This is a genomic window from Mesorhizobium sp. M0227, from assembly GCF_040321855.1.
Lineage (GTDB): Bacteria > Pseudomonadota > Alphaproteobacteria > Rhizobiales > Rhizobiaceae > Mesorhizobium.
This window is the reverse complement of the sequence record NZ_JAMYSJ010000020.1, coordinates 57,672-106,770: the sequence shown is the minus strand read 5'-3', so window position 1 is coordinate 106,770 and position 49,099 is coordinate 57,672. Positions and strand designations below refer to the sequence as shown.

38 protein-coding genes and 7 pseudogenes are annotated in these 49,099 nt (G+C 60.6%); 10 read left to right on the top strand and 35 right to left on the bottom strand.

The window, feature by feature from the left end:
- Positions 1-475: 475 nt before the first annotated feature.
- A complete protein-coding gene (locus NKJ00_RS23590) occupies positions 476-1,792 on the top strand; it encodes an ATP-grasp domain-containing protein (RefSeq protein WP_352631478.1) in 1,317 nt (438 codons plus the stop codon).
- A gap of 334 nt (positions 1,793-2,126) precedes the next feature.
- On the opposite strand, the pseudogene NKJ00_RS23585 reads toward NKJ00_RS23590, so the two are convergent.
- The 32 genes and pseudogenes from NKJ00_RS23585 to NKJ00_RS23420 all read right to left on the bottom strand — a co-directional run.
- Positions 2,127-2,345: pseudogene (locus tag NKJ00_RS23585) on the bottom strand (IS21 family transposase); the annotation flags it as partial.
- A 231-nt stretch (positions 2,346-2,576) separates the two neighbouring features.
- Positions 2,577-2,663 (bottom strand): ectoine synthase, encoded by an 87-nt coding sequence (locus NKJ00_RS23580; RefSeq protein ID WP_352631490.1) that lies wholly within the window; start codon positions 2,661-2,663, stop codon positions 2,577-2,579.
- Positions 2,664-2,760: 97 nt separating this feature from the next.
- On the bottom strand, positions 2,761-4,068 hold the full coding sequence (ectB, locus tag NKJ00_RS23575; RefSeq protein WP_352631476.1) for a diaminobutyrate--2-oxoglutarate transaminase: 1,308 nt from the start codon (positions 4,066-4,068) through the stop codon (positions 2,761-2,763).
- A 416-nt stretch (positions 4,069-4,484) separates the two neighbouring features.
- Complete coding sequence (locus NKJ00_RS23570) at positions 4,485-5,711, bottom strand: ATP-grasp domain-containing protein (protein WP_352631474.1); 1,227 nt, start codon at positions 5,709-5,711, stop codon at positions 4,485-4,487.
- A gap of 697 nt (positions 5,712-6,408) precedes the next feature.
- Positions 6,409-7,151 (bottom strand): annotated as a pseudogene (gene scpB / locus NKJ00_RS23565) (SMC-Scp complex subunit ScpB).
- Between the two features lie 5 nt (positions 7,152-7,156).
- Positions 7,157-8,172: pseudogene (locus tag NKJ00_RS23555) on the bottom strand (DUF1403 family protein).
- A gap of 260 nt (positions 8,173-8,432) precedes the next feature.
- The gene (locus NKJ00_RS23550; protein ID WP_352631488.1) at positions 8,433-8,723 is read right to left on the bottom strand and encodes an exopolysaccharide production repressor protein; all 291 of its coding nucleotides are present in this window, start codon (positions 8,721-8,723) and stop codon (positions 8,433-8,435) included.
- 60 nt (positions 8,724-8,783) lie between these two features.
- Entirely contained in the window at positions 8,784-9,101 is a 318-nt protein-coding gene (gene fdxB / locus NKJ00_RS23545) for a ferredoxin III, nif-specific (RefSeq protein WP_352631468.1), read from the bottom strand.
- Positions 9,098-9,301: a CCE_0567 family metalloprotein gene (locus tag NKJ00_RS23540; protein ID WP_352631466.1), complete on the bottom strand. Its 204-nt coding sequence runs from the start codon at positions 9,299-9,301 to the stop codon at positions 9,098-9,100. Before NKJ00_RS23540 ends, fdxB begins: the two co-directional genes overlap by 4 nt.
- 25 nt (positions 9,302-9,326) lie before the next feature.
- Positions 9,327-9,789 (bottom strand): annotated as a pseudogene (locus NKJ00_RS32245) (DUF269 domain-containing protein).
- 290 nt (positions 9,790-10,079) lie between these two features.
- Positions 10,080-10,341, bottom strand: a pseudogene (locus NKJ00_RS23525) (TlpA disulfide reductase family protein); the annotation flags it as partial.
- Between the two features lie 135 nt (positions 10,342-10,476).
- Complete coding sequence (locus tag NKJ00_RS23520; RefSeq protein ID WP_352631462.1) at positions 10,477-10,902, bottom strand: hypothetical protein; 426 nt, start codon at positions 10,900-10,902, stop codon at positions 10,477-10,479.
- 759 nt (positions 10,903-11,661) lie between these two features.
- Positions 11,662-12,546: a universal stress protein gene (locus NKJ00_RS23515; RefSeq protein WP_352631460.1), complete on the bottom strand. Its 885-nt coding sequence runs from the start codon at positions 12,544-12,546 to the stop codon at positions 11,662-11,664.
- Between the two features lie 107 nt (positions 12,547-12,653).
- The gene (locus NKJ00_RS23510) at positions 12,654-13,439 is read right to left on the bottom strand and encodes a response regulator transcription factor (RefSeq protein ID WP_352631458.1); all 786 of its coding nucleotides are present in this window, start codon (positions 13,437-13,439) and stop codon (positions 12,654-12,656) included.
- Positions 13,440-13,466: 27 nt separating this feature from the next.
- The gene (locus NKJ00_RS23505) at positions 13,467-13,946 is read right to left on the bottom strand and encodes a NifX-associated nitrogen fixation protein (RefSeq protein WP_352631456.1); all 480 of its coding nucleotides are present in this window, start codon (positions 13,944-13,946) and stop codon (positions 13,467-13,469) included.
- A 16-nt stretch (positions 13,947-13,962) separates the two neighbouring features.
- Positions 13,963-14,460 carry a nitrogen fixation protein NifX gene (gene nifX, locus NKJ00_RS23500; protein WP_352631454.1) on the bottom strand — a complete coding sequence of 166 codons (498 nt, stop codon included), beginning with the start codon at positions 14,458-14,460 and terminating at the stop codon, positions 13,963-13,965.
- A complete protein-coding gene (nifN, locus tag NKJ00_RS23495; RefSeq protein WP_352631452.1) occupies positions 14,426-15,808 on the bottom strand; it encodes a nitrogenase iron-molybdenum cofactor biosynthesis protein NifN in 1,383 nt (460 codons plus the stop codon). Before nifN ends, nifX begins: the two co-directional genes overlap by 35 nt.
- Positions 15,809-15,817: 9 nt before the next feature.
- Positions 15,818-17,308, bottom strand: coding sequence for a nitrogenase iron-molybdenum cofactor biosynthesis protein NifE (gene nifE, locus NKJ00_RS23490; protein ID WP_352631450.1), 1,491 nt, complete (start codon positions 17,306-17,308; stop codon positions 15,818-15,820).
- Between the two features lie 56 nt (positions 17,309-17,364).
- Positions 17,365-18,906: a nitrogenase molybdenum-iron protein subunit beta gene (gene nifK / locus NKJ00_RS23485; RefSeq protein WP_352631448.1), complete on the bottom strand. Its 1,542-nt coding sequence runs from the start codon at positions 18,904-18,906 to the stop codon at positions 17,365-17,367.
- 126 nt (positions 18,907-19,032) lie between these two features.
- Positions 19,033-20,535 carry a nitrogenase molybdenum-iron protein alpha chain gene (gene nifD / locus NKJ00_RS23480; protein WP_352631446.1) on the bottom strand — a complete coding sequence of 501 codons (1,503 nt, stop codon included), beginning with the start codon at positions 20,533-20,535 and terminating at the stop codon, positions 19,033-19,035.
- A 98-nt stretch (positions 20,536-20,633) separates the two neighbouring features.
- Positions 20,634-21,527, bottom strand: a complete 894-nt coding sequence (gene nifH, locus NKJ00_RS23475; protein ID WP_023706403.1) for a nitrogenase iron protein — start codon at positions 21,525-21,527, stop codon at positions 20,634-20,636.
- A gap of 473 nt (positions 21,528-22,000) precedes the next feature.
- Positions 22,001-23,257 carry a type II toxin-antitoxin system HipA family toxin gene (locus NKJ00_RS23470; RefSeq protein WP_352631444.1) on the bottom strand — a complete coding sequence of 419 codons (1,257 nt, stop codon included), beginning with the start codon at positions 23,255-23,257 and terminating at the stop codon, positions 22,001-22,003.
- Positions 23,232-23,558, bottom strand: a complete 327-nt coding sequence (locus tag NKJ00_RS23465; protein WP_352631442.1) for a helix-turn-helix domain-containing protein — start codon at positions 23,556-23,558, stop codon at positions 23,232-23,234. Before NKJ00_RS23465 ends, NKJ00_RS23470 begins: the two co-directional genes overlap by 26 nt.
- Positions 23,559-24,117: 559 nt before the next feature.
- Positions 24,118-25,221 (bottom strand): type 2 isopentenyl-diphosphate Delta-isomerase, encoded by a 1,104-nt coding sequence (fni, locus tag NKJ00_RS23460; protein ID WP_502906411.1) that lies wholly within the window; start codon positions 25,219-25,221, stop codon positions 24,118-24,120.
- 28 nt (positions 25,222-25,249) lie between these two features.
- Complete coding sequence (locus tag NKJ00_RS23455) at positions 25,250-26,152, bottom strand: terpene synthase family protein (protein ID WP_352631440.1); 903 nt, start codon at positions 26,150-26,152, stop codon at positions 25,250-25,252.
- The gene (locus NKJ00_RS23450) at positions 26,149-27,666 is read right to left on the bottom strand and encodes a hypothetical protein (RefSeq protein WP_502906410.1); all 1,518 of its coding nucleotides are present in this window, start codon (positions 27,664-27,666) and stop codon (positions 26,149-26,151) included. The genes NKJ00_RS23455 and NKJ00_RS23450 overlap by 4 nt, the downstream gene beginning before the upstream one ends.
- A gap of 174 nt (positions 27,667-27,840) precedes the next feature.
- The gene (locus tag NKJ00_RS23445; protein WP_352631436.1) at positions 27,841-28,830 is read right to left on the bottom strand and encodes a polyprenyl synthetase family protein; all 990 of its coding nucleotides are present in this window, start codon (positions 28,828-28,830) and stop codon (positions 27,841-27,843) included.
- Between the two features lie 147 nt (positions 28,831-28,977).
- The gene (locus NKJ00_RS23440) at positions 28,978-30,321 is read right to left on the bottom strand and encodes a cytochrome P450 (protein ID WP_352631434.1); all 1,344 of its coding nucleotides are present in this window, start codon (positions 30,319-30,321) and stop codon (positions 28,978-28,980) included.
- The gene (locus NKJ00_RS23435) at positions 30,321-31,163 is read right to left on the bottom strand and encodes an SDR family oxidoreductase (RefSeq protein WP_352631484.1); all 843 of its coding nucleotides are present in this window, start codon (positions 31,161-31,163) and stop codon (positions 30,321-30,323) included. The genes NKJ00_RS23440 and NKJ00_RS23435 overlap by 1 nt, the downstream gene beginning before the upstream one ends.
- A 168-nt stretch (positions 31,164-31,331) precedes the next feature.
- A pseudogene (locus NKJ00_RS23430) lies at positions 31,332-31,457 on the bottom strand (ferredoxin); the annotation flags it as partial.
- A 1-nt stretch (position 31,458) separates the two neighbouring features.
- Complete coding sequence (locus NKJ00_RS23425; RefSeq protein WP_352631432.1) at positions 31,459-32,748, bottom strand: cytochrome P450; 1,290 nt, start codon at positions 32,746-32,748, stop codon at positions 31,459-31,461.
- Positions 32,749-32,839: 91 nt separating this feature from the next.
- A complete protein-coding gene (locus NKJ00_RS23420; protein ID WP_352631430.1) occupies positions 32,840-34,042 on the bottom strand; it encodes a cytochrome P450 in 1,203 nt (400 codons plus the stop codon).
- A gap of 1,638 nt (positions 34,043-35,680) precedes the next feature.
- Here NKJ00_RS23420 and NKJ00_RS23415 point away from each other — a divergent pair.
- The 5 genes from NKJ00_RS23415 to NKJ00_RS23390 all read left to right on the top strand — a co-directional run bounded on the left by NKJ00_RS23415 (position 35,681) and on the right by NKJ00_RS23390 (position 40,204).
- Complete coding sequence (locus tag NKJ00_RS23415) at positions 35,681-36,214, top strand: peroxiredoxin (RefSeq protein ID WP_352631428.1); 534 nt, start codon at positions 35,681-35,683, stop codon at positions 36,212-36,214.
- A gap of 68 nt (positions 36,215-36,282) precedes the next feature.
- A complete protein-coding gene (gene rpoN, locus NKJ00_RS23410; protein WP_352631426.1) occupies positions 36,283-37,719 on the top strand; it encodes an RNA polymerase factor sigma-54 in 1,437 nt (478 codons plus the stop codon).
- A gap of 57 nt (positions 37,720-37,776) precedes the next feature.
- Positions 37,777-38,994, top strand: coding sequence for an MFS transporter (locus tag NKJ00_RS23405; RefSeq protein ID WP_352631424.1), 1,218 nt, complete (start codon positions 37,777-37,779; stop codon positions 38,992-38,994).
- 574 nt (positions 38,995-39,568) lie between these two features.
- Entirely contained in the window at positions 39,569-39,718 is a 150-nt protein-coding gene (locus NKJ00_RS23395) for a type II toxin-antitoxin system RelE/ParE family toxin (protein ID WP_198032246.1), read from the top strand.
- 90 nt (positions 39,719-39,808) lie between these two features.
- A complete protein-coding gene (locus NKJ00_RS23390) occupies positions 39,809-40,204 on the top strand; it encodes an XRE family transcriptional regulator (protein WP_352631422.1) in 396 nt (131 codons plus the stop codon).
- A gap of 348 nt (positions 40,205-40,552) precedes the next feature.
- On the opposite strand, the gene NKJ00_RS23385 is transcribed toward NKJ00_RS23390, so the two are convergent.
- Entirely contained in the window at positions 40,553-41,029 is a 477-nt protein-coding gene (locus NKJ00_RS23385) for a tyrosine-type recombinase/integrase (protein WP_352631420.1), read from the bottom strand.
- 203 nt (positions 41,030-41,232) lie between these two features.
- Here NKJ00_RS23385 and istA point away from each other — a divergent pair.
- From istA to NKJ00_RS23365, 4 genes and pseudogenes are all read left to right on the top strand, one after another.
- Positions 41,233-42,761 (top strand): annotated as a pseudogene (gene istA / locus NKJ00_RS23380) (IS21 family transposase).
- Positions 42,751-43,563: an IS21-like element helper ATPase IstB gene (gene istB / locus NKJ00_RS23375; RefSeq protein ID WP_352631418.1), complete on the top strand. Its 813-nt coding sequence runs from the start codon at positions 42,751-42,753 to the stop codon at positions 43,561-43,563. Before istA ends, istB begins: the two are co-directional and overlap by 11 nt.
- Positions 43,564-43,866: 303 nt before the next feature.
- Positions 43,867-45,588 (top strand): HEAT repeat domain-containing protein, encoded by a 1,722-nt coding sequence (locus NKJ00_RS23370; protein WP_352631416.1) that lies wholly within the window; start codon positions 43,867-43,869, stop codon positions 45,586-45,588.
- Entirely contained in the window at positions 45,585-47,315 is a 1,731-nt protein-coding gene (locus NKJ00_RS23365) for a hypothetical protein (RefSeq protein ID WP_352631414.1), read from the top strand. The genes NKJ00_RS23370 and NKJ00_RS23365 overlap by 4 nt, the downstream gene beginning before the upstream one ends.
- A gap of 165 nt (positions 47,316-47,480) precedes the next feature.
- Here the strand turns inward: NKJ00_RS23365 and NKJ00_RS23360 are convergent, their stop codons facing one another.
- A complete protein-coding gene (locus tag NKJ00_RS23360) occupies positions 47,481-48,470 on the bottom strand; it encodes a hypothetical protein (protein ID WP_352631412.1) in 990 nt (329 codons plus the stop codon).
- A gap of 71 nt (positions 48,471-48,541) precedes the next feature.
- Positions 48,542-49,087, bottom strand: coding sequence for a DUF6650 family protein (locus tag NKJ00_RS23355; RefSeq protein ID WP_352631410.1), 546 nt, complete (start codon positions 49,085-49,087; stop codon positions 48,542-48,544).
- Positions 49,088-49,099: the final 12 nt, after the last annotated feature.

The window sequence follows — 49,099 nt, the reverse complement described above, 5'->3', positions numbered from 1 at the left end:
GGGGCGATCATGCCCCCGTGTCGTCAAAAAGCTACCAGCCAAATATCCTGTCAGAACACTGAAGGTGCCTAAGTGAACTGCATTACCGCCAAGCGAGAGGCTTCTTTGCATGGCCGAAAGGCTCACAGGCCGATGTTGCGTACGATGCTGTCGGCCGCGTGAGTAGGAGTTTCCCTCACGTCGATAGCCATGATGACCGAAAGCTCCTGAGCCTCGAATTCGTAGACGGCTTGACTGAAACCGACTTGGCTTGAACACCGCAACCCTCGAAAATTCGTCGAGACGCTCCCCGTAGCACACGATGGCCGAAAAAAATTGTAACAATACCTTCAAGTAAAATTACAGACTCTTTGCGTCCGCAGATCGCTGACGATGGTACCTTCACCGCAAGGTCTGAGGAAAGGCACTGCTGAAAAAGCTAGTGCCCGATGTTCGCTCACACCGCCGCACCGCATGCATCCGAGGGTCAATAGCAATGGCAAGAAGAGCGCTTGTTCTGGTTGAAGGACACAGGAGTATCGGTCTGCTTTATGTGAAAGCGGCCCAGGGTCTTGGGCTTCATCCAATCACACTGTCGGCTGATCCAGCTCAGTATCACTATCTCGCGGCCGAAAAGCTTGAGGCAATCCGTGTCGATACAGACAATCTCGATACCTTGATCCGTGAATGTTCACGGCTGCGTGCTACCTATGACATTGCTGGCATTACTGGCTTCTCGGGGCTCGATGAGTCGATCTATGCGACAGTTGCTAAGCTCTGCCGGCATTTCGATCTACCGGGACCGAACCCCGCATCGATTGAACGATGCGGCGACAAATTCGTTCAACGTCACTTCCTCGCGGAGGCCGGCGTTCCAATGCCTGCTTATCGTCTGGCAGCGGATACGACGGAGGTGGAAAGCTCTGCCGCGGAGATCGGCCTGCCGGTGATTGTTAAGCCAGCTGTAGGCAGCGGCAGCAACGGTGTCCGATTGTGCTGCAACGTCGATGAGTTAGCCGAACATACGACCTACCTCTTGGGTGAGAAGCACATTTGGCGATCTGCGCCGAGGATACTGGTCGAAGAATTCGCACGGGGCCGCCAGTATAGCGCTTACACAATGGGAAATGAGGTCATTGGGATCTGCGCCGCAAACTTCGGCGCCCTACCGCATTTCGTCTATCATAATTTTAGCTTTCCTGCTCTGCTGACAGAGGACGAGCAGGAACGTATCGCGGATGCTTCGATGAGCTGTCTGCGGGCTCTCGGCCTTGGCTGGGGGCCAGCGCACATTGAATTCCGGTGGACGAAGCGTGGCCCAGTCGTCATTGAAGTCAATCCACGTATTCCAGGTGGGACCACTCCTCGCCTGGTCCAGTTGGCTTGCGGTATTGACCTCATTACCGAGCACATCAAACTTGTCATCGGCGAGGAATGGGATTTGCGCAGAAGGCATTCTTGCACTGCAGGCGCGCGGTTCCTAGTTCCTGATCGCGATGGCATCCTCGATTGGATAGGTGGCGACGATCGCGCGGCTGCTGTACCAGGTGTCGCCGAGGTCAAGTTGTATGTTGAACCCAAGACGCCGATCGTCAGGAATGACGATTACCGAGACATTATCGGACATGTCATTGCCATTTCCCCCAGCCTTGCTGAGACCGAGGCGATAGCTCAGCGTGCCGTCGACCTAATCAGTTGGTCGATAACACCATTTTCGGATCTTGGCGAACAGGACCAATCAGCGGCCCGCCTCCCCGTCCGCGCAGGTGGTGCCAGCGAAGAGGTGATCGTCGCCGTACATCAGTGCAATTGAGAGCAGGGGGCAGCGATTTAGGCGACCGTGAGCACCTTTTTCGAAGGTGGAGGGCGCTCTGCCGACAATTCAGCCAGTCTGCAGGATACCTCGTTCACGAGGGAAGCCTGATGCCAACCCGGAGATTGCCGCTGCCTGAAGGGGGATGGAGGACGAATGAAGGCCTTGAACTGCTGCTCTTCGCGGCGGCCGAAGGCGGCATCGCAAAGCCCCCGCCGGCCGGTGTCCGCTGCCGCAGCGTAACGCCAGGACACAGCGCTGGAAAATTTGCACGGCGACCTCGCAGCCTCGCCGCGATTACTGTGGTGCCGTAAGGGCTCGCCATCTTGGCCTAAGTCCGGTTGAGACCTGGATCGTAGCGATCGGGGTTGGTGACGCTGCCCTGAGATTGTCGGGCACTAGGATCTTCGGCACAGTGAAGAGGTTCGTGTGCACGCCGGATCCAGTCGGACAGGCTCTCGCTCAAGCACGCCTCGGCATAGGTGGAGTTCGAGGCGCCCATCGCCGCGACGAACAGCTTCATGGGATGCGCTTCGCCATTGATAGGGTCGATTTGACAACTCGCAGCGCCAGGGGCCAGCCATCCATGGGCACCATGTCGCGCTCGGCCGCATTGCACGCTCGCTGGCCCCATACATTTTTCACCTTCTCACATGATCGCAGCGCTGCCGTACCATGCGAAGTCACACCGGATTGCCGGCCACGGGAGGTGGATCGAATTCCACGAGTCGTCGCACTTTTCTGGTCTGTGGCTGTTGCTCGCTAAAGGGAGATCGACATCAAGTCACCTCGGAGTCAGAGGAAAGGCGCCTGTCTCATCATGCACCTCGCGGCCGGTCAACGGAGGGTCGAAGACGCAGACAAGGACCAATTCGGTCTCGGCAACAGCGCTTCCCCAGCTCGGCGTTTCGACACTTCGGGCTGCCAGTTTCTCCTCATGAGATCATCCCTGACGATCATATCACCTCTCAAGCTGGCTTGTTCACTGCGCTGCCGATCACGCTTTCGATAGCGTCCTCGAGGATGTCGAGCCCTTGCTTAAGCTGATCCTCCCCAATGACGAGGGGCGGCAGGCATTTCACGACCTCGTCTTTGGGACCGGCGGTCTCGACGATGAGGCCCCTCTGGAAGGCGGTCCTAACGACCTGACCGGCAATCTCGCCGGACTTCAGATCGATGCCCCGTATCATACCACGACCTTTGGCTGACACTCGGCTTGGGTCGTATTTCTGCGCGATCTGATCAAGGCGGCTTTTCAGCAGGTTGCCTTTCTCCCTGACAGACGCTGCCAAGCTGTCCGTTCGCCAGAAGTGCTCCAAGGCTGCCCGGGCGGTGACGAAAGCATGACAATTGCCGCGGAACGTGCCGTTGTGTTCTCCCGGCTCCCACTTGTCGAGTTGTCGATCAATTAGGACGAGGGCCATTGGCAAGCCATAGCCCGATATCGATTTCGCCATCGTGACAATGTCCGGACGGAGTCCCGCTGCTTCGAAGCTAAAGAACGCATCAGTCCTGCCAACCCCGGCCTGAATGTCATCGACTATCAGCAGAGCTCCGTGCCTTCGCGCAATGGCCGCCACCTTGCGCAGCCACTCCGTGCCGGCGACATTAAGGCCGCCTTCGCCCTGAACTGTCTCGACGATCACCGCCGCCGGCGCGTCTACGCCGCTTGAGGGGTCCGAGAGCAGGCGATCAAGGTAATCGGCGGTGTCTACAGCGGATCCAAGATAGCCGTCATAGGGTAGTCGCGTGACGCCGCCGAGCAGCTGGCCGGCGGCAGCGCGCTGATATCGGTTGCCGGTGCAAGAGAGTGCGCCAAGGCTCACGCCATGGAAGCCGTTGGTGAAGGCTATGATGTTGGGTCGACCAGTGATCTTGCGCGCTAGCTTGAGGGCAGCCTCGACCGCGTTGGCGCCGGTCGGACCGGGAAACTGTACGACGTAGTCTAATTGTCGCGGCCTAAGGATCGTCTCGCGGAATTCCCGCAGAAAAGACTCCTTGGCTTCGTTAAATAGATCGAGGCCATGGGTGATGCCGTCGCCCGCAATGTAGTCTGCGAGCGCGGCCTTCAGCTCAGGGGGGTTGTGCCCATAATTTAAACTCGAGCAGCCCATGAGAAAGTCGAGATAGGCTGTCCCATCGCGCGCAAACAGCTGGGTCCCTCGTGCCGTCGCGAAAACGACGGGAAAGCTGCGGGCGTAGCTGCGCACTTCAGACTCGAGATGGTTGAAGATCGCAAATTCCTTCCCGCCATCTGGTGTGCATCGGTCAGTCATCGTTGCCTCCTTATGTGGGTATTGGCTAGGCAGGCGGGCATGCCTGCAGGGCTTCAGAGCGTACGACGGGGTCGATGGCTATCAAGCGCGTTGATGGGTCGCTCGGCGCCGGTAGGCCGACAATCAGCCAACCACCGCCCCGGCACGCTCAGCGAGCACGCAGGTGTCGGCGACGATCTTGAACAACACCACATCTCCCTGATCACCGTGCGATAGCCAGGAAGCGTTGTCGGTGGCAGGTAGTGCGGTAGTGCGCCTTACGATCTTCGATAGGATCGTGGTGCCCAGAAACGAAGATAAGAATCCTCGTCGTCCTGCGTTCTCTAGTTCTCTCAATTGCACCAACCTTCGAAGAGAATTACCTTCTACCTGGCGCTACGTGCTCTGGTTCGGCGAGGTAAGGCCACCAGATTGTTCTATTCGCCAATTGACGGAAAGGGCCTCATCGACCAGCCGATTAGGTCGACGGCACGCTGGAGTATTGCCTCAGTCTCAGTAAGACTGGATGAAACGGCGATGACATATCCCATTCGGTCTCGGTAATCGAGTTTCCTGACGATCGGCATCTTGGGTTCAACATACAACTTGACCTCGGCGACACCTGGTACAGCAGCCGCCCGATCGTCGCCACCTATCCAATCGAGGATGCCATCGCTATCAGGAATCAGGAACCGCACGGCCGCAGTCTGCGAATGCCTTGTGCGCAAATTCCGTTCGTCCCCGATGACAAGCTTGATGTGTTCGGTGACGAGATCGACACCATAAGCCAGCTGAACCAGTTGAGGAATGCCCCCACCCGTAAGACGCGGATTGACTTCAATGACGACTGGGCCACGCTTCGTCCACCGGAGTTCAATTTCCGAGGGCCCCCAGCCAAGTCCGAGAGCTCGCAAACAGCGCAGCGAAACATCGGCGATCCGCTTATAATCGTCATCAGGCAGCGGGGCCGGACAGATGTGCTCACGACAGACGAAATGCGGTGGTCCGTAGTCAGCGGTGGCAATCCCAATGAACTCATTTCCCATTACTTCAGCGTTATACTGTGGGCCTTGTGCGAATTCTTCGACCAGTATCCTCGGCGCAGACTGCCATGTGTGCTTCCCGCCGAACAGATAGGTTGTATGTTCGGCCACCTCATCGACGTTGCGGCACAATCGAACTCCCATGCTACCGGAGCCTACGGCTGGCTTAACAACCACCGGCAGGCCGATGTCCGCAGCAGCGCTTTCAACCTCCGTCGCATTCGCTGCCACGCGATAAGCAGGTATTGGAACACCGGCCTCCGCCAGGAGTTGACGTTGAATGAACTTGTCGCAGCATCGTTCAATCGATGCGGGGTTCGGCCCCGGCATTTCGAAATTGCGGCAGAGCTTTGCAACTGTCGCATAAACCAGCTCCGAGGCGCTCGTAATTCCAGCAATGTCATAGGTCGCACGCAGCCGTGAACATTCACGGATTAGCGCATCGAGATTGCCTGTATCGACACGGACTGCCTCGATACCTTCCGCCGCAACATAGTCGTACCGAGTTGGATCAGTCGCCAAGGTAATTGTATGAAGGCCAAGACGCTGGGCAGCTTGGACGTATAGCAGACCATTAAGCGTTGTAGTGCCTTCGATCAGGATAAGCGCTTTTCTTGCCATTAGCCGTTGACCCTCCGTCGCATGCTTTACATCGGTCTGAGTGTAAATCGGCGCCAGCTTTTTCAGCCATGCCTCAGATGAGCGGCGAGAGTATCATTGGCAGTGATCTGCGTTTGCAAAGACTCTGCAAATTTATTTGAAGGTATTGTTGCAACTGTAGGAATTCGGGCGCAAACAGGATTGGCGAGCTTCTCGTCATGCGGCGCGACTGGGAACTGCTTGCCAGGAGGGGATCTGGGCAGGGCGCCAAAGATATCGGTCAAGGCGGCGGGGCGGCGGCTGGAACGGTCGATCGGCGAAATCTGCAAAGGTGGAGATGGCCAACGGATCGCCGACGATCGGCGAGCTGATTTCGCGCCTGCTGCGCGCCCCCATCATTGCGAGCGTCTCATTTGGGGAAGACGCTGACCAACCTATCAACATCCTCGCGCATCCGCTGCTTCGAATGGCTCGCCGACAAGCATGTCAGCTGGTTGATGGCAGATGAGGACGATGCCGTTGCCCGGCGGCGTCGGCTCGTCCTGGCTGCAGCGGCAATGACCGGTTGATCACCCACCTTGCGGATTTCATGGACAAGCATCAAGGATCGCCGAGGGCTGTGCGGTCACTCCGGACCGGCGCTGACCTTGCGGCTCTGATCGAGGCCTATTCGCGCCCAGTGACGGTCGGATCAGCCCGAAGTGCCACCATCGTCTTTCTATCCGGCACCGATAGAACCCCGCCGACCGCCCGCCAGCAGCGTGCTATTCATCATAGGAGATGCCCGCATCCCCGTCGGCATCGTTAGAAAACCCGGCAAAATATCACCAGCCAGCAGCTTCTCCTTCGACAGCAGTCCAGCATCCTCGAGCGCCTCGAAGTCGGGCAGATCGCGCAGCGTATCGAGGTAGAACTCCAGCAGGAATTCTTTCGTCGTGACATAGGTGTAGGGCGCGCCGGGGTCGGGCTGCGCGGGCCGGAGGCGATCAGGCCGAAGGAGCGCAAATGGCCGATCAGGTCGCGGCTGATCTCCTTGCCAAAGAAGGACGATAGTTCGGCGCGCGTGATCGGCTGGAAGAAGGCGATGCACATCAGCACCAGCACTTCAGATTGTGTCAGATCCACGGCTCGCTCGTTGCCGCCGACCGCGGCACGGATGGCGTCGGCATAGGCCGGCCGAGTCAGGTGCCGAAAACCGCCGGCGACGGCGACCAGGTCGTAGGGCCGGCCACGCAGTTCCTCGCGAATGTCATCGATCAAAAGCTCGATGCTGCAGCTTTTCCCGACGATCCGCGACAGAGTCTCGCGGCTGACCGGTTCGCTGGCCGCAAATATCGTTGCCTCGACACGGTTCATCCATTCGCGCCACCTCGCCTCCGCCGGCAGATGATCCAACTCACGGTCGAATAGATGGTCATCTGATCGACCTTTCCCCCTTCTTGCGCGCGCCGCCTCAACCATTATCGTCACAGCCCATAGATGCGGAAGGTGGGGCGGCCGGACAGCTCGCGCACGGCGCCGAGTTCGAGCAGACGGTCGAACAGGCGGCGCAGACCGCGGTCACTCATTTCCAGCGATCTGTTCTGATGCCACGATCGCGTCGTCGGACAAGAGCCTGTCGACGACGGCGTCCGCGGCCTTGGCCCGAAGTTTCGGGGCAACCGCGAGCAGCCGGTCCGCGCGGCGCCCGAGCTCCGCGGACAGATCGATGGCGCGCAATGCGGCGCGCGCCTGGGCGGCGAGCAGACTCTTCGCACGTTCGGCTTCATCCTCGGTGCTCGCCGCAATGGCGGTTATCGAGCGGCGGGAGCGGCCGGGGCTTGAGCCCATGGCCACCTCCGCACCCAGCAACGGCATCGCATGGGCCCAGCCCAACCGCTGCCCCAGCAGCAGGTCGGCGAGCCAGCATCCGAAGGTGCGTCCAAGACCATGTCGTTCGGCGGCCATGAACGCGCCTGTCGCTATGCCGACCATTCCGATGTCGGCGGAAAGCTGACGAAGCTCGTCTGCCAGATCGCTGACCGCCTCATCGTCCGGGGCGTAGCCGAACTCTTCCAACACCGCAGCGAGGCTTTTTTCCGTCAGGAGATCATCCGAAGGACGCGCCGCGAGCCGGCGCCAGGCGAGCAGCAAAAGACCGGCGGGCCCGACGGACAAAAAATCGCCCGGTCGCGTGAGCAGAACGGCGTCGCGCAGTGCCGCTTCATCCTCAACGCGACCAGCCTGCTTTGCCGTTACCGCCGCCGACGAAAGCGCCAGGCGCTGCCGCCAGGCGCCGGCCCATTGTCGTCGCGGCGGACCACCGCATCGAGCGCGGCGATCGCCGCGTGATGGCAATGTCCTCGACCTCTTTCCCCGCAAGGCTTTGCGCATCGGGAACGGCGCGGCGCAGCCAGGCCGGCACCGTTGCGATCGGCGCGGTCGAAGGGGCACCGGCAAGCGTGGCGTAGTGGCGCGGAGAGGGTTTGGGACGCAGAATCATCCTTGATAGGGTGAATCACGGCGGCGCTGTTAGCAACAAAAATGGACAAAAACCGCCACGCTTGTCGACACACTTTTATGTCCGGTAAGCTTGCCTTATCGCACGTGGAATACAACAGTCCGACCCCATAGCAGCAATCGCCATATCGCTCATGAAAAGCTCATCGGCGGCCGTGCCGGCCTGAGCCATTACCACCAGAAGTCCCGGCGCGGGGCGACCCAAAGACGGGGAGCACGTCAGCTCTGACTTTGTCACGGCACTCAAGGCAGCAGCAGCGATATGGCTCGCATTTGATCGCGTTGGAGCAAATCTGGGGATTTATTTGTAACCTCATCAAGGTCTGGCGGCTCGGATCCAACTTCCTTGCAACTGTCGAAACGCTCAGCTCTTTGACCAGCTCGGCTAACGCAGCCAGACCGCCAGATCAGAAAGAGCACGCTTGCGAAATACGCCAGCTGAAGGAGCAGCGAACAAGCCAGCGTCGTGACTACTACTGTGCCGATGGAATGAGAAGCGAAGTAGACGGTCAGAGCGGTGCTGCAAAGGACCATTCCCAGGACGCGACAGAAGATTCTAAAGGGCAATGCCGTTCTCCTGGATTGTCCACCAGATCACGCAGCGACATTGTCGGCCGCAATATGGGTCTGGCAGTTCTTCGGGCAGACGCGGGCGCAGGCTCCGCAGCCAATGCAGCGGCCGGGATGGTTGACGACCATGATCATGCGATTGAGCTCGCCATCGAAATCGTCGTCTTCGCCGTCGCAGGCGCCGAGGATTTCACCCGCGTCATCGACGCCATAAAGATGCATAACCTCGCGCGAGCAGACTTTGAAACAGCGGCCGCAGCCGATGCAGGTCGCGCCGTCTATAGCGGTGAGATATTCCGGCACCCATCCGGAGCCGTCGCGGGTGGTGAATGTGCTCGTCATCGTAACTTCTTCATTGAAGCGAGCTCTCTCCTGGCACCATCCAACTCGGCAAAAACGGCCGACGTTTCTTCGGCAACTTCCTCTATCTCCGTCCATTTTCCCGGGAGATCCTCTGCAAGGTCGCGCGATTTCATCTTGGCAAGTGCCGCGCGCAGCTGAAGCTTTCGGACTTTCGTTCCCATCTCATCCAGCTTTGACATAGATCGTTCCTCGAAATCGGTGTCTTCACGCCCGCGCCACGTCGCGATAGGCTTCAATGGCTGCGGGCGCATCGTCGACCAGTTTCGTACCGACCTCCGGGAGTTTCCTGAACGTCTCGAAGCCGAACCGGTGGATGTCACGACAAAGAGACCAACCGCTCGCCGTGAAACAATCGTCCGAGGCCCCCATGGGTTTCATCTCCATCATTGGCGATGTCATCAGGCCGGAGCGCTCCTCGATCCTAAGCCCGACGGCCGTGTAGAACATATCGAGCCTCCACAGCACGTCCGGATCGGGGTATCCCATGCCACGGATCGCCTGGCGCTTTTTTCTGGTGGGAAGTCGGCCAGCAGCGTGGCGTTCGATTTGCCTTCCCATAATCAGTAGGACTCCTGAGCACGGAGAACCGCACCAGGCATTTGACGAACGGGGTGGCAAGGGCCGCCTCGTCCTCGTTGACAGCCGGGCTGACCGCGGCATCAGACATTTCGCCTTCTCCTCATTTCAGTCCTCTTCCTCGAAGGACGATATCTGTTTTCTGGGACGCCTACTTCGGGCACACTTGCTCAGCCGACGCCTAGCTCGGGCGCCGCTGATTCCACGCAATTGATGTCCCTCGGGCCGACCTTGAACACGTCCTCGACTGCGAAGTCTTCCACGCGAATTCGCATCGAACATCGCTTCAGCCGCAATGCGGGAGGCCATGAAGATTCGAGCCTCGATCCTGCTGCAAACGATCGACCAAGTGCTGCATGGACCTCCTTGCTGCGCTCACGCCAACCACGCGTCCAACTTGGTCCGGGCCTCGACGGCCGTTGGAGCGTCTTCATCAGCCGCGATCCCGACGACCTCAAGTCCGCTGTCCTTGTATTTCTCCTGTAGCTGCATCAGCTCGAGCATCTCCGCCGCACATAGTTCGCACCAAGTTGCCCAAAAATTCGACGATATAGGCTTTGCCGGGCTGGAAGTCCGCAAGGGGCTCGCCACGCAGCCAGTCCTCCACTTTGATCGAAGGAGCCGGTGACCCCATCCGCAACATCGTCTTGCCCTCCAAAGCTGTAGCCAAAGGTTGCGTGACCTCATGCGCAGGCTTGTTCCCCCTTGAGACGGGGACGAGGATCAAGGAAGGGAGAGCGTCGCTCGTCTTGCGCATCTGCGTGCAGTCAGCCTTCACTCAGTTTTGCTGAATCTCAATTCGCAAACGCCGTGCCGACGCGCTCAGCGTGCAGTAAACGCTTGATAATACTAAAAAAGCTTCCGGGGGCGCCGAGATAGGCGGTTGTATTAGTTGCGACATGTTTTCTGCCACTGTCAGGTCTTGGACACGCCCCGCTTCCCGTCGGCACAGAAGCGTGGCCACGGACGTCTCGACATAGGGACGAACAGATGCATGACCGTTGGCTACCGCCAGGCTCGTCATCATCGTCCGCCTCAAGCCTTGCTTGAGCTTCTTGCCGTTTCGGTCGCTCAGGTGGTAGCGGAACGCCATTGCGATTGCAGGGGCCGCTCCATCCGAGCATTGCCTCTGCCCTACCTCTTCCGCTTTGCGATTGAATTCCTGGCTCGCGACGCCGGAGTTCTTCACGACGAAGCCAGTCATGTCCGGCTGCGGGTCGCGAGTACCCTCATCACCAGATTGACGATGATGATCGTGGCGAAGAGGGCCAGGATGAGTACCGGCATGCGCCGGCCCGGTAAACCTGCTTTTGTCGTTCTGTGTCCCTGTGCACAAGCCCTACAGTGACCGCCCGGTGCGAATGTGAGCGTTGTCGGAATTGACCGGCCAAAGACCACTCGGTCGCCACGCGCGTTGGGCCGGACCGACTGAAAATGCTGAAGATGCGGCCGTCCTCACCGCTAACCCGCCTGCCATTCCAGATCATGGCAACGTGATTTATGCGATCGATGCCCGCCGACCGCGGCAGGAGCCCGACCGTTCCGACTCGAAGTTGAGGGCGTCGGCCACGGCAGGGTCGTTGCCTTGTTAAGCTCCCGGCTAGTAATGAGGAGATCGTGATAGCGCCCATACGATGCCGCTACGGGTCCGAACTCGGCCTGCCGCGCTGAACGACTCTCTTTGACCTGACGCCGACCTGCGCCGTGATCGTGGCTGCAGTGAGGACTGCCCATACTTTTGCCCGGCCGTTGGTCTCAGCATCACGGACGAACTCCGGCGAGCAGAACCACCCCCGCGCGCGCGTTAGAGGCGTGCGCGGATGTTCTCGGGCGGCGCGTGCAGATTGGCTCCGAGAAGCTTCGCGAAGCTTGCACGTTTGCCGCGATCTTTCTCCGACTTGGCATCAGGATAGTGACCCAGTGAGTAGAGTTTCGAACAGCGTCGGTGCTGCTTCGGAACCCGTCAGCGAGCCAAAAACAGCGGCAATGGCGGCTTCCCAACTATCCATCTCGTCACGCCACCGAAGAGCCGCTCGCGCAGCCGGCGGCTGCCATAAGCTCCCATGACTATCATATCGGCAGACGTGTCGATTGCGTGCTGCGCGAGCACCATAGCCACCGGTTTGCCGGCGCTCGCCAGCCGGTCAACCGACACCCGAGCACCGTGCCGAGTGAGATAGGCAGCGATGTCGGCTCCCGGCTCGGCGCCGTTTCCGGTGCAGGTCGCCTCCGGATCGACTAGTGCGACACGAACTTCCTCAGCACCGGCTAGCAGATCCAGCGCTTCCCGAACCGAACGGGACGCCTCGACTCGCGAATCCCAGCCGACCAGCACGCGCCGTGGCGACAGAGTCGCCTCAGCGCCCTCCGGCACGACAAGCACCGGCTTTCCGGTATCAAACAAGCTGCCGTTGATAACAAGGGGTCCGAGGTTAATGTCGTTGAGAAGTGCGGGGCCGACGATTGTCAGGTCGTTGCAGAGCGCCCGCTGTCGCACCGCATCACCGACGCTGGCCTGATCGCAGTTGGCAATATCGGCATCATAGCACCGCCACGTGGCTCTCAGCAGTTTGTGAATTTCCCTGGATGTTTTTTCCAGACTGGCTATGTCCTGTGAAAATCTCTCGATTTGCCTGTATCGTTTTTCCAGTGCGGCGATGGCGTGCGCGTTCTCCAGGCCACTCGGGGATGCCATCGCCGAGCAGCGGAGACGCATAATGAGCGGCGGAGGCGACATCACCAGTACGGAAAGATACGCGCCGACTTCGGCACACAAGCTGGCAGCTGTTCTGACATCCTGATCGGAGTGGTCAGCTCCCGTCACACTGAGTACGCTTCTGAAAGCCATTTGACTGCTTCTTTCTGAATATCTCGTACCTGCCGGCGCGTTTCGAAGCCGCAAGACTTGCCCTCAGCACCGCGGAAATGCGGAGTGGCACCACATCGGTTATCTATTCAGCCGTCCGGCCACTCGAGCGAGTAGCCGGCCGACCTGACGGTACGAATGACGCTGGAGGGGGAGGCCGCCTTCAGCGCCTTTCTGAGCCGGCTGATATGGACATCCACGGTGCGTACACCGACATGGATATTGGGCGGCCAGGCCGCGCTGATCAGCTCGTCTCTGGTGAAGACCTTGCCGGGAGTCTCAAGCAAAAGCCGCAGCAGGTTAAACTCGATCGGCCCAAGGTGGACTTCGTGGCCATTACCCCGAACCCGGTGGGCATCGAGCCTTATCTCAAGGTCGCCACAGGAGATCCAGCCGCCGTTTTCAATCCCGTTCGAACCCGGCTTTGGCAGCGCCAGCTTCATCCGTAGACAGTCAAGCAGCTTGGCCGGCGCGAAGGGCCGCACAAAGCTCTCGTCAATGCCAGCCTTCCAGAGATCGAGGTGCTGGTTCTCGGCGCCGGGCGCGATCAGGGCAATAACGGGCAGGCCGCCGGTCCGGGGCTCCCCCTTGAGCCGGGCGCAGATTGTGGAGCCTGTCGCGCTTGTTGGCTGGCAGTCCAGCACCACGGCCTTCGGCTCCCGTTCACTGGCCAATGCAAGCGCCTCCTCCACGCCGCCGGCCAGTTGAATCGTGAAGCCATCCACCTCCAGAATGTGGCTGTGGACCAGATAGAACTCCGGATCCTGCGAACAGATCAGGACCAGTGGCTTCATCAGCGCTGCCCCAAGAACCACATCGGCCTCGACCGCCTCGATTGAGAGGGCTGGCCATCCCATGTCCTCAAGGCCTGACACGATCCCGTTGATCGAAAATCGGTTCCATCACGCCCGCGCCACCTCGGGATAAGCCTCAATGGCTGCGGTGGCATCGCCGGCCAGTTGGGTACCGGCCGCGGCGAGTTTCCAGAACGTCTCGAAGCCGAACCGATGGACGTCGCGCAGGGTCTTGGACAGAACGACCAGTCGCCCGGCCGTGAAGAGCACGCGCCCGAAGCCCTCGTGGCTCATCTCCATCATCGGCGAGGCCATCAGGCCGGAGCGTTCCTCAATCGCAAGCCCGACGGCGGTGTAGAACTTATCGAGCCTCCACAGCACGTCCGGATCGGGATCGCCGATGATTGGAATTGCACGGCGCTGTTGCCTGGTGATAATGAAGTCGCCCAGCAGCTCGGCGTCCGATTTGCCTTCCCAAGACCCGTGAGAATCATGAGCTCGGACCAGCCGCACGAGGCATTTGACGAACGGGGTGGCAAGGGCCGCCTCGTCTTCCGCGACAGCAGGGCTAACCACAGCGTCTGACATTTCGCCGCTCCTCGTTTCACTGCTCGTCCTCGAAGGACGGTTTCTGTTTGGCAACACCTGCCTGCGCCAGAACCTTGCGCAGCCAAGGGGGAGGACACGTCCTGAGCATCATCTGCGTGCGCAACAGCACCTCTTGGATGGTCTGGGGCTGCGGCACTTTGATCGGATGGATCTTTGCGGAAACGAGTTTGGCTGCCGAAGGTCCGCCGATCGCCAGACAAAACAGGAGATGACAGCCCTTCAGCGCCTCCACCTTGGGGGTGATGCGGTCATCGCCCTCAGTTCGGTGCTTCCCGCTCTCGTCGGAAACGTCATCGAAGGCCACGGCTTCGACGAGCTTCCACTCCTCGCGCATTACGTCGTAGACAGCAAAGCGCCTGGCCGAGCCGAAATGGGCGTTGATGTTCTTCATGTCCTGCGTGGCGATTGCCACGCGCAATGCGCCGGCTTGGCGTTCCGGCGTCGGTGCGTGAACCTCGTCAGTGACGAGCGAGAGGCGACGGACGGAGCTCATCTGGCATTTCTCGCTTACGGAGTGGATCAAGCGCCTCAGGCGTCGGCGCGTACCGGTTGGCTTCAAAGATGTTGGCAACCTCGAAAATCAGGTCGCGGGTCCCCTGATAGAGGATTGTGAGCTTGTGCTGGCTGCCGAGCCGGTCGAAGATCGGGAAGCCGACCCGCATGAGCGGAATGCCGAGGCGCTGCGCCGCCTGGCGGCCGTGGGAATGAGTAACGAAAAGATCAGCGTCGGCGCCAAGAGCTTCCAAATCGCCGAGATCGCCGATCTGAACCGACTGCGCCGGTACTTCCTCCAGAATTTTCGACATAGCGGCCGTTGTGACCGCCGCCGCGATTTCGGAGCCCATGCCGGTGAAGAAGCTCGCGAGTTGGTAGAGTTGGTCTGGTTCTGCAGCGATCGCAATTTTCTTGCCTCCAAAGTGGAAATGTCCGTCGAGCAACGCGTCCTGCAACTGCGCCCGGCGACGGCGCACCCCAGCCGGCGCTGCCGCGCCCGAAACCGCGGACAGCAGCGAGACGAACCGGTCGGCGTCCCTCAATCCAGTCAACGACCGGAACAGCACGTAAGAAACCCCGGTCAACCTCTGCAGCACCTCGGCCGGGCGGCGCATATGCTCACCGATGACAATGCATCGCTCGGCCGTGCCAAGCTCGCGAATATCCTCGACGCTGGTGCCGCCATAGGTGGTCGTGACCCAACGGTCGGGCACCGTACCGTCGAGCGAGCCGGAGAGGTCCGGCAAAATTACCGGCTTCAGTCCAAAGCTCTCAACCATCTCGCGCAAATGCTGAATGTCAGCCACAGTGAGGTTCCAGCCAGGCAGGATCACGATCTTCTTCGATTGCCGCGCCTGCTCGCCGGGCCGTGTAATCCCTTCGATCATCGCGGTGACAGCTTTGGCCCAGCCCTCTTCCATCGCGCCATCGAAATCCGGTGTGTTGGCTAGCACCACCTCCGTACCCGCGAGTTCTTTGGTGCGCTTCAGCCTGATATTGGCGATATCTCCTGCGCAGTCGTCCCCCCGGGTTTCCACAAGTGCGGTCGTGCAAACCCCGATCAGCGTTGGCTTTGTGCGGGCCTTGAGGTTGAGGATAGCCTCTTCCAGATGGTCTGGCCCGCCGAGGATCGTCGCCACCTCGTCCATCGCGGTTGTCTGCAAGGGAATGGCTTCCTTGAAATGTCGCACGAAGAGCACGAGCGCGAAGCTGGTGCACCCCTGGCTGCCGTGGAACAACGGCATCGCGCCGTCGACGCCAAGAAAGGCCAAGGCGGCACCCAGCGGCTGCGATGACTTCAGCGGATTGACCGCCGCCGCTTTGGTCTGGGGAAGGATGCGGACCATCGGCTTTCCTCAACACTCGCCGAAACCGTCGGCGGTCGTGCCGGCGAATTCCTGGACAGCATGAAAGGTCGCGGTCTCGCATTTCGTGCGCGGCCGTTCCTCCCTCACCGTAGGCTGGCAATCCCATGGTGCCGGCTCCCGCACCTGCGCCCAGATCGGATTGTGAATGGCGATGTCGATCTGGCGTACGAGTTCCACCATGCCGTCATAGCCGGCGTAAGGGTGTTGGCGCTCCTGGTTAATATCGAGCCAGGGTGTCTTGGCCTTCAGCGCGATGAATTGCGTGCGCCCGCCCGACAGCAGGATATCCGCCTTCCGTTCTGAGAGCATGGCGTAGAGCTCGCGCGGCGCCATCTGCTCAAATATGTGGTTGTCGTCCTTGAGGATCTGCTTGATGCGCGCCTTGTCTTCGACGGTCGACTTCTTGACAGAGGTTCCGACGATCTCGATCCCGATCTCCATCAGCGCATGGACGACCGACCAGGACTTCACGCCGCCGGTGTTGAGCAGCACGCGCTTGCCTGCGAGCCTCGGCTCGTACGCCGCTAGCCTCTTCCAAGCGATCGCCTCTTCCTCTGCAATCAATACCTCGGTACGGCCGAGGATCTCCGGATCGGCACCCTTCTTCACGAGCAGCTGAGATATTTGTCGGAGCGCTTCAGACGTGGCGCTGATGCCGTAGAAGGAGCCCTCGAAAAACGGGATGCCCCAGCGCTGCTCCATCTTGCGGGCGAGATTGATGAGCGCGGTCGAGCACACCACCATGGCCGCCCGGGCGCGGTGCGCGCCGGCAATGTCCAAGTAACGTGCGTCACCTGGAATGCAGGCGCGCACCCGGATCCCGAGCCGATCCAGCAGCGGCTTCACCAGCCAGAATTCGCCCGAGAGGTTGAATTCGCCAAGAATGTTGATGTCGTAAGGGCCGGCATCGTCGGGCTCGACCGTGCCGATGACATGCTCGAGCAACGCCTCGCCGGCAAGCTTGTTGCCGAGATTCTTGGAGCCGACGAAGCCCGGCGCATTGACCGGCACAACGGCCAAGCCGAACTTTTCCGCGGCGCGCTTGCAGACAGCCTCGATGTCGTCGCCGATCAGCGCCGTCACGCAGGTCGGATAGACGAAGATCGCCGGCGGCCCATACGCTTCCTTGATCTCGCGGATCGCTTTGAAAAGCTTCCGCTCGCCCTGCCCCATCACAACATCGAGTTCGGTGAGGTCGGTCGTGAAGCTTGTGCGCCACAGCGTTGGCCCGGACGAAGCCGCACCGCGGTTGTCCCAGGAATTGCCCTCGCAGGCGAGCGGCCCATGGACCAGGTGTGCGACGTCGGTGATCGGCTGCAGTACGATCTTGGCGCCATCGAAGGCACAGCCACCGGCCGCCGCTCCGGGGGTCAGTGGCTTCGAACAGCCCTTTTTGCGCGCCTTGGCATCCTTGCCGCGGTTCTTTTCGCAGCCAGGCTCGTTGAAGACATCCTGGATTTTGGCTCTGAGCAAGGACATTGCGTCGGTCTCCAAAGTCCCTCGGGAAGACGACCGGCCAAAGCCGACCGTCACGCTTAGCGGGTGAGGTCATACGAATAGTCCGTCACGCCCGTCTCGCTTGTCTCGCGATCGAGCTTGTCGAAGATCTTGTCGAGGATCGTGGTCAGTACGCGCAGCCCGCCTTGGTAGCCCATCAGCGCAAAGCGATGGTGATGGTGGCGGTCGAAGATCGGAAAGGCCAGCCGGATCAGCGGCGTGCCGGTGTCGCGCTCCAGATACTTGCCATAGGAGTTGCCGATCAGCAGGTCCACCGGCTCGGTGAAGAGCAGCGAGCGCAACGCCCAGAGGTCCTTGCCCGCCCAGACTTGAGCACCCTTGCCGAAGGGCGATGATGCAAGCAGCTCCTTCAACTCCGCTTCCCACGCCGAGGTGCCGTTGGTGGCGAGGCAATGGGTCGGCTCGCCGCCCGTCTCCATGGTGAAGCGGGCCATGGCGTAGACAAAGTCCGGATCGCCGTAGATGGCGTATTTCTTACCGTGCAGCCAGGATTGGCTGTCGGCCATAGCGTCAACAAGTCGACCGCGCTCGAGGCGGATTGCCTCGGGGATTTGCTTGCCGGAAATCGCGGAGACCTCCATCAGGAAGTCGTCAGTCGCCTTGACACCGAGCGGGTAATGGAACGAGGCAGTCGCCTGCCCCACCCCCTCGCAATACTCCAGTGTTTTTCGGGTGTTGTAATGCTGCAGCGACAGCGTCGCCTCGGCGTTGAGTGCCTTCCTCACGTCTTCGATCTTCGTGCCGCCGTCATACATGCGGTATTCGCCGTCGGACGGCGTGTCGAACTGGTCAGAGGCGTCTTGAATGAAGGAATAAGAAACGCCCATCAGATCGAGCAGGCGCTTGAGTTCCCGGTTGTTGCCAACACAGAAGCCATCGAAACCCGGAATTACGTTGATGGTCCCCTCGGCTTCCGTTCGCTCCTCGCCTTTCCAGAAATGCTCCAAAATCCCCTTGACCGTTACGTCATAGCCGTCGACATGACTGCCGACGAAGGCCGGCGTGTGGGCGAAGGGCACGTCGAAGTCGCGCGGGACCGAGCCTTCGTCCTTGGCGTTCTCGATGAAGCTGTGCAGGTCATCGCCAATGACCTCGGCCATACAAGTGGTCGAGACGGCGATCATCTTCGGGTCGTAGAGTTGGTACGTATTGGCGAGCCCATCGACCAGGTTCTTCAGGCCGCCGAACACTGCCGCGTCCTCGGTCATCGAGGAGGAAACCGCCGAAGCAGGCTCCTTGAAATGGCGCGACAGGTGCGAGCGGTAATAGGCCACGCAGCCCTGGCTGCCGTGGACGAAGGACATGGTTCGCTCGAAGCCTGCGGCCGCGAACACCGCGCCGAGCGGCTGGCAGGCCTTGGCGGGGTTCACGACAAGCGCTTCGCGCGCGAGGTTCTTTTCGCGGTATTCCCACGTCTTGGTGAATTCGCGTTGGTCGGTGACGACCTGGTCCGGGTGAGGACATTCGAAATTCAGCCTCTTCTCGGCGAGCATCTGCCTGTATTCCGGCTCGCGGAACAGGGGCGCGTGGTCGAGAACTTTTTCAGCCGACTGCGGCATGGGTGGTTACCTCTTTTCCACCTGGCCCGCCATACGGCGGCACAGGGACGTCGAAACGTTTTCAGGTCTCCCGCGGACAAAGGCCACAGGCGTTCACGGCCTCCCGGCTTCCGGGAGGCCAGGTTTTCATTCGGCTGCGATCGCCGCCGACGGCTCGGCTTTTTTCTTCCAGGGGGCGTCGTAGAGGTTCCAGACCGGGTTGTTGATGGCCAGATCCATATCGCGGGCGAAGATGGCGAAGCCGTCGTAGCCGTGATACGGGCCGGAATAATCCCAGGAATGCATTTGACGGAACGGTATGCCCATCTTCTGGACCGGGTACTTTTCTTTGATGCCGGAGCCCACGAGATCAGGACGGATCCCTTCGATGAACTTCTCCAGCTCGTAACCAGTCACGTCGTCATAGATCAGGGTGCCCTTCTTCACGTAATGGCCGGTGCGCTGATAGTCGTCGTTATGGCCAAATTCGTAGCCAGTGCCGACGATCACCATGCCCAGGTCCTCATATGCCGTGACGACGTGACGGGGGCGCAGCCCGCCGACATAGAGCATCACCGTCCTGCCTTCGAGGCGCGGCCGGTACTTGGCGATTACGGCATCGACCAACGGCCGGTATTTGGCGATGACCACCTCGGCCTTGGCCTCGATTTCCGGCCCGAAGTGCTTGGCTATCTTGCGCAGAGAGGCTTCGGTCTGGGAGGGGCCGAAGAAATTGTACTCCATCCAGGCGATGCCATACTTTTCCTCCATGTGCCGGCAGATGTAGTTCATCGACCTGTAGCAATGGATGAGATTGAGCTTCGCCTTTGGCGCCCGCTCTATTTCGGCCAGCGTAGCGTCGCCCGACCAGTTGCCGACCACGCGCAGGCCCATCTCCTCAAGCAGGATGCGCGAAGCCCAAGCGTCGCCGCCGATATTGTAGTCGCCGACCACATTGACATCGTACGGGCCGGACTCGAACTCCACTTCCTTCTTCTCGAACACCCAGTCGCGGATCGCGTCGTTGGCGATGTGGTGGCCGAGGGATTGCGAGACGCCGCGGAAGCCCTCGCAGCGCACCGGCACGATTGTCTTTTCGTGCTCCTTGGCCTTGTTGCGGGACACAGCTTCGGTGTCGTCGCCAATCAGGCCGATCGGGCATTCGGATTGCACAGTCATGCCCTTGTTCAGCGGAAACAGTTCCTCGATCTCGTCGATGATCCGTTCGAGCTTCTTGTCGCCGCCGAAAACAATGTCCTTCTCCTGGAAATCGGAGGTGAACTGCATGGTGACGAACGTGTCGATGCCGGTCGTGCCGACGTAGTAGTTGCGGCGTTGAGACCAGGAATATTGCCCGCAGCCGACCGGCCCGTGCGAGATATGGACCATATCCTTGACTGGACCCCACACCACGCCTTTCGAGCCGGCATAGGCGCAGCCGCGAATCGTCATCACGCCGGGGATGGACTTGATGTTCGATTTGACATCGCATTCGGAAAGGACCTCGCTTTCCTCGCCAGCCTCGTCGCCGCTCTTTGCAACGCTGAGGTGCTTTCTGCGGCGCTTCGCCGACTTGTCAGGATATTGCGACAGCACCTCCTCGATAAGCTTCGCATGGAGGGCACCGTCATTCTCGTATTCCAGGCTCATGGGACCCCTTTCAAGGTTCAGGGTGACGCCTCACCGACGAGGCGCCGTTCTTTGAAAGGCGCACCAGGTCAGGGCGCGCCTCATGTCGGCAGCGGTCGCTACTGTGCGGCCGCCTTGGCCGCTTCCTTGACCTGAAGCTCGGCAAGCATCTGCTCGTCGGTCTTCATGATGCCGAAGTCGAGCAGCATGTCCTCGAGCTCCTCCATGGTGATCGGGGTCGGGATGGTGCCCTGGCCCGAATTCCCATGGATCTTCTCGGCCAGCGCCCTGTATTCCCCGGCCTGCTTCGAGTCCGGCGCATACTGAATCACAGACATCTTCCTGAGCTCGGCGTGCTGGACGATGTTGTCGCGCGGCACGAAGTGGATAAGCTTGGAATTGAGCCTGGAAGCCAGCGCTTCGGCGAGGTCGAGCTCGCGATCGGTTTGGCGCTCGTTGCAGATCAGGCCACCGAGCCGCACGCCGCCCGAATGGGCGTATTTCAGGATGCCCTTGGCGATGTTGTTGGCGGCATAGAGCGCCATCATCTCGCCGGACATGACGATATAGATTTCCTGGGCCTTGTTTTCGCGGATCGGCATCGCGAAACCGCCACACACCACATCCCCGAGCACGTCGTAGGAGACATAGTCGACATCGTCGTAGGCGCCGTTCTCCTCGAGGAAGTTGATCGAGGTGATCACGCCGCGGCCGGCGCAGCCGACACCTGGCTCAGGGCCGCCGGACTCCACGCATTTGATGCCTTTGTAGCCGACCTTGAGCACGTCCGCGAGTTCCAGGTCTTCCACCGAACCTTCCTCTGCCGCGAGATGCAGGACCGTATCCTGCGCCTTCGCGTTCAGGATCAGGCGGGTGGAGTCGGCTTTGGGGTCGCAGCCGACTATCAGGATTCTCTGCCCGAGGTCGACCAGGGCGGCGAGCGTATTTTGGGAGGTGGTGGACTTGCCGATGCCGCCCTTGCCGTAAAAGGCGATCTGACGCAAACCTGACATGTAGCTTTCCTTCCTTCGTTCCCATTCATCGCGGCTGCCGCGACTTGAATGCCGGTCGGGCAGCTCTAGCCGCCTCGCACCTAAGGATCTCAAGACTCATGCCAATTTGGCTGATCCAACCGAAGAATAATTTCAAGGTTTCTTTTCAGTGGTTTAGCTTGAGTTCCAAGAAAGGATCGTCGGAACAGCCCGTGTAGCGGACGCGACATTGGCGACACAAAGCGTCGGATCGCGATCCTCAGTCACCGCATTTTGAACCGCATCGTTATGTTGAAGTGGACGAACAGCATCTCAACCTACTTGCGGGAAGCTGCTAAACTTTCTGTGCCCGCGAGCTGACGTGCTTCGTCTCGCGTGTCCTCGTCGAGACTGCGTAGAATCCTGCGCGCGACGCTGGCATACCATCGTCCGCGGCCACTCATCCGGTGCCAGGGCGGATAGTCCGTTAGATCAGCAACTCGAGGGGTCTCGGCTCACTTGTCGGCACAGGAGTTCAGTATCGGCGTCATCGCCTTCACATGTTCGTCGATCCGCTCGAGCACTTTCGCTGCGACGACATCACGCTCAGGCAGATGCCACCAGTGTTCGTTGACGAGTTTGACCGTCTCGACCACTGCCTTCAGGACTGCTGCCTCCGGGAGCCGTGCACGGTTCGCAAATGCTTTCCATCGCGGTGCTGCTAGCGCCTTAAACGAGCGCTCTCCTCCAAGCGACAGCGCCATGGCGTCGGCGGGAATATATGGCACGGTGGACAGGAGCTCGTAGATTGGTGCAAGCGCCGGCTTGTCGCCCTTACCGGGATAGATCAAAGACCAGTTCTTCAGGTGCATGTCGCCATTGCCGGTGATGACGGTCAGTGCCAGGCGGCGGACGAACTCGAGAGCCGCCGTAGGCGAGACGGCAACGCCAAGAGCCAAGGCTATGTCGTGATAAGCAGCCCCCTCATATTTGCGCGAGGGGTAGACACCGAAGACCTGAGCGAAATCCTCGATGTGTATCCTCTCGCCACCGGCGCCGCGATCGAAGCGTTTGACGAGAAGGACCTTGCCGTCAGACAGCGTGTTGAATTCTTCGGGAACGCCCTCAAAATCGGACTTCTCGACCAGTTCGCATTCAGGAACGTCCATGCCGATTGCTGCTGCCAGCGCCAGGTTGGCGAATTCGTTCTCGGAAACGCCCGGAAACGCGGTCGAAGGGAACTTGGCAATGTACCGGCCCTGCTCGTCGTCCATCGGCAAGGTAAGGCCGCCGCCTTTTCCAATGTTCTTCATGACCGACAGCTTCATCTGCACGCCGGCAAGCGAGAACCGTGCCTTGGGCTGATCCTTTGAAGCATCCTGCGAAACCGTTACCGCGCCGTCACTGGGCAACGCCCGTACGGCTCCCGGCAGATCGGCGCCCAGCGCCGCTACAAGGTCGAAATCATTGCCTGGCCGCACATTGCCTTCGTGGTGCCTTTCCATCGCCTCGCGCAATTTCTCCTCCGGCAGGAGGTTCGCGAAAAAAGCGGGCAAGGCGCTTGCCACAGGCTTCGGATCTTTCCGCAATCCTCCCGTCGCTGCCCGAAACGACAGGCTGAGAACCGGAAAGCCGCCCGTCGCGCGGTAGGCCTCATCGAAGTTGAATGCATTGAAATCGCCCGGCGTCCTGACGATTGTGCCGATCTTCACTGCGTTCAAGAGCACGTCCAGCGACGGGATCGTCTTAGGTGCGCGAAATACTGGGGCCATGATCGTCATCGTCAGGTTGAGAAACAAAGGCGGGTCGATCGTCATCATCATGCGGACGCAATAGAGCCTGGACAGCTGGCACCATGACTTGCGGAACCAGCATCATTTCCAGGCCGAGCGCGCGAGCGATATTCATGAGCGTTGTTGCACGCGCGGCTGCGGCTCCCGTTTCGATGTCGCGATATCGGGGACGGGATATACCCGCCAAATCAGCGACCTGCTCCTGCGTCATCGCAGCGGCCAGCCTCGCCTGCCTGAAAAGCCCACCGATTTCCCGTAGAATTTCCGATTGAGAATCCATATGATATGTAAACGATCCATTCCAATGCTAGATGATATGGCAGAGTATCTTATCTAGCCTGTTCGGATCTGTTCGCGTATCATGCATCGGACAAATGATACGTAAAAAGATCAATCATCCTGCCTTTTGGCGCCCCCGACGGTGGACGCCGTCCGAAGCTGACGCCCGATCAGCGCTCCGAAATCACCGGAATGTTAAATCAAGGGGGTCCGGCGGCTGAAATCGCTCGTCTCTTCTCGTTCATACGGCCGGCCGCGCTGACTGGGGGTCAATGTGATCGCCACTCCTTGATCGCAATGGCTTTGTACCATCTGCTCCTGCCGGTCTCCCGCCGCACCTGGTGTTCCGACCCTTTTAGGGGCTTCTCGCTCTGCGTGACCGGTCACCCTGATCAAGCATCGACTTAGCCGTCAAACCGCTTTACTCTCGGCTGTCCGTTCGGGGCATGGCGGGTTGCCTCCCCGATCACGAAGCAGCACCCGAACACAGCGCGAATCCCCCGCTTCCGAGACTATCTGAAGACTAGGCTCCCGCCGCCACGGGCGCGCGACGGCGGCAATCAACCGGCGGGCAGATGCGCCGAGGGCAACAAGCGGGCCTGACGCAACGCCGCCAGATCAGCCGAGCCGGTGCAGAAGCAGGCGACGGCCAACTGGCGGATGACGATCTCGAAATGCGCGACAACCGCCTCGGTGGATACCGTAGCCGCGCGCAGCACGCCGGCTGCCTGCCCGGCGATGTCCGCGCCCAGGCGGATAGCCTTGGCCGCGTCGACGCCGTCGCTGATCCCGCCCGACGCGATCAGCTTCACCGCTGGCAGCGCCCGACGTACCGCCTGCACGCTGGCCGGGGTCGCAATCCCCCAATCCGCGAATGCCATTGCCACTGCGCGGTCGGCGGCATCGGGGGCGCGCTCGCCCTCCACCGCGGCCCAGTTGGTGCCGCCGGCGCCGGCGACATCGATCACCGCCACGCCCGCCTCGACGAGCGCACAGGCCACCGAGGCGGACAGGCCCGACCCCACTTCCTTGGCCACGATCGGCACGCCGACGCTGCGCGCGGCGCGAGCGATCTGCGCCAGGACGCCGCGCCAGTCGCGGTCGCCCTCCGGCTGTACTGCTTCCTGCAGCGGATTGAGATGGACGATGAGTCCATCGGCCTCCAGTGCATCCACCGCCCCGCGCGCGAGGTCCAGGCCGTCGGCCTCGCGCAGTTGCGCAGCGCCGATATTGGCCAGCAAGGGAACGTCTGGGGCCAGGCGGCGCAGCGCGCGCGTCAGCCCCTGGGAGTTGCGGGATTGCAGGCTTACGCGCTGCGAACCGACGCACATGGCGATCCCCAAGGCTTGCGCTGCCTCGCTCAGATGGCGGTTAATGGCCTCGGCGCGTGGCATGCCGCCGGTCATGGAGCTGATCAGCAGAGGCGCGCGCATGGTCTTGCCCAGCAGCGAGGCGCTGAGGTCGATCCGCGTCAGGTCCAACTCGGGCAATGCGCAGTGTTCGAAACGAATGTACTCCCAGCCAGCGGCCTTGGCCCGTGCCGTTCGCCGATCCAGCACGATGTCCAGGTGGTCGTCCTTGCGCCGGCTCAGGTTGGTGTCGCTGATGCTCGCTCCTTCCGCCGCATCGGGCGACGGCGTTGCGTCGGGCCGGACCGACGGCAGCGCGCTCACGCCGCCGTTTCCCCCGCGTTCAGGCCGGCGCACGCTGGCCTGCGCCCGCAGCGTCGCTGCGGTAGCGGCTGGTCGAGGTCTCGTAGTACTGCGCGCGGACTGCCGCCATGGCCTCGATCAACGGTCCCCACGGCGCGGGAAAACGTTCTTCCGCCATCACCCGGTGCAGCATGCGTGTGTGGCCGGCCAACTCGTCCTTGAGGAACTCCACCACAGGCATGGCGGGATAGCGCTGCAGCAGCAGGATCGCCGCGTTGTCGGCCTCGCCGGCCGATCTATCCTTTTCGCGTCCATGCAGATCGTTCTGCAAGCGCCCTATTGCGGATATGAGCCGCAGGGCCTGGCGAAACGCCGGATGCGCGCGCAAGGTCGCCATGTCCAGCCCCCACAGCAAGGACAGGCAACAGAACACGTTCGTGTAGGCGATCGAATCCACGCCGTTCTGCAAGTACTCGGCGTAGGACCAGCGCTCCTCCCCTGCCGCCTGCGCGTGTCCGGCGCGCAGCGCCGCGCAGTAGCACTGGGTATCCTCGAGAAGCTGGGCATAGTCGCGACGATCGTAGGCGAGCGCGGCGAGCGAAGCGCGCAGCACAGCGCAGCCCTCGAATCCGGGAAGCGCGCACGGCACACCCTGCCCCAGCGCCTGCTCGACCGCGGCGAGCTGCTCCGGCGCGATCAGGCCAAGGTCGTTGCAATCGTCGAGCCAGAAGAGCAGCGCCAGTTCGCGATAGAACGCCACGATCAGCGTTTCGTCCAGCGGATCGCGGCCGGTGCGGGCGCTGGTGTCGCGCAGGCTCGGGTGGATGCGCTGCAGGATGTACTGGCCGCCCCGGACTGCTTCCACGCCATGCTCGTCGGCGAACCCGGTCAGGGAACGCCCCCACTCCAGCACGTGCTGCAGGGCGCGATCGGTCGGGATCATGGCCCCCCTCCTGCTCCCTCGGCCGAGACGCGCCGCCCCCAACGAAGCGCCAGCCACAACCCGGCGAGTTCGGCCACGCGCACCACCCGGGTGGGGCAATACAGTTCCTTGCCGATCCACAGCGGTATCTGGGGCAGTGCGTGCGCTGCGTGGCGGGCGAGCATCCACTTGAGCGCGCGCGCCACTGCCTGCGCAATGCTCCGGCGCCCTGCCGGCTCTTCGCTCCCGTCCATCACGTGCAACGCGAACAGCGCATAGGCGGTTTCCTCGAATGTAGACGCGCGACCGGCGCCCCAGCCGCCGTCGTCGCGCTGCGCCCGCAGCAGCCCGGTCAGCGCGCGCTCGTCGCGCCAATGGGGGTTGCCTTGCGCGAGCGCAGCGACCGCATGCGCGGTTGGATACAGCCACGAAACGTGCCATTTTTCGTTGTCCCATACACCGTGGGCGTTGCGATTGGCCTGGACGTAGGCGCTGGTGCCGGCCGCGGGTTTTCCCAAGATTCGCAACGCATTCAGGGCATGGATGTTGGTCGACACCGAGGCATTGCGCTCGCCCGGGAAGGTGACGAACAGCTCGCCGGTTTCGAACTGGCGCAACGCGTCGGCCGCCGGGTCGCGGCCTGCAAGGCGAAGGACGCACAACGCAACGGCGGTGTCGTCCGCATCGGCCGCGAAGTGCAAGGCAGGGCCCAGACCGCGGACTCCGAGGCGGGCGTCGAGTTGCGCGATGATCACTTGCACCGCCTCGGCGAGCGCGGGATGCGCGAACAGACCGGCCAGATGCAGGGTGTACAGCGACCAGCATGGCTCGAACACATTGATCGGCCAGACGTTGGGAACGACACCTTCAATGCCGGTGCGCGTTGCCCGCGATGCAGCCTGCAGATACCCGTCGGTGCGCCCGACGTGCGGCGTTCTTCCCTGTGTCACGGCGTGCGCACGCCACGCGGCGGTGGCCGCTGGACTGATGCCAATGCTGCCGTCGTCGTCCGGGCATGCGGTGGCCGGCGACGTCCCCCAGGCTTCCCAGGAGTGCAGCAATGGATGGCCGCTCGGCAACGTCGCAACTGCCCCCAGCTTGGCCAGGCGTGCTTGCCGCAACGGCAACAGCGCCGGGTGGCGCGAAAACGCCAAGCCGCCCAGCAAGGATGCGGCCTCGTCGCACAACTGCGGCAGGATCAGCTCCGCGCCGATGGGCGCGTCTTCCGGCACCGCATGCGCGTAGGGATCGGGCTGGCGCTCGAGGAACCGGGTTGCAGCGTGGACTGCGTCGGCAGCGCCAGGAAGAGGATCGGCACGCTGCAATACCAGCAACGCCGCCCAGGTAGGCGCATGGCGAAACAGCGGGAAGTCCGCACTTCCCCATCCGCCATCGGCCTGTTGCTGCGCGATGAGCCACGCGTATGCGTCCTGCCGACCGGTGAGGTTGCCGTGGAACTGCAGAGCTCGCGCCGTGTCGTAGACGGACGGACCGACACTGCCGCCGTCGCTCATATCGCTCAGCAGGTGGCGCATTTCGGAAAGGATCTGTTCGGACAAGTTCACGCGGGATGTTCCTTCTGCAGAAGGCTAGCGAGAACAGAAACGGGCAGACGCCGCGCACGTCGCCCGACACGGACACAGTGCAGCATGCAGCGCCCGCCGGCCGATCGCAGCAGCACAGGGGCGAGTCCTTACGGATGCGCACGCTCATGCGTATGGCGCGGACAGATAGAGGTTGGCCCGCTGCAGCATCTGCGCCAACCCTTCCGCACGCGGCCCCAGAGGGGCGATGGCCTCCCCGGCGTCGTGCAACAAGTACAGGGCGAACTGGCGCGCAGCCTGCAGCCCCATGATCGACGCGCAGGTCGGCTTCTGCGCCGCCGCGTCCTTGCCGGGGGTCTTGCCAAGAGTCGCGGTATCCGCCGTCGCGTCGAGAATGTCGTCGGCCACCTGCAAAGCCAGGCCAAAACAGGCGGTGTAGCGATCGAGCGCAGCATACAGCGCAGCGTGCGCGGCATCCTCCGCGATGGAGTATAGCGCGCCCATGCGAACCGACGCGCGCACTAGCGCTCCGGTTTTCATCCCATGCATCGCCAGGATCCTGTCCAGCCCGGCATGCTTTCCGACCAACGACAGATCGATGGCCTGCCCGCCTGCGGCACCCTCGGCGGACACCGCCTGCGCCAGTTCGCGCACGAGCGCGATACGGTTGTCGCCCGGCGCATCCAGGCTCGCCAGGGTGAGGAAGGCGTGGGCCTGCAGCGCATCGCCGACCAGGATCGCAGTGGCTTCGCCAAACTTTACGTGCACGGTCGGAAGGCCGCGGCGAAGCACGTCGTCGTCCATCGCGGGCAGGTCGTCGTGGACCAGGGTACAGGCGTGCATCATCTCGATGGCGGCGCAGACGTCGTCGAGCATGTGCGCCGGCGTGCCCGCCAGTGCGCCGGCAGCCAGACAGAGCAAGGCGCGGGTGCGCTTCCCGCCATGCAAGGTGGCGTAGCGCATGGCCGCCATCAGCTCTGTCTTACCGTCGTCTTCGGCGCAGAGCAGACGCCCCAGAGCCTGTTCGACCCGCTTTGCGCCGTCCTGCATCCAGATCTCCGGGAGCAGCCCGCCAGAGGCGCCGCGCGCCTGCGCGCCCAATCCGCCGAATGCGGAAACGCCAATTCGGTCGCGTGGAGTGGAACCGGTCTGCATGTTGTTGATGTCCTTGTAGCTGAGACGGCCACGGCGAGCGCAAGTCGTCACGGTGTTGCCGGCGTCACACGAGTGCGTGCGCTGAGTGCAGCAATGCCGCGCCCCGCCGGCGCCGCTGCCTTGCCACACAGGGCATGCGATGCCAGCTCATGAAAAGCCTATTCGAATTTTCATTGACGGATGTGCGGTAGGGTAATAGCGCCGGCCTTTTTCGACGTCGCCCAGCAACTGCGGCCGCACCCCGGCCTTGTGCATGGTCAGCGCCAAGGCGATGCAGAACTGCACCATTTCCAGCCATACCAGGTGGTAGCCGATGCAGACGTGTGGGCCGGTACCGAACTGCAGCATGTCAACCGGCCGGATCGGCTCCGTGCGTTGCAGCCACCGCGCCAGGCGGAACTGATCAGGCGCCTCGTGCAGCAGCGCCGAGGTCGAGAAATGCAGCAGCGGGATGCATAGATGGGTGCCTGCGGGAATGCGCCGTTGGCCGAGTTGCAATTCCTGCAGCGCGCGACGCGGCAGGAGCGTGGTCGCCGGATGCAGGCGCAGTGTCTCGCGGAACAGCGCCTCGGCGACCGGACACTGCGCCAGGTCCGCGTGCCGGGTCGGCACCGCGCCCACACGTTGCGCCTCCTCAACCAGGGCGTCCCACAGCACAGGCTGCCGCGCCAGCTCGATTACAATCCAGGCCATCGTCGAGGCAGTGGTGTCGTGACCGGCAAGCAGCAGCAAGCGAATATTCGCGATCAGGACGTCATCGGAGAGCGGACCGTCGCTGCGGTCGAAGGCGCTCACCATGTCGTTGATCAACCCGGTGCGCGCGGCATGCGCGCGCGCATCGCGGACGAACCGGCGCAACTGCGCGTCGATCCAGTCGCGGGCGGCACGGCCGCGCCGCAAGGGCAGTCCGGGCAGGTCGACCGGGGGGGCTACGATCAATTGCAGCAATTGCCGGCACTTGCGATGCCATCCCGGCAGATCCTGCGCGGGGATTCCCATGAGGCTGAAGATGAGCTTCAGCATCAGGTCCCCGGTTTCGCGCAGGATGGTTACCTCGCCGCGGGCGCGCCACGCCTGCACCCGCGCCTGGATGACGGGCGCGAACAGGTCGCCGATCCCGGCCTGGGTCAGTCCCTTGGGCAAGAACGCTGCCTTGATGGCATCGCGCGCCTGCCGGTGCGCGCCGCCGTCCAGGGCAACCAACGTTCCGCCAAGCAATTCGGGCGCGATCTCTTCGATCAGCGCCGAGGACACGTCCTTGTGCTTGAGCAGTGAGAAAGCGTCCGGATCCACACAGGTCATCAGATGTCCGGCAGGGCCGAAATCCAGCCAGAAGTGGCTGCCCAGCGTCCGTTGCGCGCGCTCCAGCAGGCGCGGCAGGTCGCAGACAATGGCGGGAAGATGCCCGACCAGGGGGAAAGCGCCGGGCATGACCGGGATGTCGGATCGCAGCCGGTGCCGACGGTTGAGTGGGTTGAGCAGTATGTCCATCAGCAGCGCGCCGCCGTCGCCGATTCGGTGTCGCCGGCAGGGCGCGCGGCGCAGCTGTTGCCACCGTCGGCGTATGTCGGCACATGCGCCAGCATGCCGCCGTCGATGCACACGACCTGGCCGGTGATGAACGCAGCATCGTCGGAGAGCAGGAACGCCACGAGTGCGGCAACGTCCTCGGGACGGCCGACGCGCGGCAGGAGCTGGTGCCGGCGCAGATGCCGTTGCATGCACTCGTCCAGCTTGGCGAGGAGACGCTCGGTCATGATAAGACCCGGCGCAACCGCGTTGCAGCGGATCTGAGAGTGACCGTACTGGGTGGCGAGCGAGGCCGACAGCATGTTCATCGCCGCCTTCGACGCGGCGTAGGACGTCTGCGCCGTGTCACCGCTGAGCCCCTGGCACGACGACATGTTGACGATCGCGCCACCGCCGCGGGCGATCATCCGTGGGATGGCCTGCCGGCAGCAGAGCAGCGTGCCGCGCAGATTGGTCGCCATGGTCTGATCCCATACCGCCAGGTCCAGGTCGAGGATGGCGCGGTCGCGCGGGGTCAGATGCATGGCGCTCGCATTGTTCACCAGCAGGTCGACCCCCCCGAAGTGCCGCTCCGCCGTCTCGAACAGCGCTGCCACCGCCTGCTCATCAGCGATATCCATGGCTATGGGCAGCGCGTGGCCTGCTTCGGCCGCGATCTGCGCGGTGCAGGCGATGGCCGCCGAGCCATCAATGTCGGCCACCACCACTCTGCCGCCCCCGCGCGCGATGGCGAGAGCGCATGCCTTGCCGATGCCGGCGCCGGCGCCGGTCACCACGGCCACCTTGCCTTCAAACCTTGCCATCGTGTCTCCTGAATTGCATTGGTCTTTCGCAGCATGCCGCTCGGCCTGCGCCGGAGAAGGCGCAGGGTCGGCACTGGCGCTCTCGTCATGGCTAGCGTCGCTTTCGATGACCCGAATGGCGGCGACCGGGCACTGGTTGGCCGCAAGCCGCACGGCGGCGTGCAGCGCCTGCGGGACCGTCGCCACGCACACTTCGGCCACCCCGTCCGGTTCGCGCTGGCGAAAGGCGCCCGGCAGCGTCAGCACGCACTGCCCGGTAGTTCCGCACAGATCCTGATCGACCACGACCCGCATCTTAACCCTCCTGCCGATGCAGCCGCACCGGCAGCGCGCGGAACGTCCTAAGGAATGCGGAGGGCTCCCGGGTCGGCTGCTCGGCCAATGCCAGCGTGGGGAAGCGCGCCTGGATCCGCGGCAGGCTCTCGGCCAACTGCACCCGGGCCAGTTGCGCGCCAAGGCAGAAGTGGATGCCGTGGCCGAAGGCCAGCATGATCTTCCCGTCGATCGAAATGCCAGGACTAGTGCCGTAGAACCGCACGGGATCGAAGCGGTCCGGATCGGCGAAGGCGTCCGGGTCGCGATTGCCGGCCGCGATCAGAACGCGCACGTCCGCGTTCTTCGGGATCACCACGCCGCCCAGTTCGATGTCGCGCTGGGCGATACGCGGAATGGAGCTGAACATGGCGGGCGCGTCGTAGCGCAGGGCTTCTTCGACGAATGCCTTTACTCCCATGGCATCACCTTTCAGCCAGTGCCGCTGTCCGGGATACGCCAGCATCGCCAGGACAGCATGGCCGATGGCGGCGGCAGTGGTGGCGAAGCCGCCAAGCAACATGCCCCAGAGCATGCTGATCAATTCCGTATCCGACAGCATCTCGGCATCGCCGTCGTGTGCGCCGACCAGCATTGACACGATGTCGTGGCTGGAATCGGAGCGCTTGCGCTGTACGAGGTCGCCGAAGTAGGCCTGCACCCTGGCGCTGGCCGAGTCCGCCGCGGCGAGCTGGGTATCGCTGGCGTGCGGGCTCAGGCCTTCCAGAATGGCGCTGATGCCGGTGACGAGCCCGAGAATGTCGTCCGGGGGCATGCCGAACAGTTCGCCGAAAACCAGCATGGGCAAGGCCAGCGCGAATTCCTGATGCAGGTCCACTGCCTCCCCGCGCTCCAGTGCGGGCGCCATGCCGTCCAGGCGCGCTGCGACAATGCGAGCGATGGCCGGCCTCAGCTTGTCGATCTGGCCGATGGTGAAATCGCGCGAGATCAGCCGGCGCAGACGCGTATGCGTTGGAGGTTCCTTCATCGCTAAAGTAGACGCCAACAAACTTAGCGACAGGCTGGTCGCCGCACGCGGGAAATAGCGCGCCAGTTCGCCTGGTGCCGGCCCCCGAAAAGCATCGCCAGTGGCTTTAAACGCCCAGTAGATGTCGGCGTGGCGGCTCAACAGAAAGAGGCCCGACGCCGTGCGATGTACCGGATCGTGCTCGCGCAACCACCGCATGAATGGGTACGGGTCCTGAATGCACGCTGGCGACGCCAGTTCGGCGAAGGCGTCCCGGCATGCTGCCGTGGTTTCTTGCACGTCCATCTTGGTCACCTGTTGGTTGGCTGATCTGATCGGCGCGCGGCAGTCGCGCGGGCAATTCGAGGACATCGCGATTCCTCGTGGCGTCCGCGCATCACCAGAGCACTGGGAACTCCTCGAACCCGCCAGTGATGATCTCCTTGCGCAACTCCAGTTCTTCGGGCGCCACCGCCAGGCGCAGCGCGGGAAAGCGCTGGAAGATCGAACCGAACACCGCTTTGAGTTCCAGCCTGGCTAGCGCCAAGCCGATGCAGCTGTGCGGCCCGTAGGAGAACGCCAGGTGCGGGTTTTCGTCACGTCCTATGTCGAAGATTTCCGGGTCGTCGAAATGGCGCGGATCGAACGACGTCGCCGGCAGGCCGACCAGCACCTTGCTCTCCGCGGGAACATGCACGCCCGCGATGGTCACGTCGGTCCTCGGATAGCGCATGATGCCGTCCCAGCCGGCGCCCGGCGGGTACATGCGCAGGATTTCCTCTACCGCCTTGTCCACCAGGGATGGATCGCCGATCAGGCGTTCGCGCTGTTGCGGATGGCGGAACATGGCCAGCAGGCCGAATTCGATCTGCGCGACGGTGCTCTCGTGCCCCGCCACCAGCATGCCCGCCGCCAGGCCGATCGCCTCTTCCTCGGTCGCCTTGCCCTGGTCGACCGCCGCGAGCAGATCCGTCAGCACGTTGTCGCCCGGATCCTGGCGCTTGTCCCGCATCTTGCCGCGAATGTAGGCGCGGAGTTCTTCCCAGGCCAAGCGCGACGCGCTTCGCGGGCCGCTTTCATGCTGGTGCGTCATCACTTCGTCGGACAGCCCGGCGAAAAAGGCGTGGTCCTCGTAGAGCACGCCCATCAGCGCGCCAATGACCATGGCGGGAAGCGGAAAGGAGAGGTGGCGCCGCAGATCGGCGGGCTGGGGCTGGGCCGCCAGCGTCTCGAACAACTGCGCGGCGATCGCCTCGACCTGCTCCGCCAGCAGCTTCACCCTGCCGTTGCTGAAGGCCGGCGCCACGATCGTGCGTAACCGCGTATGCTCGCCCCCCTCGTGCGAGACCAGCCATCCTGGCGAACCGAGAATCACCGAATCCGGCGTGAATGCCGCCGGTGGCATTCCTGCAGGCCGGAACGCCGCGTCGGACAACACCGCCTTGGCCTCGTCATAGCCTGTCACCCACCAGCCTTCGTGCCCGGACGGGAAGCGCACGCGGTGGATCGGACCGTTGGCCCGTAGCGCCAACATCTCAGGCGAGGGCTCAATGTGATCGACGCGCCACATCGGTAGCGTCGGCAAAGGTTGTTCGGACATGGGTGGCACTTCACTCTATAGCGATGGAAGGGCGGAAGGTGACCGGCGGGCGCTGCGGTAGAGAAGACCTAAGACGGCATGTAGACGACGTCGTCCGGAGGCAGACCGATTATCAAGATCGGCTAACGCGTAACTGTCTAGGCACATCGCGCGGCGAGATGCAGAACATTATCCTGCACCTTCCAGGTCAGGATAAAGTCGGTGTGGTGGGCCTTTGACTCGCCGCCAGCCAAGATTTCCTGCGGAAGGGTCGACAAGGCCAACGCGCTGTTTGGTAGGGCGGTTTCGCCGAAGGCCCCCTGCTGTTAGACGCTATCCGACGCGGATTTGACATTTTGCTTTTCTTTCTTCGCTCCATTCGTGTCATCCACGAAATGAAAGTCGGTCGGCGGCTCCCGGCCCGCAACGAAGGTGCTTCAAATCTCGTGCCAATTTGGCCGCAGCAGAAAAAAATTGTGGCAGCTTCTCAGCGGCTTAGCCTGAGGCCAGAGAAGAGCTAGGCGAAATAAGCCGGTGTCGCGGGCCAACAAAGGCGACGGAACAGTGTCGGACAGAACGCCTCGGGCGACCTTTAGGTCGGGCCTGCGACATTCTGGTCCAGTTTCGGACATAAGAGGGCGGCAAACAGACACGATTGGGGAATTCGATCCTCACGGCGCCAAGGCGCTTGCCCAAGAGCGCGCGCTCATGTTGCTGCGAGAGGCGCGTGTTCGCGATAGCCGTGCTGCGCACCCATGAACGCTAGCGGCACACGCTACGACTGGAGTGCCCGCCAGCCTCAGGTGGTGCATCGGCTCGGCTTCCGGTTCTTCTTTGCCCAGCCGGGGCTGAAGCGCCGAATTCCGCACCATACAGCATCGTTGTTGCCTATGTGACGAGGCGGCATAGCGCGCTCCCGGTCTTCTAAGACACCGCCTCCGAGAAGAAGGGGGCGGTCCAACAGCACCTCTATTTGAAATGGCACGCCGCTTGCTGCTCCTGGTTAGAGCACCATCAAATTACGATGAAAGCGACTTGCACCATGCCCGACGCGCGAAGCTCTAGACAGTGGCCTGAGGAGACGGTGCCCGTTCCCGCTGAACATCGGGACATCGTCTCCTCCGGAAGGCCGTTCTCGGTGGCCGCTTTGCGCATGGCTGGTCCGATGCCGGCACGCCAACACGGGCCGCTCGCGCAAATGCCGTTTACCGGTTCTGTTCAGCATGGGAGTGCCCAAGGGCCCCGTCAAAGGGTCACCCAAGCCAAGGCCGGCGGGTCACTGCCACATATCGACAACACGCTGAACCAGTCCAGTGACCCGAGTCTGCGTGAAGTGACATTTCAGGTCGCCACATGCTTGCGATATTGGCTAATTCCGGCCGCTATCCCTTTTCCCCGGGCACGATCGCGGGTGACCGATCCCGCTTCCGGCGCCATAGCCGTGGAAAGCAAGCGGCTCGACGGTCTCCAGCTCGCTCAGATCGATTGCGTTCGCGTGGCCAAGACCAGCCGCCAAGACGTTCCCATACGTCGGGATGGAAAAGGAAGTTGCGAGCCGCCGAGGCCCTCATTCCGTGCCCGAGCATACGAGCCTTTGCTCGGAATTGCGCCAGCCTATGCCAGAATTCAACGGCAGTTTTCTTCTTTAGGAGCAACTTGATGACAGTTCAAAAGAACGTTCCCTTCGTCACCTTTCTCACGCGCGTTCACGATAAGTCAGTCCAGGGGCCAAATCCATATCGCTGGGAAGAAAAGACATCTGACGACTACTTTGCCGGCAAGCGGGTCATCCTGTTCTCGCTGCCTGGCGCCTTCACACCAACCTGCTCGACCTACCAATTGCCCCAGTTCGAAGAGCTCTATGATGAGTTTGAGAAGGAGGGAATTGACGCGATTTACTGCCTCTCAGTCAACGACGCCTTCGTCATGAATGCGTGGGGGAAGTCCTTGGGCCTGAAGCAGGTCGAGCTCATCCCCGATGGCTCAGGCGAGTTCACACGCAAAATGGGCATGCTGGTCGCCAAGGACAATCTCGGCTTCGGGATGCGCTCTTGGCGCTACGCCGCCCTGATCAACAATGGCGTGGTGGAGCACTGGTTCGAGGAGGAAGGTTTCTCCGACAACTGCGAGGCCGACCCCTATGGCGTCTCATCCCCGCAAAACGTTCTCGAAACGCTGAAAGCCGCCGCTTGACCTAGAAACGTCTCACTGGTGCCAGTGCCGGCCCCAAGAGGCTCCTCGACAGGATTATCGCGCTCACCATGCAATCCTCAGCAAGCCTGCTTCAACGCCAGAAGCAATCCATGGTGGCATCGCCTCAACTCATTGAGTCGATTCGCTTGCTGCAACTGGCGCATACTGAACTGCATCAGTTCGTGGAGCGGGAAATTGAGAAGAACCCGCTCTTGGAATCTGCATCAAGCGATGGCGGGCCTTTTGACGACGTTTCGATTTCGGGAGCGGATCAGCCTGTCGGCCCTGGGGCAAACGCCGTTGAAGGACCGACCGGGGGAGGTTCGCCTGAACGGCTCGGGCAATGGAAATCACTTCGCAACACGACCAACAACCCGCCCGGTAATGGCCCTTCCCTCGACGAGTATGCCACCCTCGCCGAAACATTGCACGACCATGTCGCTCGTCAGATCGCCCTCACTGCGTTCACACCACAGGAGCGGCTGATCGCTGGCCAGCTTGCCGCCGATCTGGAAGACACTGGCTACCTTCGGGCAAACCTTTTGGAGCTGGCCGAGAGCCTGAATGTCCATGAGGCTGTTGTGGAACGGGTTCTCGGAACCTTGCAGCAATTTGATCCACCGGGAGTTTTTGCGCGAAGTCTCAGAGAATGCCTCGAGATTCAGTTGCGCCAGCGAAATCGGCTCGACCCGGCAATGGCAGCTTTGGTTGCCCATCTTGAAAAGCTTGCGCGACGGGATTTTGAGGCACTGAAGCAGCATTGCGGCGTCGATGAAGAAGACCTTCTCGACATGATGCATGAGATTCGGGCGCTCGATCCCAAGCCTGGGAACAGATTCGAATCCGGTGCCTCTGAATCAATCATACCCGACGTCTGGGTCACGCCCTCGCCGCAAGGCGGGTGGCAGATCGAACTTGATCCCGCCACGCTGCCAAAGCTGCTGATCAACCAAACCTATTATGCCGAAGTCACGCGTCAAACTGCCCAGAATTCGAAAGATCAAGCATTTCTCGACGAATGCTTGCAAAACGCGAACTGGCTAATCCGCAGCCTCGATCAGCGCGCCAAGACGATTGTTAAGGTTGCGGCTGAAATCGTGCGTCAGCAGGATGCCTTTTTGGAACATGGCGTCGCCCACCTGCGGCCTCTCAATCTTAGAACCGTCGCTGACGCGATCGGCGTGCACGAGTCGACGGTAAGCCGGGTGACCTCGAACAAGTACATGCTTACCCCGCGCGGAGTCTTTGAACTCAAGTATTTTTTCACCGTCGCGATCGCGTCCTGCCAAGGCGGCGATGCGCACTCCGCCGAAGCTGTCCGGCATCGGATCAAAGCGATCATTGCCGCAGAATCTCCCGGCGACGTGCTTTCCGATGAGGACATCGCTGTCCGGCTGAAGGAAACCGGCATCGATGTTGCGCGCCGCACCGTCACAAAATATCGCGAAGCAATGAACATCCCCTCCTCCGTGCAACGCCGCCGGGAAATGCGCTTGTGTTTTTAGATTTGGGTCAAGGCAGCCAACATCACGTTGCATTGCATCAAAGTGGAGACTTCGTTCATGACCCAATCCGCAGCAGGCGTCATGGACGCTGTTCTGCACGACCCAGAAAAACCCGTCCCACCGTCTGGTCCCGCATGGGGTGCGGTCATTTCGCTTTCCTTGGGCACATTCGGGCTGGTCACGGCAGAGTTTCTGCCTGTCAGCCTGCTCACGCCCCTCGCGCATGATCTCGGTATTAGCGAGGGAGCGGCTGGACAGGCGATGACGGCGACAGCTATCGTCGGGGCGATCTCGGCGCCGATGGTGGCGATCATCACAAAGCGCCTGGACCGCAGGACCGTCATGTGGACCATGACGCTGCTGCTGATCCTGTCGGACGTTCTGGCGGCCGGCGCGTGGTCGCTGGCGGTTCTCCTGACTGCACGCGTCGTGCTCGGCATAGCGCTCGGAGGCTTCTGGTCGATGTCGGCAGCACTGGCGATGCGGCTCGTTCCAAGCCACCTCCTGCCGCGCGCTATGTCGATCATCCTTACCGGCGTTTCCGTAGCTACCGTCTGCGCAGCTCCAATCGGCGCTTATGTCGGCGATATCTGGGGATGGCGAAGCGCCTTCATGCTCGCCGCAGCCGCCGCCGCCGCTACACTGCTGGTGCAACTCATAACCATTCCGAGACTGCCTCCGATTGGAGTGGCTAGCTTCCGAAGCCTGCTGGATGTGGCCAAGATTCCGATGGTCAAAATTGCGCTTTTGGTCGTCCTGCTGGTCGCTTCCGGCCACTTCGCCGGAATCACCTATATCCGCGCCTTCCTCGAGAAGATTCCCGCGCTGGATGTCGAGACGATCTCGCTTGTGTTGCTGGCTTTTGGCATCAGCGGATTCTTCGGCAATCTGGCCGGCGGGCTTCTGGCCGAGTACAGTCTCAAGGCAGTCGCGGCCCTTGCACCGCTGCTCATAGCGATAGCCGCTGTTTCGCTGCTGACGGCGGGAGCATCGGCCTTGGCCTCGGCGATTGCTGTTGCCGCGTGGGGGTTTGCCTTCGGCGCCGTGCCAGTGGGATTGCAGACGTGGATGGTACGGAGGGCCGTTCCCGAGCAGGCCCAAAGCGCTGGTGTGCTGCTGGTCACAGTATTCCAAGTGGCAATCGCAGCCGGCGCGATTTTCGGCGGACTATTGGTGGAGAATGCGGGGATTACAAGCGCCATTGCCTACAGTGCTGTTGCCACGTTCGTCGCTGCCCTCATAGTGTTCCTGGTCGGCCCGAAGCGCGAAACCTAGACCGCCTGACAGAAAAGGCCTCGGCAGCGCAGCGGGACGAGAGATGCGATGCACGGCGCGGCGCGGTTCTCCACACGATTACGCATGGACCAGCGCAGCTGCCTCGCCGGCTTCACCTCCGGGCCATGGCGACCTTCGCCGCCAGACACGCGAACCTCGCCGGCACCGGTTTCCATTTGGCGACGGTGAGCGCTGCCGGCGCGATGGAACCCTTGCTGGCGGTCATACCTTTCACGACAAGCCGGCATTCTGGGCAAGCGACAGCTACGCGCCGGCCATGCCCGTCAGAACGCCGGTGACGATGCCGCTCGATAGCGCAGACAGGTCGCGAATTGCCAGTCGTGTCAACGGCGGCCGGATTATCGTCGATCGCGCGTACCTTGTTTCGGCCGCAGACTATCGTTCGGCAGCTTGTGATCTTGACCACATAGCCTAGGAGCTATATATGACTTGCGAAGCCGTTTTTGGCGATGAGTTCGACGGGGAGTCGAGGCGTTGCACCAGACAGTCCAAGATGAGCTATTGGCCTCGGCTAAGCTGCTCGGTGTGTTCGGGCCCCAGCTGGGGCGACCGCATGCGGACCTTGAATGACTCGTCGTTCGCGAACATGAAAGAACTTCGCTTCGACGCTGATGATGGTGTCTGGCGGGTTGCGTTCGCATTCGACCGGAAGCGGAAGGCGATCCTGCTCGTCGCCGGCGATAAGTCGGGCGTGAGTGAGTAGCGCTTCTATAAAAGTCTGATCGCCAAGGCGGACAAGCGCTATCAAGGGCATCTCGACCGTTTGGGGGGCGGCGAAGAAGGAGAAGAAGTGATGGGACGCAAGCTTGACGACCTAAACGCTGCGCTCCCCGAGGATCGTCGGGAGCGGGTCGACGCGCGTTTCGAAGAATTAAGGGGAGAAGTCGAGAGTCTCGGCGATTTGCGGCGTGCCGCTGGAAAGGCCCAGGCCGAAATCGCTTCGGTCCTCAAGATCAAGCAGCCTTCGGTCTCGAAGATCGAGAAACAAGCCGACATGTACTTGTCTACTCTTAAAAGCTACGTCGAGGCGATCGGGGGGCAACTCGAACTCGTCGTTCGCCTTCCCTCACGCGCGGCCCTCCGTATAGAGCGGCTCGGCGACGTGGTGGCTCCCAAAGCCGTCTCCGTGCATAGCGTCAAAAGAGCGGCAGGTGGACGTAATCGCACAAAAGCCGCACGCGCCGGCTGACCTCACTCTGTTTCGGCTAAAGACTACCGATGGGCGAGATGGTCTCGTCGATGCGAGGAGTAGGAGGTATGAGCAACGTCCTAGTTAAGCCAGCTCGCGGCAAGGTAACGGAGGCCGACATAGGTGTGAGCTGCGGATGCCGGCGACTTTGGCTGCCTCCTGGACCGCGCGGTGTAATTGCCTCGATGAGATCGGCGCGGTGAAGCTGCGCCCCGGGGAACAGTCAGCCATGGGGGAGCATCACCCCGCGCCACCTGCCTTCGCGCCACCACAGCCGGAGCAGTTCCAGAAGTTGCAGCGAGAGCATAGCGTTGCGGTCCCTGCGTCCCTTGCCCTGTTCGACGCGGATCAGCATGCGTGTCGAGTCGATTTCGTCGATCTTGAGATGCGCAACTTGAACACGCGCAGGCCCGCGCCATAGGCGACGCCGAGCGCGGCCTTGTACTTGATGCCGGGTGCGGCTTCGAGCAGCCGCGCCGCTTCCTCCACGCTCAGCACCTCGGGCAGCTTGCGCTGATACCTCATGATCACCAGCGCACGCGCCAGATCCCGACGCTTCAGCCTCACGAGGAACAGGAACCGCAGTGCCGAGACCGCGCCATTGATCGTCGCAGGGCCGACGCCGCTCTCATGCTGATGCAGCTGGAATCGACGGATGTCCGCAGCCGTCGCCGTGTCGGGCGAGCGGCCAAGGAACACAGCGAAGCGCCGGAGGTGACGAACGTAGTCCTGCTGGGTATGGGAGCCCAGGCCACGCATGAGCATGTCGTGCTGCATGCGCTGGCGAAGCGGAGAGATTGGTGCATCGGTCGACAGGGTAGCCATGGCGAGTTCCTCTCGTTGAACGGAACTCCATGGTCAGATCGACGCCTCTTCCCGCTTAAGTCAAATGGCAGTCGCGCCATCTCAGGCCGAGTGTTGATTGCCACTGAGAACTGACCCGGCAACCCAGGATATTTCCACCGAGAATTGACCCATGTTTGACCCTTACCCTGCGTTTTTTCAGCGGGGATTACGGAGTGATCGACATGGCATTATTGAGCGTGATCCGACGCTGGCATTATCGAGAACATCTATCGATCCGAGAGATTAGCCGTAGGACCGGCCTGTCTCGGAATACGGTGCGCAAATACCTGCGGGTGGACGAGGTGGAACCGAAGTTCAAGGTTCCAGAGCGGCCGAGCAGGCTTGACGCATTTGCCGACCGCTTGTCAGCCTGGCTGAGGACCGAGGCCAAAAAGAACCGCAAACAGAAACGCACGATCAAGCAGCTTCATGCCGATCTGCTGAGCCTTGGCTATGAGGGATCATACGGTCGTGTTGCGGCTTTCGCTCGGGAGTGGAAGCTGATCTGCAGAGGGAGTTACAGACGATAGGGCGCGGAACATTCGTGCCGCTTGCGTTCGATCCTGGTGAAGCGTTCCAGTTCGACTGGTCCGAGGACTGGGCGATCATCGGCAACGAACGAACCAAGCTGCAGGTGGCGCATAGCAAGCTCAGCTACTCCAGGGCCTTTATCGTCCGGGCCTATCTGTTGCAGACGCATGAGATGCTGTTCGACGCCCATAACCATGCTTTCCGTGTCTTTGGCGGCGTTCCCCGGCGCGGCATCTACGATAATATGCGGACAGCGATCGACAAGGTCGGCCGCGGCAAGGAGCGCGACGTCAACGTCCGCTTCATGGCCATGGCCAGCCACTATCTCTACGAGCCTGAGTTCTGCAATCCGGCCTCTGGCTGGGAGAAAGGACAGGTCGAGAAGAACGTCCAGGATGCGCGTCACCGGTTCTTTCAACCGATTCCACGCTTTCCATCCCTGGAAGCCCTGAACGACTGGCTGGAGCTTCGATGCCAAGAGTTTTGGCACAAGACCCCGCATGGAAAAATGCGCGGCTCCATTGCCGATATCTGGGCCGAGGAAGCCCAGGCTCTCATGCCGGCGCCCCGTCTCTTCGACGGCTTTGTCGAATACACCAAGCGGGTCTCCCCAACCTGCCTCGTGCATCTGGAGCGCAACCGCTACAGCGTGCCGGCGTCCTTTGCCAATCGGCCCGTGAGCCTTCGGGTCTATCCGGATCGTGTCGTTGTCGCTGCGGAGGGTCTGACTGTCTGTGAGCATCGCCGCATCATCGATCGCTCGCATGATCGACCAGGGCAAACGATCTATGACTGGCGGCACTACCTGGCTGTCGTTCAGCGCAAGCCAGGCGCCCTACGCAACGGAGCACCGTTTGCCGAACTTCCCGATGCATTCAGGTCGTTACAGCAGCATTTGCTCAAGAAGCCGGGCGGCGATCGCGAGATGGTCGAGATCCTGGCACTTGTGCTGCAACACGACGAGGAGGCCGTGCTCCTGGCCGTGGAGATGGCGTTAGAGGCCGGCGTTCCAACCAAAACCCATGTGCTGAACCTTCTCCATCGGCTCGTCGACGGCAAATCGCTCACGCCCCCGACCATCAGCGCTCCCCAGGCTTTGACGCTTACCAATGAGCCGAAAGCAAATGTCGAACGCTACGATGCCTTGAGGAAGGCCCTGGAGGCGCGCCATGCGTCATAACCCTGCCAGCGGCGCAATCGTCATCATGCTCCGGAGCCTGAAGATGCACGGCATGGCACAAGCTGTGGGCGAACTCACCGAACAGGGAGCGCCAGCGTTTGAAGCCGCCATTCCGATCCTGTCGCAACTGCTCAAGGCCGAGAGGGCAGAACGTGAGGTCAGGTCGACAGCCTATCAGCTCAAGATCGCACGCTTTCCAGCCTATCGCGATCTCAACGGCTTTGACTTCGCCAGCAGCGAGATCAGCGAGGCACTCGTGCGGCAGCTTCATCGCTGCGAATTCGTCGATGAGGCCCACAACATTGTGCTCGTCGGCGGCCCCGGCACAGGCAAAACCCATATTGCGACCGCCCTCGGCGTGCAGGCCATCGAGCATCATCACAAGCGGGTTCGGTTCTTCTCGACGGTCGAACTGGTCAATGCGCTGGAACAGGAGAAGGCACAGGGACGATCAGGCCAGATCGCCAATCGCCTCGTGCATTCCGATCTCGTCGTCCTGGACGAACTTGGCTATCTGCCGTTCAGTGCATCAGGTGGAGCATTGCTCTTCCATCTGCTGAGTAAGCTCTACGAACGCACCAGCGTCATCATCACCACAAACCTCAGCTTCAGCGAGTGGGCGAGTGTCTTCGGCGATGCCAAGATGACGACCGCGCTTCTCGACAGGCTGACCCACCATTGCCACATCCTCGAAACCGGAAACGACAGCTTCCGCTTCAAGAACAGCTCCGCCCACGAACCCAAAAAAGCGAAGGAGAAAACCAGAACCTTGACCCTCAACCCCGAACCGAAACATACATGAAAGGCGGGGCAAATCTCGGTGGAAATGCCGGGTCAGTTCTCAGTGAAAATCAACACGAAAGCCCTTAAGAAGTTCAAAGCAGCGATAGCGGCACGGCGCCTAGAAGGACCGTCAGATCCAAAATGTTAGAAGTCTGTACAGTTACCCTTTGCCGACAATTTCGACCAACAGGCGGTTCAAGCCGTGTGGTAGCTTGCGATCACCGATAGCGCACTGCGACGTTCGTTCGAAACCTTTTCTTTAGCTCGTGTTCTGACGGTGCGCCTAGCGGTCAGCAGAACCAATTTACGTTGAACAAAGCCAATGAGTGATCACCCTATTACAATTGCACAACTGAAGCGGGCAGTGTCGGACGGCTCGCTTTGGCCTACAGTGTCGGCAGTGAGTTTCGATTCCCTCAGGGGTGTCGGCACGGCCCTTGCGGACATTCACAATGATGACACCTTCGACGGAATTTCGTACTTTGAGGCACTTCCTGTAGCGGAATTCTCAAACCGAGACAGATCGCGAATAGCGCAGGTCATTGAGGGCTTTCTAAGCAAGATTCAAGATACAACGGAGCGCGTGGTTTCGCTTGTTCATACGTTGGGGGACAAGGCGTCTGACGACCTCGCCTACCATATAGGCCAAGGCTTCGAAGCATGGGGCGCGGCCAATCCAGCGCAAATTCACCAAGTGGCAAATATCATCACGGAAACAGACCGGGACAGCGACTTCCTGGGCACAGTCCTCCAAGCGTGGAGGGCGACAGCACCATCTGAAGCGCTGAATGCAGCCATTTCCTTCTCCAAAAGCAAATGGCCCTCCATTAGACGCCAAGCGACTTATGTGCTCGGCGCCTTTGACTCTTCTGACGGAGACGACACGCTTGCGACCGAGCGGCTCGCTGATTTGATGTCGTCGGATGATCCCCAAGACCAGCGCGCTGCTGCTTTTGCAATTATCCGCCTGCTTGAGAGGCAGACCGATAAGTCAGCTCTGCTTGTCGCGAAACTGGAAGAGGCAGCCGATCGATCAAACGAAAATGCCCGTAACGAGTTGATTGCTGGGCTTGCCTATCATCCCGCTGCCTTTCCTCCCTTACTCAAAGAAAAGGTACTCGCGTTGATGAAGTCCGTCCAAAGCGACGATGCCAGGACGCTCGACCTGACCGACGCTGCACTCTACAGCATGGATATTGATCGGGACCGCCATCTCGTTTTCGAGACATTGACTGCTATCTTAAGTCAGGAAAGGGCTGCTCCTCCTCTGAAGAAATTCGATTCGCTGGTGCACAAAATCCAAACGTCAGCTGGTGATGCACACGGCTGGTATGTCACACGTTGGCTGCTGGATGGTGATTATAAAATCTGCAGCCAACTCGACGCATTCTTTCCCCCTTTGGACAAGTCAATTTACGACTTTCAAATCCACGAATTCAAGCTCAGAGACGCTGAGGTCTTTTATCTTGCACATAAAATATATGCATATCTAATGTTCAACCATGGGCCAGCTGTGTCGCTTCTGTCAGCATGTCTGACGTCTTTGAAACCGCAGAAACGAAAGCTACTAGAGAAGGACATCACATCCTTCTGGCTTCGCAACTATCCAACCGACCTCGACCTCTTTGACGAAATTCACAATGCCTATCCGGGCAAGGGTCTCAAAGCCTCGATTGAACGAATGCAGCAACAGGTCGCTAGCTACCAAACGCCGCTACGTGCATTGCCACAAAATAGGGCGATGCAGCCGTCCATGTTGGAGCAGCGGGTCCAGGCTGAAATCGCGCACGAACGCAGCAAACAGATTGGCCGGATAGCCGAAGAAAGCTCTATCTTCGCAGGGTTGTTCCACAAGAGTACCCTTCTCTACGGGCGCTCATCTGTCGTCTACGTCTATCCCGACAGCTCCGGTGAGCCCATCCGGCATGTGATGCAGTTGCAAAGCTTTGAAACATCATCCGCATTGCCACATATGGATGTTCTCTATCCGGCGCGCCTGAACTATCTCATCTATCGGCTTCGCGTCGAGGAGCGCCCGAAGTGAAGCTTCTTCTGAAACAATATCTGGCGTCCCTCAATGAGAGGGACGAACTCGACGTGGTATTGCCAGACATCATGAGCGAAGTCGGCTACACGGTGGTCTCACGCCCTAAGCGCGGAACTCGCCAATATGGCGTAGATGTGGCAGCGATTGGCCCCCATCCTCAAACGGGCGACAAGTCGCTATTTCTCCTTTCGATCAAGTCTGGCGACCTGACCCGGGACAACTGGACAAGGGGAAATCAGGCACTGCGCCCCTCGCTTGAAGAGATCATCGAAGTCTACGTCCCCAAGCATGTTCCCCTTCGTTACATGGACTTGCCGGTCATAGTCGCGCTTTGTTTCGGTGGGGACATGCAAGAGGATGTGAGGCCGCAGGTCGAAGGCTTTATCGAAACGAAGACAAAACTCGGGAAGCTTGAGTTCGTGGAGTGGAATGGCGATCACATCGCTGACCTGATCGCCACAGGCCTGCTTCGCGAGAACATATTCCCGAAGACCATGCAGACATCATTTCGAAAGGCCGTCGCAATGGTCGATGAGCCAACCGTCTGTGTAGCGCATTTCGACGCCCTGCTGCGGCAACTGGCCGAAACACAGCCGAAAAACCTTCTCGATCGTCTGCGGCTAGTGCGTCAAATTTACCTTGCGAGTTGGACGGTCTTTGTCTGGTGCCGTGATGCGGAAAACCTCGAAGCAGCCTACTCGACAAGCGCCATCGCCACATTGCGAATGTGGCATCTATGTCGTGCTCATTTCGGCAAGTCCAAGCTCGCTAAACGTTTGGCGGAGGTGGTGCAAAAAATGATGCATCTAAACCGCGTTATAGCTGCATTGTTCATAGAGCGCCATGTCTTACCCTACTGTGCTATTGATGATGGTCTCGGCGTTTCCGTGCCATCTCCAGCTAGCGTAGACATCAATCTGAAATTGTTTCAGGCACTAGGGCGCCTGGCCATAAATGGCTTGTGGCTAATTCATACAAAATCTCTCACGTACAAAGGAATTGACCAAGCTTTTCAAACCGCGTTAGATTCCGAGTTGCGGAAATCGCTGAACATTATCTGTAAAACGATCCAAAATAACCCAGCTCTCTACACCCCGTTGCGAGACGATCACGCAATCGAGATTACGGTCGTTGGCCTGTTTCTAATGCAATGCAAGGCTTTTGATTTTCTACGCCGGTGGATTGAGCAAATCACGCTGTCTTCGATATTCAGTTATCGAGCCAACGGTAAATACCCCTGCGTCTTCCGCGAGTATGCCGACCTTGCAATGCACCCGAGAGCGGCCGAAGGTTATCGAGAGGAAGCGACGCTGGGCAGCATCCTTTATCCGACACTCGGCGTTTGGTTGGCGATCTTTCAAGACGCGAAGAGTTTCGCCATCTTGGCTGATTTCCACGCTAAAGACATGGCGCACAGTACCTGGCAGCTATGGATACCGGATACGACTTCAGAAGAGCACTTATATTTGAACTCGGAGGTACATGGTTCTTGTATTGCACACCTCGGGCCGACCAACGGTCCGGACGCTTTACTTGAACAGGTTCGCAAGGAGATCATCGCCTGTGAGGAATTCAATGGACTTTCAGCAATGAGGTACGGACTATGGCCGATCGTTCTAACGGCTTGCCTGACATATCGATTGCCGATTCCACCCCATTTTTGGACGATGGCACTGCTTCCGGATGAGAGCACCATTGACACTTCGGGCAACGATTCCGATTAGTCCAAACAAAAGTGAAGTTGTGCGCCGACTTTGGTCAATCTCCACCTCTCTACAACACTGCTAATATCACGTGCGCTGATATCGTTTTTGTCGGGGCCCCGAAGGGGGAAGCGGCATTATTTCGTTGCCACACAGTCGATTAGCGGGTTGAAGCGAGATGTTCAGTCATTCTCTGCGGTTCAGCAACGCGGCCCAGTCGATTGCGGCAGTTCCGCCAGCGAGTGTAGGAGGGGCATCAGCACGAAAGTAATTTTCGCCCTCTCGAAAATCCACCGCGAGCATTCTCTCATCCGCGAATATGCAATTCGAGAAATCACACTTCTCGAAAGCATATTTATAATTCGCATGATGGTTTAGTGAATCAACCGAGTCGACACGAGTGATAGCACAATTCTTGAACGTCGACCTATCAAATCGACCATCGATCGTTACGCGATTCCATCGCGCTATTGTTACGCCGTTAAATGATGCATTTTCCAGTCGATCAATTTCGTATTCGTCATCGAACGGAAATTCCCCTCCAAAATATTTTACCGAGGCAAATCCTGGAATGTAGTGCCAGTATACAGGATCGTCGTCGTAGTGGTAATCTTCTTCGGGTTCCACAACGCAGAAGGTGATGCTTCGACCGGTGTTAAAACCCGCCTCATCTCCGGACCGCATGACGCCGGAAATCTCTTCTCGATGACGGTTGCCATGATAGCTGCGCATGTGATCTTCGACAAAATCAGCGAGCAGGTTCATTGCACTCCAAGCGTAGTCCCCTTGCCCGCTATGAATGAGCACGCTTAGAGTAGCGACACCGGCAGACACATGAGATGGTTTGCTTGGCTCGCTCAAAAGTTTAGCTCCCTCCTGAAGGAGTCTTGCGCGCCCTTCGTTCTCAGCTTGATTGGCCTGCCTAACGCTAATGGAACCTCGCCAGCTAACAGTGCAAAAAGTTACCAGCGCGAACAATGCAACACCGAAAGGGGCAAGAGCTTGGGCCAAGCGGGTATCATGCTCGCCATCGAAACCGTCACCGAAAATGAACAGAAAAGCGGCTACGATAGCGACCGCCGTGAACATCGCACTGACGATAGACAACACATACCAATGCTTTTCGGTAATAGTTGGCCACTCGCCGGTCGTATCCCTACCCCTGCGTTCGGTCACATAATCCCCCAGGCTCGACGTTTATCCGCACGCACATGCCAGCATGGCGTCAGTCTTTTAGCGCTATAAATTCAATCGTCACGCTCGACCGCATCGGGGAAGATTGACGCAAAGTCTTCCTCCACGTCTATCTCGAATTCGGCGGCGAGCGCCGAAAGCTGCAATCCGAAGATTGCCCGCAACTCCCCCAACGCAACGAAATATCCAGGCGTCAACGGGCGCTCGCCATAGTCATGCAGCCGGATCGGGAATCCATGATCGACGTCGTTGCGCAGGCGATAGGCGATGTTTCGGTAGTCAGGCGGCGCATCCTCCAGAAAACGCCGGGACGCTGTGCGTAGATGCCGGACGCGCCGTGCAGCTGGCGAATTCTCGGGAAGGTCGTTCAAGATTTGCGTAAGTTCATTGCGAATCTGAATCACAGACTGATCCACTTGGTCCGGAACCTCGAAATGCATCGGAACGTAGAGCACACGGCGATTCTCCAAGAAATTGAACAGCCGCAAGATCACGGTCCGTTGTGCGATTGGCGGATTCCAGCTCGCGCTAATACTGAAGAACCCGATGCCGGTGAGCCTGCTGCGAATGGCGTCGAAGCTTCGCCGAACGATTGCCATCTACTGCCCCTC

Excerpts from the sequence above, each read along its gene's own strand:
- istB (WP_352631418.1), top strand. The coding sequence starts at position 42,751 with ATGCGTCATAACCCTGCCAGCGGCGCAATCGTCATCATGCTCCGGAGC.
- NKJ00_RS23405 (WP_352631424.1), top strand. The coding sequence starts at position 37,777 with ATGACCCAATCCGCAGCAGGCGTCATGGACGCTGTTCTGCACGACCCA.
- NKJ00_RS23465 (WP_352631442.1), bottom strand. The coding sequence starts at position 23,558 with ATGGATTCTCAATCGGAAATTCTACGGGAAATCGGTGGGCTTTTCAGG.
- NKJ00_RS23505 (WP_352631456.1), bottom strand. The coding sequence starts at position 13,946 with ATGTCAGACGCTGTGGTTAGCCCTGCTGTCGCGGAAGACGAGGCGGCC.
- NKJ00_RS23425 (WP_352631432.1), bottom strand. The coding sequence starts at position 32,748 with ATGGACGTGCAAGAAACCACGGCAGCATGCCGGGACGCCTTCGCCGAA.
- nifN (WP_352631452.1), bottom strand. The coding sequence starts at position 15,808 with ATGGTCCGCATCCTTCCCCAGACCAAAGCGGCGGCGGTCAATCCGCTG.
- NKJ00_RS23395 (WP_198032246.1), top strand. The coding sequence starts at position 39,569 with ATGCGGACCTTGAATGACTCGTCGTTCGCGAACATGAAAGAACTTCGC.
- NKJ00_RS23540 (WP_352631466.1), bottom strand. The coding sequence starts at position 9,301 with ATGTCAAAGCTGGATGAGATGGGAACGAAAGTCCGAAAGCTTCAGCTG.
- NKJ00_RS23550 (WP_352631488.1), bottom strand. The coding sequence starts at position 8,723 with ATGGTCCTTTGCAGCACCGCTCTGACCGTCTACTTCGCTTCTCATTCC.
- nifE (WP_352631450.1), bottom strand. The coding sequence starts at position 17,308 with ATGTCCTTGCTCAGAGCCAAAATCCAGGATGTCTTCAACGAGCCTGGC.
- rpoN (WP_352631426.1), top strand. The coding sequence starts at position 36,283 with ATGCAATCCTCAGCAAGCCTGCTTCAACGCCAGAAGCAATCCATGGTG.
- NKJ00_RS23390 (WP_352631422.1), top strand. The coding sequence starts at position 39,809 with ATGGGACGCAAGCTTGACGACCTAAACGCTGCGCTCCCCGAGGATCGT.
- NKJ00_RS23520 (WP_352631462.1), bottom strand. The coding sequence starts at position 10,902 with ATGACTGGCTTCGTCGTGAAGAACTCCGGCGTCGCGAGCCAGGAATTC.
- NKJ00_RS23385 (WP_352631420.1), bottom strand. The coding sequence starts at position 41,029 with ATGGCTACCCTGTCGACCGATGCACCAATCTCTCCGCTTCGCCAGCGC.
- NKJ00_RS23590 (WP_352631478.1), top strand. The coding sequence starts at position 476 with ATGGCAAGAAGAGCGCTTGTTCTGGTTGAAGGACACAGGAGTATCGGT.
- NKJ00_RS23435 (WP_352631484.1), bottom strand. The coding sequence starts at position 31,163 with ATGGCAAGGTTTGAAGGCAAGGTGGCCGTGGTGACCGGCGCCGGCGCC.
- NKJ00_RS23445 (WP_352631436.1), bottom strand. The coding sequence starts at position 28,830 with ATGCAGACCGGTTCCACTCCACGCGACCGAATTGGCGTTTCCGCATTC.
- fdxB (WP_352631468.1), bottom strand. The coding sequence starts at position 9,101 with ATGACGAGCACATTCACCACCCGCGACGGCTCCGGATGGGTGCCGGAA.
- NKJ00_RS23455 (WP_352631440.1), bottom strand. The coding sequence starts at position 26,152 with ATGATCCCGACCGATCGCGCCCTGCAGCACGTGCTGGAGTGGGGGCGT.
- NKJ00_RS23570 (WP_352631474.1), bottom strand. The coding sequence starts at position 5,711 with ATGGCAAGAAAAGCGCTTATCCTGATCGAAGGCACTACAACGCTTAAT.
- nifD (WP_352631446.1), bottom strand. The coding sequence starts at position 20,535 with ATGAGCCTGGAATACGAGAATGACGGTGCCCTCCATGCGAAGCTTATC.
- nifK (WP_352631448.1), bottom strand. The coding sequence starts at position 18,906 with ATGCCGCAGTCGGCTGAAAAAGTTCTCGACCACGCGCCCCTGTTCCGC.
- NKJ00_RS23370 (WP_352631416.1), top strand. The coding sequence starts at position 43,867 with ATGAGTGATCACCCTATTACAATTGCACAACTGAAGCGGGCAGTGTCG.
- NKJ00_RS23450 (WP_502906410.1), bottom strand. The coding sequence starts at position 27,666 with ATGCGCCACCTGCTGAGCGATATGAGCGACGGCGGCAGTGTCGGTCCG.
- nifX (WP_352631454.1), bottom strand. The coding sequence starts at position 14,460 with ATGAGCTCCGTCCGTCGCCTCTCGCTCGTCACTGACGAGGTTCACGCA.
- NKJ00_RS23515 (WP_352631460.1), bottom strand. The coding sequence starts at position 12,546 with ATGGCTTTCAGAAGCGTACTCAGTGTGACGGGAGCTGACCACTCCGAT.
- NKJ00_RS23470 (WP_352631444.1), bottom strand. The coding sequence starts at position 23,257 with ATGGCCCCAGTATTTCGCGCACCTAAGACGATCCCGTCGCTGGACGTG.
- ectB (WP_352631476.1), bottom strand. The coding sequence starts at position 4,068 with ATGACTGACCGATGCACACCAGATGGCGGGAAGGAATTTGCGATCTTC.
- NKJ00_RS23440 (WP_352631434.1), bottom strand. The coding sequence starts at position 30,321 with ATGGACATACTGCTCAACCCACTCAACCGTCGGCACCGGCTGCGATCC.
- NKJ00_RS23420 (WP_352631430.1), bottom strand. The coding sequence starts at position 34,042 with ATGTCCGAACAACCTTTGCCGACGCTACCGATGTGGCGCGTCGATCAC.
- NKJ00_RS23415 (WP_352631428.1), top strand. The coding sequence starts at position 35,681 with ATGACAGTTCAAAAGAACGTTCCCTTCGTCACCTTTCTCACGCGCGTT.
- nifH (WP_023706403.1), bottom strand. The coding sequence starts at position 21,527 with ATGTCAGGTTTGCGTCAGATCGCCTTTTACGGCAAGGGCGGCATCGGC.
- NKJ00_RS23355 (WP_352631410.1), bottom strand. The coding sequence starts at position 49,087 with ATGGCAATCGTTCGGCGAAGCTTCGACGCCATTCGCAGCAGGCTCACC.